The sequence below is a fragment of the Natronomonas gomsonensis genome, assembly GCF_024300825.1.
GTDB lineage: Archaea > Halobacteriota > Halobacteria > Halobacteriales > Haloarculaceae > Natronomonas > Natronomonas gomsonensis.
Window position 1 is genome coordinate 1 of the sequence record NZ_CP101323.1, and the last position, 57,671, is coordinate 57,671.

General features: G+C 58.3%; 48 protein-coding genes, 1 tRNA gene and 7 pseudogenes (1 of these 56 running past the window's edge). 33 read left to right on the forward strand and 23 right to left on the reverse strand.

Annotated features, from left to right (window positions below):
• The first annotated feature begins 290 nt into the window (after positions 1-290).
• Together NMP98_RS00005 and NMP98_RS00010 are read left to right on the forward strand one after the other, a co-directional pair.
• On the forward strand, positions 291-593 hold the full coding sequence (locus NMP98_RS00005) for a DUF8011 family protein (RefSeq protein ID WP_254859383.1): 303 nt from the start codon (positions 291-293) through the stop codon (positions 591-593).
• A gap of 275 nt (positions 594-868) precedes the next feature.
• The gene (locus NMP98_RS00010; RefSeq protein ID WP_254859384.1) at positions 869-1,468 is read left to right on the forward strand and encodes an LURP-one-related family protein; all 600 of its coding nucleotides are present in this window, start codon (positions 869-871) and stop codon (positions 1,466-1,468) included.
• Positions 1,469-1,595: 127 nt separating this feature from the next.
• Here NMP98_RS00010 and NMP98_RS00015 read toward each other — a convergent pair whose 3' ends face one another.
• Entirely contained in the window at positions 1,596-2,240 is a 645-nt protein-coding gene (locus NMP98_RS00015) for a TetR/AcrR family transcriptional regulator (protein ID WP_254859385.1), read from the reverse strand.
• Between the two features lie 243 nt (positions 2,241-2,483).
• On the opposite strand from NMP98_RS00015, the gene NMP98_RS00020 reads away from it, so the two are divergent.
• From NMP98_RS00020 to NMP98_RS00040, 5 genes and pseudogenes are all read left to right on the forward strand, one after another.
• Positions 2,484-4,145, forward strand: coding sequence for a COG1361 S-layer family protein (locus NMP98_RS00020; protein ID WP_254859386.1), 1,662 nt, complete (start codon positions 2,484-2,486; stop codon positions 4,143-4,145).
• A gap of 3 nt (positions 4,146-4,148) precedes the next feature.
• Positions 4,149-6,620 carry an efflux RND transporter permease subunit gene (locus tag NMP98_RS00025; RefSeq protein WP_254859387.1) on the forward strand — a complete coding sequence of 824 codons (2,472 nt, stop codon included), beginning with the start codon at positions 4,149-4,151 and terminating at the stop codon, positions 6,618-6,620.
• Positions 6,621-6,914: 294 nt separating this feature from the next.
• Positions 6,915-7,187: an antitoxin VapB family protein gene (locus tag NMP98_RS00030; RefSeq protein WP_254859388.1), complete on the forward strand. Its 273-nt coding sequence runs from the start codon at positions 6,915-6,917 to the stop codon at positions 7,185-7,187.
• Positions 7,174-7,575, forward strand: coding sequence for a PIN domain-containing protein (locus NMP98_RS00035; protein WP_254859389.1), 402 nt, complete (start codon positions 7,174-7,176; stop codon positions 7,573-7,575). Before NMP98_RS00030 ends, NMP98_RS00035 begins: the two co-directional genes overlap by 14 nt.
• Before the next feature lie 164 nt (positions 7,576-7,739).
• Positions 7,740-7,946, forward strand: a pseudogene (locus NMP98_RS00040) (LURP-one-related/scramblase family protein); the annotation flags it as partial.
• Positions 7,947-8,043: 97 nt separating this feature from the next.
• Here the strand turns inward: NMP98_RS00040 and NMP98_RS00045 are convergent.
• Positions 8,044-9,186: a Fic family protein gene (locus NMP98_RS00045; protein WP_254859390.1), complete on the reverse strand. Its 1,143-nt coding sequence runs from the start codon at positions 9,184-9,186 to the stop codon at positions 8,044-8,046.
• A gap of 384 nt (positions 9,187-9,570) precedes the next feature.
• On the opposite strand from NMP98_RS00045, the gene NMP98_RS00050 reads away from it, so the two are divergent.
• On the forward strand, positions 9,571-10,908 hold the full coding sequence (locus tag NMP98_RS00050; RefSeq protein ID WP_254859391.1) for an RNA-guided endonuclease InsQ/TnpB family protein: 1,338 nt from the start codon (positions 9,571-9,573) through the stop codon (positions 10,906-10,908).
• A 267-nt stretch (positions 10,909-11,175) separates the two neighbouring features.
• Positions 11,176-12,903: a peroxidase family protein gene (locus NMP98_RS00055; protein ID WP_254859392.1), complete on the forward strand. Its 1,728-nt coding sequence runs from the start codon at positions 11,176-11,178 to the stop codon at positions 12,901-12,903.
• 333 nt (positions 12,904-13,236) lie between these two features.
• Here NMP98_RS00055 and NMP98_RS00060 read toward each other — a convergent pair whose 3' ends face one another.
• A complete protein-coding gene (locus tag NMP98_RS00060; RefSeq protein WP_254859393.1) occupies positions 13,237-13,902 on the reverse strand; it encodes a hypothetical protein in 666 nt (221 codons plus the stop codon).
• A gap of 44 nt (positions 13,903-13,946) precedes the next feature.
• Positions 13,947-14,705: a UTP--glucose-1-phosphate uridylyltransferase AglF gene (gene aglF, locus NMP98_RS00065; protein WP_254859394.1), complete on the reverse strand. Its 759-nt coding sequence runs from the start codon at positions 14,703-14,705 to the stop codon at positions 13,947-13,949.
• 1,087 nt (positions 14,706-15,792) lie between these two features.
• Between aglF and NMP98_RS00070 the strand changes: the two genes are divergently transcribed.
• The 5 genes from NMP98_RS00070 to NMP98_RS00090 all read left to right on the forward strand — a co-directional run bounded on the left by NMP98_RS00070 (position 15,793) and on the right by NMP98_RS00090 (position 23,063).
• Entirely contained in the window at positions 15,793-18,441 is a 2,649-nt protein-coding gene (locus tag NMP98_RS00070; RefSeq protein ID WP_268105723.1) for a PGF-CTERM sorting domain-containing protein, read from the forward strand.
• A 141-nt stretch (positions 18,442-18,582) separates the two neighbouring features.
• Entirely contained in the window at positions 18,583-19,500 is a 918-nt protein-coding gene (gene aglG / locus NMP98_RS00075) for a glucosyl-dolichyl phosphate glucuronosyltransferase (protein WP_254859396.1), read from the forward strand.
• A gap of 55 nt (positions 19,501-19,555) precedes the next feature.
• Complete coding sequence (locus NMP98_RS00080; protein ID WP_254859397.1) at positions 19,556-20,827, forward strand: nucleotide sugar dehydrogenase; 1,272 nt, start codon at positions 19,556-19,558, stop codon at positions 20,825-20,827.
• A 51-nt stretch (positions 20,828-20,878) separates the two neighbouring features.
• Complete coding sequence (locus NMP98_RS00085; RefSeq protein ID WP_254859398.1) at positions 20,879-21,823, forward strand: NAD-dependent epimerase/dehydratase family protein; 945 nt, start codon at positions 20,879-20,881, stop codon at positions 21,821-21,823.
• Positions 21,810-23,063, forward strand: coding sequence for a glycosyltransferase family 4 protein (locus NMP98_RS00090; RefSeq protein WP_268105722.1), 1,254 nt, complete (start codon positions 21,810-21,812; stop codon positions 23,061-23,063). The genes NMP98_RS00085 and NMP98_RS00090 overlap by 14 nt, the downstream gene beginning before the upstream one ends.
• 8 nt (positions 23,064-23,071) lie before the next feature.
• Here the strand turns inward: NMP98_RS00090 and NMP98_RS00095 are convergent, their stop codons facing one another.
• Both NMP98_RS00095 and NMP98_RS00100 read right to left on the reverse strand, forming a co-directional pair.
• Entirely contained in the window at positions 23,072-24,520 is a 1,449-nt protein-coding gene (locus NMP98_RS00095) for an oligosaccharide flippase family protein (RefSeq protein WP_254859400.1), read from the reverse strand.
• Between the two features lie 32 nt (positions 24,521-24,552).
• Complete coding sequence (locus tag NMP98_RS00100; protein WP_254859401.1) at positions 24,553-25,950, reverse strand: sulfatase; 1,398 nt, start codon at positions 25,948-25,950, stop codon at positions 24,553-24,555.
• Between the two features lie 170 nt (positions 25,951-26,120).
• Between NMP98_RS00100 and NMP98_RS00105 the strand changes: the two genes are divergently transcribed.
• The 3 genes and pseudogenes from NMP98_RS00105 to NMP98_RS00115 all read left to right on the forward strand — a co-directional run bounded on the left by NMP98_RS00105 (position 26,121) and on the right by NMP98_RS00115 (position 29,892).
• Positions 26,121-27,530, forward strand: coding sequence for a sulfatase-like hydrolase/transferase (locus tag NMP98_RS00105; RefSeq protein WP_254859402.1), 1,410 nt, complete (start codon positions 26,121-26,123; stop codon positions 27,528-27,530).
• 278 nt (positions 27,531-27,808) lie between these two features.
• Positions 27,809-28,841: pseudogene (locus NMP98_RS00110) on the forward strand (RNA-guided endonuclease InsQ/TnpB family protein); the annotation flags it as partial.
• 56 nt (positions 28,842-28,897) lie between these two features.
• Positions 28,898-29,892, forward strand: a pseudogene (locus NMP98_RS00115) (transposase).
• A gap of 99 nt (positions 29,893-29,991) precedes the next feature.
• On the opposite strand, the gene NMP98_RS00120 reads toward NMP98_RS00115, so the two are convergent.
• Positions 29,992-30,750 (reverse strand): DUF7537 family lipoprotein, encoded by a 759-nt coding sequence (locus NMP98_RS00120; protein ID WP_254859403.1) that lies wholly within the window; start codon positions 30,748-30,750, stop codon positions 29,992-29,994.
• A 226-nt stretch (positions 30,751-30,976) separates the two neighbouring features.
• On the opposite strand from NMP98_RS00120, the gene csg reads away from it, so the two are divergent.
• Positions 30,977-33,799 carry an HVO_2072 family ArtA-dependent S-layer glycoprotein gene (gene csg, locus NMP98_RS00125; RefSeq protein WP_254859404.1) on the forward strand — a complete coding sequence of 941 codons (2,823 nt, stop codon included), beginning with the start codon at positions 30,977-30,979 and terminating at the stop codon, positions 33,797-33,799.
• 837 nt (positions 33,800-34,636) lie between these two features.
• Here csg and NMP98_RS00130 read toward each other — a convergent pair.
• The 3 genes and pseudogenes from NMP98_RS00130 to NMP98_RS00140 all read right to left on the reverse strand — a co-directional run.
• Positions 34,637-34,874: pseudogene (locus NMP98_RS00130) on the reverse strand (IS701 family transposase); the annotation flags it as partial.
• Positions 34,875-34,950: 76 nt separating this feature from the next.
• Positions 34,951-35,520, reverse strand: a pseudogene (locus tag NMP98_RS00135) (DUF3267 domain-containing protein); the annotation flags it as partial.
• Between the two features lie 114 nt (positions 35,521-35,634).
• Positions 35,635-35,826: a hypothetical protein gene (locus NMP98_RS00140; RefSeq protein WP_254859406.1), complete on the reverse strand. Its 192-nt coding sequence runs from the start codon at positions 35,824-35,826 to the stop codon at positions 35,635-35,637.
• 96 nt (positions 35,827-35,922) lie between these two features.
• Between NMP98_RS00140 and NMP98_RS19590 the strand changes: the two are divergent.
• Positions 35,923-36,714 (forward strand): annotated as a pseudogene (locus tag NMP98_RS19590) (nucleotide sugar dehydrogenase); the annotation flags it as partial.
• 72 nt (positions 36,715-36,786) lie between these two features.
• Positions 36,787-38,625 carry a UDP binding domain-containing protein gene (locus NMP98_RS19595; RefSeq protein WP_411911629.1) on the forward strand — a complete coding sequence of 613 codons (1,839 nt, stop codon included), beginning with the start codon at positions 36,787-36,789 and terminating at the stop codon, positions 38,623-38,625.
• Here NMP98_RS19595 and NMP98_RS00155 read toward each other — a convergent pair whose 3' ends face one another.
• On the reverse strand, positions 38,626-40,905 hold the full coding sequence (locus NMP98_RS00155) for an STT3 domain-containing protein (protein WP_254859407.1): 2,280 nt from the start codon (positions 40,903-40,905) through the stop codon (positions 38,626-38,628). It lies immediately after the preceding gene.
• Between the two features lie 89 nt (positions 40,906-40,994).
• Here NMP98_RS00155 and trmY point away from each other — a divergent pair, with 89 nt between their 5' ends.
• The 10 genes and pseudogenes from trmY (at position 40,995) to NMP98_RS00205 (ending at position 48,866) form a co-directional block, all read left to right on the forward strand.
• A complete protein-coding gene (gene trmY / locus NMP98_RS00160; RefSeq protein WP_254859408.1) occupies positions 40,995-41,588 on the forward strand; it encodes a tRNA (pseudouridine(54)-N(1))-methyltransferase TrmY in 594 nt (197 codons plus the stop codon).
• 58 nt (positions 41,589-41,646) lie between these two features.
• Entirely contained in the window at positions 41,647-42,408 is a 762-nt protein-coding gene (locus tag NMP98_RS00165; RefSeq protein WP_254859409.1) for a DUF7847 domain-containing protein, read from the forward strand.
• A gap of 51 nt (positions 42,409-42,459) precedes the next feature.
• Positions 42,460-42,532: transfer RNA gene (locus tag NMP98_RS00170), tRNA-Pro, on the forward strand.
• Between the two features lie 465 nt (positions 42,533-42,997).
• Positions 42,998-43,477 (forward strand): annotated as a pseudogene (locus NMP98_RS19500) (type IV pilin domain-containing protein).
• Between the two features lie 25 nt (positions 43,478-43,502).
• Entirely contained in the window at positions 43,503-43,949 is a 447-nt protein-coding gene (locus NMP98_RS00180; protein WP_254859411.1) for a type IV pilin domain-containing protein, read from the forward strand.
• Between the two features lie 206 nt (positions 43,950-44,155).
• Entirely contained in the window at positions 44,156-44,797 is a 642-nt protein-coding gene (locus NMP98_RS00185) for a hypothetical protein (protein WP_254859412.1), read from the forward strand.
• A gap of 177 nt (positions 44,798-44,974) precedes the next feature.
• On the forward strand, positions 44,975-45,415 hold the full coding sequence (locus NMP98_RS00190) for a type IV pilin domain-containing protein (protein WP_254859413.1): 441 nt from the start codon (positions 44,975-44,977) through the stop codon (positions 45,413-45,415).
• Between the two features lie 462 nt (positions 45,416-45,877).
• Positions 45,878-46,420, forward strand: coding sequence for a type IV pilin domain-containing protein (locus NMP98_RS00195; protein WP_254859414.1), 543 nt, complete (start codon positions 45,878-45,880; stop codon positions 46,418-46,420).
• A gap of 608 nt (positions 46,421-47,028) precedes the next feature.
• Complete coding sequence (locus tag NMP98_RS00200; protein ID WP_254859415.1) at positions 47,029-47,307, forward strand: hypothetical protein; 279 nt, start codon at positions 47,029-47,031, stop codon at positions 47,305-47,307.
• A 434-nt stretch (positions 47,308-47,741) separates the two neighbouring features.
• A complete protein-coding gene (locus NMP98_RS00205; protein ID WP_254859416.1) occupies positions 47,742-48,866 on the forward strand; it encodes a DUF7537 family lipoprotein in 1,125 nt (374 codons plus the stop codon).
• A 165-nt stretch (positions 48,867-49,031) separates the two neighbouring features.
• Here the strand turns inward: NMP98_RS00205 and NMP98_RS00210 are convergent, their stop codons facing one another.
• Positions 49,032-49,349, reverse strand: coding sequence for a hypothetical protein (locus NMP98_RS00210; RefSeq protein ID WP_254859417.1), 318 nt, complete (start codon positions 49,347-49,349; stop codon positions 49,032-49,034).
• A gap of 132 nt (positions 49,350-49,481) precedes the next feature.
• Here NMP98_RS00210 and NMP98_RS00215 point away from each other — a divergent pair, with 132 nt between their 5' ends.
• The 3 genes from NMP98_RS00215 (at position 49,482) to dpsA (ending at position 51,079) form a co-directional block, all read left to right on the forward strand.
• Entirely contained in the window at positions 49,482-50,210 is a 729-nt protein-coding gene (locus NMP98_RS00215) for a profilin-fold protein (RefSeq protein WP_254859418.1), read from the forward strand.
• Between the two features lie 59 nt (positions 50,211-50,269).
• The gene (locus tag NMP98_RS00220; RefSeq protein WP_254859419.1) at positions 50,270-50,425 is read left to right on the forward strand and encodes a hypothetical protein; all 156 of its coding nucleotides are present in this window, start codon (positions 50,270-50,272) and stop codon (positions 50,423-50,425) included.
• A 108-nt stretch (positions 50,426-50,533) separates the two neighbouring features.
• The gene (gene dpsA, locus NMP98_RS00225; RefSeq protein ID WP_254859420.1) at positions 50,534-51,079 is read left to right on the forward strand and encodes a DNA starvation/stationary phase protection protein DpsA; all 546 of its coding nucleotides are present in this window, start codon (positions 50,534-50,536) and stop codon (positions 51,077-51,079) included.
• A 10-nt stretch (positions 51,080-51,089) separates the two neighbouring features.
• Here dpsA and NMP98_RS00230 read toward each other — a convergent pair whose 3' ends face one another.
• The 11 genes in view from NMP98_RS00230 to NMP98_RS00280 are tightly spaced (at most 46 nt apart) and all read right to left on the reverse strand, a layout consistent with a single transcriptional unit that may run on beyond the window.
• On the reverse strand, positions 51,090-51,386 hold the full coding sequence (locus NMP98_RS00230; protein WP_254859421.1) for an amphi-Trp domain-containing protein: 297 nt from the start codon (positions 51,384-51,386) through the stop codon (positions 51,090-51,092).
• A gap of 6 nt (positions 51,387-51,392) precedes the next feature.
• Positions 51,393-51,560 (reverse strand): hypothetical protein, encoded by a 168-nt coding sequence (locus NMP98_RS00235; RefSeq protein WP_254859422.1) that lies wholly within the window; start codon positions 51,558-51,560, stop codon positions 51,393-51,395.
• A gap of 45 nt (positions 51,561-51,605) precedes the next feature.
• Positions 51,606-52,007 (reverse strand): metal-dependent transcriptional regulator, encoded by a 402-nt coding sequence (locus tag NMP98_RS00240; RefSeq protein WP_254859423.1) that lies wholly within the window; start codon positions 52,005-52,007, stop codon positions 51,606-51,608.
• A gap of 1 nt (position 52,008) precedes the next feature.
• Complete coding sequence (locus tag NMP98_RS00245) at positions 52,009-52,149, reverse strand: hypothetical protein (protein ID WP_254859424.1); 141 nt, start codon at positions 52,147-52,149, stop codon at positions 52,009-52,011.
• Complete coding sequence (locus NMP98_RS00250; RefSeq protein ID WP_254859425.1) at positions 52,146-52,949, reverse strand: DUF7260 family protein; 804 nt, start codon at positions 52,947-52,949, stop codon at positions 52,146-52,148. Before NMP98_RS00250 ends, NMP98_RS00245 begins: the two co-directional genes overlap by 4 nt.
• Positions 52,946-53,857: a DUF7551 domain-containing protein gene (locus NMP98_RS00255; protein ID WP_254859426.1), complete on the reverse strand. Its 912-nt coding sequence runs from the start codon at positions 53,855-53,857 to the stop codon at positions 52,946-52,948. The genes NMP98_RS00250 and NMP98_RS00255 overlap by 4 nt, the downstream gene beginning before the upstream one ends.
• 46 nt (positions 53,858-53,903) lie before the next feature.
• Positions 53,904-54,077, reverse strand: coding sequence for a hypothetical protein (locus tag NMP98_RS00260; RefSeq protein ID WP_197424681.1), 174 nt, complete (start codon positions 54,075-54,077; stop codon positions 53,904-53,906).
• A complete protein-coding gene (locus NMP98_RS00265; RefSeq protein WP_254859427.1) occupies positions 54,078-55,226 on the reverse strand; it encodes an ABC transporter substrate-binding protein in 1,149 nt (382 codons plus the stop codon).
• 2 nt (positions 55,227-55,228) lie between these two features.
• Positions 55,229-56,365, reverse strand: a complete 1,137-nt coding sequence (locus NMP98_RS00270; protein ID WP_254859428.1) for an ABC transporter substrate-binding protein — start codon at positions 56,363-56,365, stop codon at positions 55,229-55,231.
• 2 nt (positions 56,366-56,367) lie between these two features.
• Entirely contained in the window at positions 56,368-57,558 is a 1,191-nt protein-coding gene (locus NMP98_RS00275; protein WP_254859429.1) for an ABC transporter substrate-binding protein, read from the reverse strand.
• A 2-nt stretch (positions 57,559-57,560) separates the two neighbouring features.
• Positions 57,561-57,671: the 3' portion of an ABC transporter substrate-binding protein gene (locus NMP98_RS00280; protein ID WP_254859430.1), read on the reverse strand. It continues 1,047 nt past the right edge of the window; 111 of the gene's 1,158 nt are visible here — the last part of the coding sequence; its start codon lies off the right edge, out of view — the gene reads right to left on this strand; it ends in the stop codon at positions 57,561-57,563.

Genomic DNA, 57,671 nt, shown 5'->3' on the forward strand with positions numbered 1-57,671 from the left:
GTGCAGCCGACGACGGCAGAAACATGGCTGCAAGCCTTCGCCGTCTGGTGGAATTCACTTAACTAAACACGATGGTGTCGGACGGTCGTCAGACGAGAACTGACACGTCGTGAGTACACCCTCACCGCTTCGCTCCAAGTGTTGGCTCCGTTGACTCCTTGGACTGCTAGTATGGGGTTGAACGGCCAGTATACGATCCATCTCTGTAGTTCGGTACTGTGGAAAGGTCGCGGCGTGACGATGTTCGTCTTGCTACAACTATTTAAATTGTCGAAGGATTGGACTATCCGATGCCCTCCAGAATCAAAGACGTTGTTTTCAGCGAACCATTCGGAAGGCGCCAAGCGTTCGTGATGTTCGCTGGCGCACTCGCCATACTGAGTATCTACGTCTACTATGGTGTTCTCCGCGATGGGTCCTCCATCAGTTCGCTTATCATGGCGGTTGGATTCGCTCTGTCCGGATCCGCTGAAGCCCTTCCAACGGAGCGTCGACGGATAGCAGGTGGTTTGCGTGTCACCGCGATTCTGTTGTTGGTCGTTCTACTCGGCCTCACTATCTTCGCCCCTGAGATCATCCTCGGGCCACGGTAGGAGTGCCGTGTTCGATCCGCCTACGACCACATCGAAACGGTCGGTCGAGCGACCATCCCGAGCGCGATCACGTTGGTGAGCGGACGGGCCGCCGTCCCGTTCGAACTCGGCAGGGGTGTCTCCGACGCCGTGTATCGCTGTTCGCTCCGGCCGTCGGTGAGGTACTCCTCGTCATCGGGTCGGCGGTGATTCTCCTGTGGGAGGGACCGATTGACGAGTCAAGTGTTCCGAACCGAACAGAAGGCTTTTTCCAGACCGTGACGCACCAATTGCCCATGAGTAAGGCCTCCCCGTCCGACTCGTCCTCCAAGTACGACATCTCGACGGTCGACCTCGACGACGACCGCTACGAGGTCAAACAGTCGATGATTCGGAACAAGTACGTCGTCCGCGACAGCACTGACAACGTCGTCCTCCGCGGCAAGCAGAAGATGTTCAAACTGAAAGAGGAGTTCCCCTTCGTCACCGGCGACGACGAAGACGCTTTCAGCGTAAAGGCCGGCGGTATCATGGATATCGCGGGTAACTACACCATCACGGACTCCGGAACTGGTGAGGATGTCGTCGTCCTCGATGAGGACTACTCGCTGTTCGTCGAGAACTGGACGATTCGGGACCCCGATACGGGGGAGGCGTTGGCGACTATCAAATCGAAGAACAAACTGCTATCGGCGCTTCGGCACCTCTTTTCGGCTGCAAACCTCGTCCCGAACAAGTACGAGATCTTCGACGCCAACGGCGGCCACGTCGGCGACATTGAGGGCAAGTTCTCGATGCGGGACGCCTACACCGTGACTATCGACGACGCCAGCGACGTACCGAAGGAAGCGGTCATCGCCGCTGCGTGTATCCTTGACGCACTGGAGAACAAGTGAGGGTGGCCGTAACTGGCCAGTAACTCCGAATTAGCTCACAATTTTGAGCACCACCAAGGCCAACACTTCCACGAGAAGGGTGTTGATTTTCGCCTGTTCGACAATCGGCCGGAAAGCCAAAAGCCGGCTACTCCGGGTCAGCGCCCCGCCTGTCGCCATTCCCTCCGGAGCTGAACAGTCCATCGACGACAGTCTCGATTAACGCCGCGTCGGCAATCGTCGGGTCGATTGACTCACTGGTGTCAGCCACGACCTCTTTCGATCGGGTGGTGAAGATAAGCGATGTAAACATATCTCGGACGAGCGCGGGGTCGTTGAACCTGAACGTGTCCAATTGGACCCATTCTTCGACGTATCCTAACCCGTCGTCAGCCGTTTCAGCCGTCAATTGCTCGCGCTCGTCTGCAGAGAGTTGGTCAGTTAGTGTCTGTAGTTCGTTCCCGACGACCAACCGAGAAATCAAGGGGTCGTCTTGGACCTCGCTGAACATGGTCTGTAGCATCATCCGGGCTTCCTCGCGTGGCGTCGCCGCGTCGGCAACGGCCGCGTCGACCCGTTCGACGAGTTGTTCGCGCTTGTTTGCCAACACTTCGACGTACAGCATCTCTTTTGAGTCGTAGTACTGGTAGAACGTGCTCGTGCCGATGCCGACCTCCTCGGTGATGTCCTTGATACGCGTGCGCTCAAGACCGAATTTGGTGAATAGCTCAGTCCCGGCCTCGATCAGCTCCGCTTGAATCCGGCGGCGGTCATCCTCACTGAACCGGCTCATCGTCTGTGGCGATGCGTCGATTCGGAATAACAGTCATGAATCTTCATAGTGGCCCTATGAACCCAAGAACGAAAACATTATCTGTTTTTGAATTCCTCAATCTAGTGTGAAGCGACCCCGATCCAGTTCCAATTATTTTCCGGCAGTACGACCGAAATCGGTCCGAAACGCCTCTCAGCGGTCTGTTGATAGGTTCTGCAGCGTTACCCCTCTGGCTGCTCATGTTCCCGTGAGGGCTGACGCGTGAAGGACCGCATCCTGTTGACGGTACTCGTCGTCGCCGTCGTGACATCCGGCACCGTCGCAGTCGTTGGGGGCCCAGTTGGTGGAGCCGATGCGGCAACCGCCAGCGCAACCACCGCAGACACGACGTTTACACAACAGCAAAGCGCTCAGATTCGGGGGTCGCCGGATCTCGATGCGAACGTTCCGAGTCCAACACTGACCCCAGGCGAAGTCAACCAAGTTACCGTACAGATCTCCAATGAAGGAGATGTTTCCTACGGTCCACCCAGCCTTCGTAGCGTCGTGACAACTGCACGTAATGTTCACATCGAAGGGGAAGCCGACAGCCCTCTCACGGTCGAATCTGGTGAGGTCGCGATCGGGAGTGTCACCGAGTCCCGTCCCAGCGAGGTGACGCTTGCTATTAGCGTCCCGGAGGAAATCGAGCCCGGTGAATACGACCTCGATCTCGACATCGAATACTCGTATACCATCCAACAGACCGATACGCACACTCAAGATCGTAATCGGTTCCGTGATCTCTCGGTCGAGTTGGAGGTGTCCGAGGACGCCCGCTTCGAGATCGTTGAGGCAACGACGGACGCCCAAGTCGGCGACACGGGCACACTCGAAGCTACAATCAAGAACACGGGCTCGGAAACCGCCCGTGACATCAACGTCGGCCTCGAATCTTTGAGCACCGGCCTCAGCTTTGGCAGCGGCATCGCGAGTGACTCGTCTCGTCTCGGCGAACTTGACCCCGGCGAAACTGGCACGGTCACCTATGACGTTGGCTTTGCTCCCAACACGCCCATTCGCGAGTACGTCCTTGACGGGACCGTGAGCTTCGAGACGCCGGACGGGTACCAACGCGTCGACGACGGGCCGACGACAAGTGTCAGTCCGGTCGCAGAACAGCGATTCTCGATTGGTGATATCGAGTCCGACCTCTACGTCGGCGAGGCCGGTAACATACACGGCACCGTGACCAACGAGGGCCCGTTGAACGCTCGCAACGTCGTTGTCAAATACGCAGGGGAATCGCCGAATATCGTCCCACTAGAGGATTCGGTGGCTGTCGGGACGCTTGAAGCCGGTGAATCCGGCGAGTTCCGACTGCCTATCGAGGTGAGTAGCGAGGCGGAAGCGATTACCCGTTCGGCAAATATCGTCGTTCAGTACCGTGACGAGGACTTCGACGCCAAGACGTATCGAGAACTCGAACTCCTGTTCGATGTCGACCCTAAACGCGACCGCTTCGATGTCGCGGTCACAAACCGCACAATCGAGACTGGCGGCACGCGGACGCTTTCGGTCGACGTAACGAACAACCTCAACGAGACGGTGAGCGATGTCGAGGCGCGGATGTTCGCCGATGACCCGATGAGTACGGGGAACACCGACACTGGCTACGTCCAGTCTATCGACCCCGGTGAGACGGTCACGATGCAGTTCGACCTGGCTGCGAGTGGATCGGCCACACCCGGTAGCACCTACCCCATCTCCTTCGATTTCCGATTTGACGACTCCGACGGCGACAGCCAGCTATCCAACACGATTCGCGCTCCGGTCGACGTCACCGAGAGTACCGACGACGGGTTCTCCCTGCCGTTCATCGGCGGATTGCTTCTGATCGCTCTCGCCGCCGTCGGCGGCGTTGTCTGGTACCGGAGGCAGTAGCTGATGAGCCTCGGCGAGCGAATCGAAGCGGCGATGCGACGGCTCAACGGCGTCATCGTCGACCATCCACGTCAGGTCATCGCCGTGTTCCTCGTCATGACTGTCGTGTTCACTGCGGGCATCGGACTCGTCACCACCGACACGGAGGCGACCGATTCGTTCACAGAGGGCCTCGAAGAACAGGAGGCACTCGACGCGGTCAACGCGGAGTTCGAAGACCCCTTCGCAGCCGACAGTGAATCGACACAGCTCATTCACACGGGTGGGAACGTCCTCACGAAAGAGGCGTTGGTCCGGGACCTCCGCGTACTCGAACGCATCGAGTCTCGGTCCGACCTCCGGCTGGAGACGGCAAACGGGCCGGCCACGGTCGTCGCACAGACGCTTGACCCCTCGGCAACGTCGATTAGCGACCAGCGACGCGTCGTTGAATCAGCGACGAACACCGAAATCAGAGCGACCGTCCGCGAACTCCAGGACAACCAACGATTCAGCCGGAGCCTCTCGACTGACTTTAACCCGACGAGCGCCTCCGCGTCGGCCTCGATTACGGTCGTCTCTCACGATGTCCCGGCCGGGTTTACCTCGAATGACCTCACCGCAATCCAAACCGAGATCCGAACGATTGCCGAGGAACAACCGGGTGACATCCGAGCGTTCGGATCCGGAATAACAAGCGCCGAGACAGCGCAAGTCATCGGTGACTCACTGACGATCGTCATGCCGGTCGTCGTCGTTCTGTTGTTGCTGTTCTTGATCGTTGCCTATCGCGATCCGATAGACCTCTCACTCGGACTGTTGTCTCTGCTGATGACCGTTATCTGGACGTTCGGGTTCCTCGGGTACTCGGGGATTCCGTTCAACCAGCAGATGATTTCGGTCCCCGTTCTCCTGCTCGCTGTCGGGGTTGACTTCGGGATTCATATCATCAACCGCTACCGCGAGGAGACCGTCAAGGGGTACAGCCCCATCGAGGCGATGCGGACCGCGAACAACCAACTCATCATCGCGTTCGTCATCGTCACGGTCACCACTGTCTTCGGGTTCGGTGCGAACATCATCTCCGATCTCGCGCCGATTCGAAACTTAGGCCTCGCTTCATCGGTTGGAATCATCTTTACGTTCCTCATCTTCGGGATTTTCCTCCCGGCGGCGAAACTCGAAGTCGACAGCTTCCGCGACCGATACGGTCTTCCGGAGTTCAATTCGAAGCCGATTTCCTCGGAGGATTCGGCGCTGGGCAAACTCCTCTCGTTCCCGGCACGAGCCAGTCAGTACGCGCCAGTCGTCTTCGTCATCGTACTGTTGCTGTCTGGCGGTGTCGCAGCCGCATACGGCAGCAGCGTGGACACCTCCTTCGAGACGGAGGACTTCCTTCCACCAGAGGAACAACCCGACTACGTGACGGCACTGCCGGAGCCCTTTGCACCCGGGGAGTACACCACCGCGGCAACGATTAACCTACTCGAAGACCGCTTCGCCACGAGTCAAGACCAGTCGGTGAAGTTATACGTCGAGGGTAACTTCGAAGAGGACCACGCCTTAACAGCACTGGCGGAACCGAATTCGAATCCGCCCGATTCGCTCGCAGTCGGCGACGGTGGGGCGGCACGGCCCCAGAGCATCGTGACCGTCATCCAATCGTACGCCGACCAAAATCCGCGGTTTGGGGCCCTCGTCGCCCGCAATGACCGCAACGGCGACGGGATTCCCGAGCACAACCTCGATCGCATATACGACGAGCTGTTCGCTTCACCTGCTGGTGACCGGGCCGCACAGTATCTCACCCCCGACCGCGGGAGTGCACAGGTTTCCTACGCCATCAAGTCCGACGCCACTCAGGCTGAAGCCGCTGTCGACGCACGGTCGTTCGCCGACGACTTTCGGTTCGACGCGACGGCAACCGGCCAACTCCTCGTTTTCGATGCGGTGACGGATGTCATCTTCCAATCGGCGATTCAGGGGATGCTCCTTGCCGTCGGACTGACGGCCCTGTTTCTCGTCATCGCCTACGCGGTGTTGGAACGCAAACCGATGTTGGGAATCGTCAACGTCTTCCCGATACTGATAGCAATCGCGTTCCTTATCGGGACGATGCGGTTCCTTGGGATGTCACTCAACGCCTTGACCGCGACGATCCTCTCGATCTCCATCGGGCTGGGAATCGCATACTCGGTCCACGCGACCCACCGGTTTATTGACGAATTCAACGAGAGTTCGGACGCCTACGACGCGATGCTTTCGACGCTGACCGGTACAGGTGGTGCACTCCTCGGGAGCATGCTTACCACGTCGCTCGGGACTGGTGCGTTGGCCCTCGCCATCACGCCAGTTCTCGGCGACTTCGGCCTCTTGATGGCATTGAGCGTCCTCTACTCGTTCGTGTTCACCGTCGTCGCCCTCCCGCCAGCGGTGTTGCTCTGGGAGCGGTATCGCGGTCTCTGGTCTACTCCAGGTACCTCGACGACAGCTTGATTGGTCGCTCCCTCAGGTGACCAATCCGCTTGTTCGCTCCCCCTGATGTCGACTTTCGGCCGACTCGATGGCAGGCCGTTATGTGGCCGCCTGCATCCTCGACGCCCTGGAGAACAAGTGAGCAGATCAAGCAAATACTAGCTGATTCGGCGTATTCGAGGTGGAGGCTGGAAACTACTGATACTGACATAATATGCCTCGCCAAGGCAGGGTGCACCGGAAGGACACCCTTCTGATACCACTCGTTGGGGGTACCGAGTAAGATATTTGTGTTTGTGCACACAAACACAATATATGGGGACGAAAACGATTGGGCTTCGAGACGAGGTGTATGCGCAGTTGAAAGCCCGAAAACGGGAAGATGAGAGTTTTAGCGATTTAGTAACTCGACTCTTAGAAGAGGCCGCCGTGGATTGGCGCGATAGCTTCGGGACGCTCTCGGAGGCCGAGGCCGACGAACTCGAAGCACTCGCCGACCGCTCCCGTGAGCAGATGAGCACGGGCATGGCCGACCGACAACAGGAGGCGCTCGAGGCTCTGGCAGGGGACGACGATGAAACTGCTTGATACGACGTTTCTCATCCACCATTGGGCCGGTCGAGACGCAGTTGCAGACTACTTGGAACGGCACGAAGAGTGTGACTTTGTGACGACGACATTGAACATCAAGGAGATTGCTGTCGGCCGAGAATTACAAGGCAGGTTGGACCCTTTCGAAATCAAATCACAGTTCGCGTGGGTACGAACTATCTCGTTCCAACTGGAGCATGCGATTCTCGCAGGTGAATTAGAAGCTGCCCTACACCGTGACGAGCAAATCAATCTGGATAAAATCAATTCCCTCGCTGGTGATGTCCTGATTGCCGCCGTTGCAAAAGCAACCGGGGCGACGGTCGTCACGCGGAACAGAGACGACTTCGAGTTGCTCGATGGCGTCTCCGTTGAGTCATACTAACCGATTCTCGCTCGCTATCGTCCGCGGTAATTGCGAACGAAAACCATCCAGTCGGGTAGAAGGCATTCTTAGGAGAGTTCCGCCATTCGCCCATCGCAGCGGCCTTCTTTCCGTACGACATCTCCACATCCGACCTCAATGACAATGACTACGTGGTCGAACAGTCGGCGCTTCGGCACCTCTTTTCGGCTGCGAACCTCGTCCCGACCAAATACGAAATCTTCGACGCCGACGGCGGCCACGTCGGCGACATCGAGGGCAAGTTCTCCATGCGGGACGCCTACACCGTGACTATCGACGACGCCAGCGACGTGCCGAAGGAAGCCGTCATCGCTGCGGCGTGTATCCTTGACGCACTGGAGAACAAGTAATCAGGGCGAGCAGTTACCGAAGTGGGAGGAGAAAGCACAGCCCATCAGAGTGGATGATTCCGACAGCCAGTGATACAATTCGTTGTCTCGTCGCCACTCATGGCGACTCGACCAGAGAAAGGATGTCTGGGGCTTTGTACACTTTGTTCCGCTCTTTGTCAGTTAGTTCTACGATGATTCCTTCGCCGGTGAGTTTCTCAATCGCGTCGTAGACCGCCTGTCGTGAGCGGCCGGTTGCGTCGATTGCTCGTGGAGCTTTGAGATACGACTCTTCGAAGAGATGGTCGATGACATCCCGGACTGCTGGACTGTTCGGGAAACGACTTCGGTAGTCCGATCGGAGTGACACGAGTTCGATGCCACACTGATAGGCATCGATCGCCTGTTCGGCTATCGCGTTCAGGACAAACGTAATCCACGATTCCCACTCGCCGTGTTGGCTCACCGCGAGAAGGCGGTCAAAGTACTCTGTCCGGTAGTGGTTGAAATACGCTGAGAGGTACAGATACGGCTCAGAGAGGAGGTTCGCCTGATACAGTTGCAACATAATGAGAAGGCGTCCAAGCCGACCATTGCCATCTCGGAATGGATGAATTGTCTCGAACTGATAGTGTGTGATCGCGATATCAATTAGCGGCGGGTAACTCCCGTTTCTGATGTACGAGAGCAACTGATCGAGGAGGAGTGCGACACTGTTTGGATTTGCCGGGACGAATCGAGCGTTCTTGATGTTGTTATCAGGCCCGATCATGACCGGGATATCGTCTCGAATGTGTCCCGGACGCTTGTTCTCGCCACGGACGTCGATTAGCAATGATTCGTGGAGGTCACAGAGGAGTTCCTGATCGATTTGTCTGCCCGCATCCAGAGCATTGAACCCCGTCCGAATCGCCTCGACGTAATTATACGCTTCCCGGATATCCCGAAGATTCGCCGCTGAGCGCTCTGGATCGTCGTCGAGATTGTGAAGAACAATATCGGAAACTGTTACATCAGTCCCTTCGATTTGCGAGCTCATCGCCGCCTCACGGACAACAAACGGAGCGATGAGAAGGTTTTCGTTCTCAATGTCGTCGTGGAGTGTCGAGAGTTGTCCGAGCGCGTAACGTGCATCCCCGTAGGCACGGAGGATATCGTCAGTGTATGACAGTTCCGGTGGAAGTCCAGCAGGCTGATAGCATGGAATCCCCTCGTATGGTTCGATCCATCCTGGCCCGTCTTCAAAATCAGCAGGATTCATTTGACTAAGCGATTGTTGCCACACTCCTAAATCTGACGAATACCATTTCAGATGATTAGTGAGGTGGATATGGGCTTATTAATCAGCCTAAATCGATATCCATTGACTTAACCCTTGAGTTCGCGACCAGTATTCAATTCCGATTCGACTGGACTCAGGAATCAATCACTGATGTCAACGACGACGGTGAACAACTACGACTACGGGCTCTACCTTTGACAGCGCGAGAGTCCCGCCGTTCAAGGCGGGCGTAAATCGCGTCCGCCCGGGTAATGGACTGCCAATGTACTGCTGATATTGAGTCTCCAACAGTCTGGACCACTTCCACTTTCACTGTGGATGGATGACCTTGATTTTCCATCGACGCGTCTGCGCAAATGGCAGATGAAGCGATCCAACACGTTCGCCGTGCGACCGCTCTCCGAGGATGGAGAGCAACTGCTACGAGACCTGTTGGACGCTTCTGCCGCTCTTTGGAACGAAGTCAACTACGAACGCCTCCTGCGGTATAACGGCGAGGACGGTTTCGACGGCGACGTCTGGGACGCCGATACTGGCCGACTCGAAGGCCAGTACAAAGGCGTTCTCGGTGCGTCCAATGCTCAACAGATGATACGGAAGAACAGCGAAGCGTGGCGGGCGTTCTTCCGACTGAAAGAGCAGTATCACGATGAGTCGAACACGTCGGTCATGGAACACCCCGAACCGCCGGGATTCCGTGGTAACAAAAAAGAAGGGCGAACACTCAAGGGCATCATTCGCAACGACGCATACACTGTTGAGTGGGGCGAGCGGTCCCGACTTGAGATACTGGTCGGGAGCGAGTTGAAAGACAGATACGGCCATACCGGGCGTCTCCGGATGGAAATCGCTGGCGAGCCAAGTTGGCCCGATTACGAGAAACAGGGTCGGTTAGACCTGTGGTACGATGAGACTGATTGCACTTTCCGAGCTTCGCAACCCGTGACTCTTACTGATGCACGGGCAACTCCACTGGCCGACGAGACGGCCGCTCTGGATATTGGTGCGAACAATCTCGTCGCCTGTACCACCACGACCGGCGACCAATACCTGTACAAAGGTCGGGACCTGTTTAACCGCTTCCGTGAGACAACACGAGAAATCGCCCGGTTACAGTCCAAGCTACAGGAAGGCCAATACAGTAGCGAGCGTATCCGGCGGCTGTACCGGAAACGGACTCGCCGCCGCGACCACGCTCAGGAAGCGTTGTGTCGTGACCTAATCGAACGGCTGTACGAGGACGGCGTAGACACGGTGTATATCGGTGGACTGACCGACGTGCTGGACACGCATTGGTCGGTCGAAACCAACGCCAAGACCCACAACTTCTGGGCGTTCAAGCAGTTTACTGAGCGGCTGGCATATACTGCTGAGGAATACGGTATCTCGGTGGAAGTCCGGTCGGAAGTGTGGACAAGCCAGGAGTGCCCGCAGTGCGGTTCAACAGACCGAACGAAACGACATCAGGACACACTAACGTGTCCGTGTGGCTTCGAGGGTCACGCCGACCTCAGAGCGTCAGAGACGTTCTTGAAGCGGCACACAGAGAAGGCAGTCAGGCCGATGGCACGGCCCGTGCGGTTCGAGTGGGACGACCACACCTGGTCGGGGACACCACACCCTCACGAAAGTCCCAAAGAACAGCGCACAGACCCGAGTACCGTCCACCGTAACGGGAATGTTGCCTCCGGCGAGTCGTAGACCGGCTGAAACTCCCACGGAGGAAAACCCGGTGTAAACGCCGGGGAGGATGTCATACGTATCTCGCCATCTTCGGCGTCGGCGCCCTCGGTGCGGCGATTATCGGCACGGTGCGCACCTACGGGTCGATGTCGACGGTGTTTCTCGCCTTGGCCGCCTTCTCGACGCTCGCGGGGACGTTCGCAGTGCTACTCGTGACGCGAGACTGAAAATTACGTTTAATCACAACAAAATTTTATGTAGTCGTGATTTGTGATATCGTTCGTCATGGGGGATGAATTCACAGTTAGCGGTCGTGTAACCTACGGGGATGGCGTCGCTGCGGTTGGGTTGACGGCGATGGCGGTCGATGCCGACAGCAGTCCGGACGACCCACTGGGTGCGATGGCGGTTCGGCCGGATGGCTCCTTCGAACTCTCGGCGAGTCAAGCGGACCTCGGCGAGCCACAGGAGGGCACACCCGAGACGCATCTGTACCTGTTCCGCGACGGGTCGCTACTCCACCACCAGGAAGTCGACGCCAATCCGACGGCGACCGTAGAAATCACGGTCGACCGGCCCACCGAGCCATCGATGGACGATATGGTGGACGCCATGTGCAACATGCACCACGGAATGTCCGACCAACGCGGGATGAACAACACCCCGCGTGACCCGTTCCACCCCGGCCACGGCCGGTTCGGACGGATGTTCCCGTATCTGGAAGCGGCCGACCACGACGTGACGTTCCTCCAAGAGCTCGGGAAGCCGGGTAGGCCACTTGATGAAACAACGCACGACCGCTCGGTCGGTGAGTCGTCCGTGCCGGCTGGGTTCGCCATCCTCGGGCAGTTCATCGACCACGACATCACGCTGGACCCGCTATCGAGTCTCGCCCAGCGAAACGACCCTGACGCGCTTCGGAACTTCCGGACGCCACATCTCGATCTCGATTCCGTCTACGGGTCCGGCCCCGAGACATCGCCGTATCTCTATGAGTCACCATTGCAGGGCGGCAACCACGAACGCCTGCTGGTCGCTACGGATGGCCGGCCGGACGTGCCACGCAACAGCGAAGCCGTCGCCCTCATCGGCGACCACCGCAACGACGAGAACCACCTCATCTCGCAGTTCCAGTATGCGATGCTGGAGTTCCACAACGCCATCATCGAGTGGATCGGCGAGGACTGCAAGGACGCCTTCGAGCACGCCAACCAACTGGCGCGGTGGCACTACCACTGGATCGTCCTCGAGGAGTTCCTCCCGACGGTCTGTGACCCGGACGTCGTCGACGATGTCCGCGAGGAGCGCCACCACTACACCATCGGTCAGAGCACGGAACCGTACCTGCCGATCGAGTTTGCCGGTGCCGCCTACCGGTACGGTCACAGCCAGATACGCGAACAGTACCAGGTCAACGAGAACACGGAGAAGGCGCTCTTCGGCCACGGTGACGACGCCTTCGGGATGGGGTTCGAAGCCCCATCGGCGGAGGACGCCGTCGACTGGCGGTATCTGTTCGACCTCAAAGACCCTGCGGTCACCCCCCAGCGAGCCAGAGCCACCGACTCACTCATGTCGCCGGACCTGCTGGACCTCCCCTTCATCGACAGCGGCGACTGGCGTGCCTCGCTTGCCTCTCGCAATCTCGTCCGCGGCTATCGCCTCGGCCTGCCAAGTGGGCAAGCGATCGCCCGCGCGATGGGGCTGGACCCGCTGTCGAACGCTGAACTTGGGTTCGACGAGATTCTCGATGCCCACGACCAACACCCCGACACGGAAGCGCCGCTGTGGTACTACGTGTTGGCGGAGGCACGCGTGGCCAGCGGCGGCGACCACCTCGGGCCCGTGGGAAGCCGCATCGTCGCCGAGACGCTCGTCGGACTCATCGAATCCGACCCGAGTTCGTTCCTGACCGTCCAGCCCGGCTGGACGCCCTCGCTGCCGGCGCCGAACAGCGGTCACGACGACTTCTCGGTGGCCGACCTCCTCGAGTTCGCGCTTGGCGAGGAGTGAACCCCCCGCTGTTGGGCGGTCGGATGTATTCGGAGAGTTCGCTTCGATACGTCGCCACCACTAGCTGGTATGGGATGTTTTCGTTTAGATATATATCTCCTGCGGTGGCCGCCCTGGTGGATTGACGAGTGGAGAGACACTGTGGCTGCCAGGGGATCGACCCATGCCGATTCGTTATGGGTTTCTACACAGTGATGTGAGAAAAGGCTTAGATATACACGTATAATGCCCCAATACATGGGAACGACAGCTGATGAACCGGGGCGAATCTATCCTCGACAGTCCACGTTCGGTTGGTTCCCGTGGCGTTCGCGTCCGCGGTTGCCTCGTGGGTTACCGTTGCCGTCTCGCCCGACGAGAGATAGACTGTCTCGTTGGCGACATGGGTCGTGTTGTTCGTAGTCTCGCCGGCAGTGAATAACACGGTAGCATAGTCCGAGTGGTTGCCGGTGTTCTCGACGGTCGCCGACACCTCGTAGCTCTCGTCGGGCATGACGACCGACCGTTTGACTGCCCCTCGCTGACGGCGACGTTCTCATCGGCCGACTGTCGCTCTTCGACCGTCACGTGGTCGAGGAAGCGGTGGTTGATCCGAATCGAGTGCCGATCGACCTCCGCGTACGAAATCGGTGCGCTGAACGTGTGGGTTTCCCCGGGTTCGATATCGACCCGCTCGCTGTAGAGGCTCGGGTCCATATCGGTAATCAGCGCGTGGTACGTGCCGCCGGCCGACCCTTCGTTCTTGACAACGACTTCGGCCGTGAACGTCTCGTCTGTGTAGACCGTCGTGTTGCTGAGGGATTTTTCTATTACCTCAAAGTCCAGAGATGAGTATCGAGCCGTCTGCCGTTCGGGCTCACTAATGGCTTCCTCTTCGATGACTGCCGCAACGTCCGTGAACGACTCCGTCTCGAAGTTCGACCAGTGGCCGCAGTCGACCTCCCTGGTGTAGGTGTTGAGGTCGTTGTAATCACGGTCGCTGTCCGGCGAGAACGACACGAGGCACGCGTTTTCGTCGTCAATGCGCTGGAGAGCGCGCTCCTTTACTCTGATGCCGCGCTGGCTTCTTTGCTTTCAGCTTTGGCGTCGTAGCCGTCCTGCAGCCGTCTTTCGGCCTCCTTGCGGTCCTCGGGATAGCCGATGTCCATCCGCCAGCCGTCAAGCCGAATGGCGTCGATGGTCCGGCCACTCTGCAGGAGGAGGTTAATCGCGTCGGTGATCTCGTACTCGCCGCGGTTGGAGGGTTGGACGAGATGGCACGCGTGGAAGATGGCTGGGGTGAATGTGTAGAACCCAGTCATCACTAGATTCGTCGGCGGGTCGTCGGGTTTCTCGACGACTTTCGTAATCTCGCCGTAGTCGTTCGTATCACAAACGCCGTAGCGAGAGGCCTCCTCGTAAGGCACCTCTTCGACAAGGAAGGCAGCATCGGCGCGGTCCTCGCGCTGGCGCCGGACGACGTCATCGAGGTTCGCCTCGAAGATGTTGTCGCCCAGAATGAGCATGAAGTCGTCATCGACGTGGTCTTCGACGGTGAGAACTGCGTGAGCGAGCCCCTTCGGTTCGCGTTGGTGGGTGTAGGTGATAGGGGTGCCCTCGTATTCGTCGCCATAGAAGTCGATGATTTTCTCTTTCTTGTAACCGACGACCACGAGGAGTTCGTCGGCACCTAGCTCAACGACGCGATCAAAACAGTGACCCAGAATCGGGCGGCCGTCGACTTCGACGAGTGCCTTCGGCTTGTCTTCGGTGAGCGGCCGCAGTCGGGTCCCCTCACCAGCCGCGAGTACGACAGCTTGCATACTCCTGCGTGGGACACCGCGAAATAAATGCTTTCGGCTATACTCGATAAAAGACGCTGCTAGGGCCAGAGTCTCTACTTTGCCTAAGGCGACCTTTCGGACCACTCCAATTGGCAGGTCTGGGACCGAACAGCGTCTAAGGACCGCCTCGGTAGCCTCGTTAGTGAATTCTCATTCACTAACGACCAGACAGTGATCCCCACCGATTAACTTGAGCAAGACTACGTCATTACGGCAAACATTCACACTAACGGAACTAAGTGGTTATTATCACGAAGGCAACGGTGTCGCTTAGACTTCACTGAGCTCGAACAGTAGTGCGGTACCGACAAGTACGTCGAAATTATCGTCAAGAACTTCGAAGCGAACTTCGAGGACGCTGATGGTGACGAAGTCAACGATGTTGTGTTTGAAGAATGATTCCGAAGATATGTCTACTCTAATTCAAAAATACCTTGAATATTTCGGATGGTTGAGGCCGCAGATGAGACCGGGATTGCTCTCGGGTTGCCGCTGCGCTACTATATCGCCCGGTCAGATTTCGAAACGTTTGTTGCCATCATTAACCTCGCTAGCAGGCACTGATTCCGCATCGCTACGGGTCGGCCGCAGCGAGTGCTCAATGTCAGCCACTGAGTAGCTTGGCGTAGGTGCCTGTTCAGGATATTCCCCACGGGTCGATAGTACTATACCGGTGTGTTTGAGATGGTACTGGCCGGGGTTTCACGTCGTGTTTCTTCCAAGTAACGACCTGTAACTCACCCCACCACACCGGTTGCAATGATTTCTACGTCTCAAGCACCCTTCGTGGACGAAATTCACCAGGTGGCCAACGCAACGGATTCTCTGCTCATCGAGTATGCTGTCAACTAAACTGTGAAGCGAGAGGGTGCTTCAATCCCCTTTTCTGGGTCTACAACGGTAGTTTCGGAACCAATCTATCACCGAAAGATATGGCCAGTCATGTTTCTCAAACACAAAGCATATACCACCTTTGGCATATCAGTATATATAGCCCTACTCCTCGCTAGTCAGCGAGTCCCCCATCGTACGGTAAGGAAAGCTGACACCAACAACAGATCAGAAGATGACAGAAACAAACGGTAAAGCACGCAGTCTTGTGCTGGCCACGTTGATGGTTCTCTCCATAGTTGGAGGGTCCATTGCATTTACAGGAGCTGCAGCTGCAGCACAAGGTGATAATGCAGATAGTATCGACCTGAGCTCAAGTTCGGTATCGAGCAGTTCAGAGCAAGTCTGGGTGAATGTGAGTATTTCCGCCACTGGCAAGGACGTTATCTATGCCACAGACTACAACAATAACGGCGATATTGACGATGGTGAGGTTTTCGCTGTTATCACTGATGGCGGTAGTGCAGACATGGATAACTCCGATGGTGAGGTAGCGATTCAGGTGTCAGCGAACAGCGCAGGATTCCAAGCTACCTCAGCGGATATCCTCGTTGAGGGAGAGGATGGCTCGGATTCAGAGAACGGCGAAGTCGACCTCGCCTATCCGTTCACTGCAGATGCGAGTGCAACCCTCTCGATTACCGGAACCGCTACCCGTGATCAAACTGCGGTCTACAGTGCGCCTGCAACGGTGTTCCTCGGTGAAGAGGGCGTCAACGTTGGGCCTGCGGAAGGAACTGGCGGCTCGGTGACGTTCTCCGGTATCGCAGGCGCTGCTGACGGAGACGTTATTATTGCTGATGACGCAAACAACGTTGATTTCACCAGCAACAACGGCTTCTCGACTGGTGGGTACAGCACTGGCGACCCATCAGACGAAGTCGACTACAGCGTTCGAACGCCGCAGGTTAACAATGTGAGCCTGTATATGGGTGCTGGTAAGCTTGGTGCCGATGTCACGGACGGACTGGTCACCACCGATACCGATACGGTTACGATCAGCCCTCAGTTCAACTTCCAGTCGGCTGACCGACTCGAGATTATAGTCACCGACGGCGACGACCTTGACATCAGTGGGGATACCGTTAGCGGCTCGCCGAACGTCGTTGAGGAGGATGGTGACTACTACTACACGGGGCCCACTGACGGGGAATTCTGGGTTGACATAAGTGATTACGACACCGGTAACTACACCGTTGAAGTTGCTGGTGATGAACTCTCATCGGCCAGTAATGACGCTGACTTCGAGATTACCAATAGCGAAACCACGATCGAGCTTGAACACAATAGCGTCGTCAAGGGCGAGAGCGTTGTCGCGACCGCGACGGGCACGCCCGGCGAAAACGTCATTGTCCGAGTTGATAACGACGCACTCGCAGACACAATGCCCAACGGCTCCGTGGTTAGTGCGGCGGATCTCTACGCCAACACTGGTGATGTCGTCATCCGCGTTCATAATAATATCGCTGATATCACCTACGCGGAACTTTCGTTAGGTGACGATGGTGTGGCGCAGACCCGCATCAAGACGGGTGCGCTTGAGGCTGGCAGCACGGCCACCTTTGAGGTTGCAACATTCCCCGACGCCGACGCTGAAGACGATGTTGATCTTGAGGTTTTCGAACAGAGCATTTCGATTGACGACGCGCGGAAGACGGTTGCTGCTGGGAGTGATTTCACGATGAACGGCACGGCACCGGAGGCAAGTGAAGTCGCTGCCTACGTCAAGATTGACGATACCTGGTATCTGATTCCGGGAAGTACCAACCCTGATACCAGCCTTGACAGTGATGATTACGAGCTTGAACTGACCGCGAGCGACGAGCTGAACATTCCGGGATCCTACCGGGTTGGTGTTGCTGCTTGGCCATCAAGCGGTAACGCAGATGCCCAACTTACGAACGACGAGTGGACCAATCTTGAGACAACAACTTCGACCTTGATTCGGTCGGTTGAAGGGAACCTGAGTGCTCAGATTTCGCGGAACCGCATTGCAGTGGCTTCCAACGACGAAGTGACGTTGTCCGGCCTTGCGGTTGGGCAGACAGACGTTGTCTATTACGTAGTTGGTCCACGTGGCGATGTGATGACGAGCAATTTATCGGTTGATGAGCAGGAATTCAGCCGTGACATTGGCGGCTTTGACCGGCGTGGTGTCCACGAGATTGTGGTTGTCGGCACGGGTCGCGATGGCGGCTACGAGACCCCGCCGAGCACGGTTGTGAGCCAAGTTGGTTCATCGGCGACGCAGGAGCAGGCTATTGAAGTTATCAAAGACCGCCACAGTGGGGCTGGCGTTGATGACGTATGGGTCCAGACGAACCTGACCGCAGAGAGCGCCCGGGTGACGCTGGAAGCTGCTGACCGACTCGGCCAGGAAGAAGTCACCATCTCGGGGACGTCGAACCGTCAGCCCGATACGGTGTATTTCATTGAGATGGCCGACGACAATGGTAACATCGTGGCCAGCGGTGAAAGCGAAGTGAACGCAAACGGCACGTGGAATCTGACGCTTGACCTGTCGGAGGTTGAGACAGGGATGTACACGTTGTCGGTTGAAGGCGACGAGGCGTCCGCCATGCAGAGGGTCGAAGTGGCTGAATCGGTGACCACGGAGACGCCGACCGCGACGCCGGAGCCGACAGCGACAGCGGAGTCCACACTGACGGCGACGGCGGAGTCCACGTCGACAGCCCCCGGGGCCGCTGGCACGGACGAGCCAACGGAAACCACATCCGAGGACCAGCCTGGATTCGGTGCTGTCATCGTGCTCATCGCGCTCCTTGGCGCAGCACTGCTGGCTGCCCGGCGGAACGCATTCTAACTAACTGAATCGGACAATGCGATTCGGTTTTCGCGGTTTTCATTTTTCGACGCCACCGTTCCAGTGGCGACACAGCAGCTCAGTTCTCGTCGAACGATCGAGACACAACGCTTATTCTGCATTCGTGGGTAGCCTCGCCTCATGAAGGTCTCGGTCGTCATCTGTACGTACACCGAAGAGATGTACGAACACTTCGAGGACGCCCTCGAGAGCGTCCGCGAACAGACGTACGATGACATCGAGATTGTCGTGGTCGTCGACGGCAACGAGGCGCTGTACGAGCGTATTCAGGGCGACTACGGCGGCGGCGAAGGACTGGTACTCTACTGCAACGAGGAGAATGTCGGGCTCTCGGCCAGCCGCAACAACGCCCTCGAACTCGTTTCCGGGGACGTGGTTGCACTCATTGACGACGACGCCGTCGCCGACGAACGCTGGGTGGAGGAACTCGTCTTCGTCTATGAGTCAACTGATGCCATCGCAGCTGGTGGAAAGATGACACCACTGTGGGTCGCCAGCAAACCCGAGTTTCTTCCTGAGGAGTTCTACTGGCTCGTCGGCGTCACTCATCGGGGATTCGCTGAACCCGGCGAGGAGGTCCGGAACACCTTCGGGTCGAACATCTCGTTTAAGACGGAGGTCATGAAGGAGTTAGGCGGGTTTGAGTCACAGGTTGGCCGACAGGGCGAAAAGAACCTCCAGGCCCACGAGACGGAGTTCTGCGCTCGGATGCGCGAGGAGTACGGCCGCGGGGTCGTCTACAATCCCGACGCGAAAGTCGGCCACAAGGTCTTCGAGTGGCGCACCGACAAGCAGTGGTTGCTGGAGCGGTCGTTTTGGCAGGGATACTCCAAGCGGGCGATGGAGACACTCGTCTCCGAGGAATCCAGCGAAGAAGAGTCGGATTTCCTCAAACAACTCCTCGTTGAGTTCATTCCCTCACGGCTGAAAGGGCTTCTCACGGACCCGAGCGTCCCAAAGGCCAAACAGCTGGTGACACTGTTCCTGCTGACGGCGACGGTCGGCGTTGGCTACCTCTACGGTCTGTTGAAGTGGTAGAGTATTCGCATCCCAAGCGATGCCCTGAAAGCCCCCACGCTCCTGAACTAGGCCAATGAGTACTCAGACGCGGGTCGGCGTCGTCGGGTTGGGCTATGTTGGCCTCCCGCTGGCGCTTGCGATGCATCGGGCCGGCCACGAGGTGGTCGGTGTCGACGTTAACCTCGATACCGTCAAATACCTCCGAAACGGTGATTCGACTGTCAGCGACGTGAGCGACGCCGAAGTCACAGATGCCGTCGCCGAAGGCATTACGTTCACTACCGACTACGCGGCGCTGAGCGATGTCGATGGCGTTTCCATCTGTGTCCCGACGCCGCTCCGGAAGACCGATACTCCAGATCTTTCCTTTGTCATCGATGCGGCAGAGCGCTTGGCGGGCGTGGTTCCGGACGGCTGTACGATCATTCTCGAAAGCACCGTCTATCCCGGTGCCACCGAAGAGGTCGTCGGCGACGCCCTCACAGAAAACGGCGCGACTGTCGGCGAGGACGTGTATCTCGCTTTCTCACCGGAGCGTATTGACCCCGGCAACAAGGAGTACGGTCCCACGGACATCCCGAAAGTCCTCGGCGGCGTCACACCGGCCTGCGGGGACCACGCCAAGGCGTTGTACAGCCCCGTCTTCGATGAGGTCGTCCGCGTCGAGTCGGCCACGGAAGCCGAACTCGTCAAACTACTTGAAAATACTTTCCGTGCGGTCAACATCGGACTCATCAACGAACTTGCACAGGTGGCCCACGAACTGGATGTGGACATCTGGAATGCTATCGATGCTGCCAAGACGAAGCCGTTCGGATTCATGCCATTCTATCCTGGGCCCGGATTGGGTGGTCATTGCATTCCTATCGACCCGTTCTATCTGTCTTGGAAGGCAAATGAACAGGGCATCGACACGCGATTCATCCACCTCGCGGATACGGTTAACCGCGAGATGCCTGATCACGTTGTCCAGCGAGTCGTCGAGCAGCTCAACGACCGTGGCGTGGCGCTCTCCAGGGCCGACATCCTCGTCGTCGGCGCGGCCTACAAGCCCGACGTTTCGGACACGCGAGAATCGCCAGCCGTCGATATCGTGCTCAAACTTGAAGAGTGGAGTGCGGATGTCGACTACCACGACCCGCACGTGCCGACGCTGGCCGTCGACGACGAAACCTACGAATCCGTGCCGCTAACCGACGACCGACTTGACTCGGCCGATTGCACTATTATCGTCACCGACCACTCCGCCCTCGACATCGAACGCATCGTCGAACGCTCCTCGATGGTGTTCGACGCCCGCAACGCGACCGCGGACATCGACGCCGACAATGTCGTCCGACTCTAATTTCTCAGTTGGAGTCGACACGTTCAACCGCACGCCACGAGGAGCACCGATATGCCGACTGCACTCGTCACCGGTGTGGCGGGCTTTATTGGATCGAGCCTCGCCGACGCCCTACTGGACCGCGGCTACACCGTCTACGGTATGGACAACTTCGAAACCGGCCGCGAAGTCGCCCTCAAACCGCTGGAGGGTCGTGAGGAATTTACCTTCACTGAAGCCGACATTCGCGACGCCGACGCCGTGGCTGACCTCACTGACAGTGTCGATTACGTGTTCCATCAAGCCGCGGTCCCCTCGGTACCGCGGAGCGTCGACGACCCCGTGACGACGACCGACGCCAACTGCACCGGTACGGCGACGGTTCTGGACGCCGCTCGAAAGAACGACGTGGATTCCGTCGTCGTCGCCTCCTCGTCGTCGGTGTACGGCTCCAGCGAGGAACTGCCGAAAGTCGAAACGATGGAGTCCAATCCCGAGTCTCCGTATGCTCTCTCAAAGTACTTCACCGAGAAACTCGCTCTCCAGTGTAGCGACCTCTACGACATCGACACAGCCGCGCTTCGCTACTTCAATATTTTTGGTCCCCGACAGGACCCCAACGGCGAGTACGCCGCAGTCATCCCGAAATTCATCGATTTGATGCTCAGCGGCGAACAGCCCGTCATCTACGGCGATGGCGAGCAGTCACGGGATTTCACCTACATCGACAACGCGATCCAGGCCAACATCTTAGCCGCCGAATCCGACGTAACCGGTGAGGCGTTCAACGTCGGTACGGGCGGTCGCGTCACCGTCAACGAACTCGTCGAGATCCTGAACGATCTACTCGGGACGGATATCGACCCTGTTCACGATGGCCCACGTCCCGGGGACGTACGGCATTCTCATGCGGATATCTCTAAGGCCATAGAACTAGTCGGCTACGAGCCACACATCGGGTTCAAAAAGGGACTAGAGAATACCCTCGAATACTATCGAGACGATGGCCGACGATAATCTCCCATCGATATTGCTGGTTTCGTTTCGATATCCGCCAGAAACCGGCGCAGCGGCAACCCGATTAGAGGACTTGACAACTCGATGGGCCAGTCTTGGACACGATGTGACCGTTCTCACGACCACGCCCGACTATCCGGATGGCGAAGTCTACGATGGGTATCACAACGAGTGGCTGCGAAGAGAGCAACACGATGGTGTTGATGTCGTTACGACGAAGTCCCTTCCTGCGTCACCTTCAGACCATATTCTACGAAGAGCTATCAAATACGTTTGGTTTACCGCAATTGCAGTACTCGTCGGCACCTTCTGGCTAGACAGACGTGACATCGTCCTTGCAACGTCTCCCCAACCGTTTGCCGGTCTTGCAGGTTTCACGATTGCGCGTCTTCGTCGTGTTCCATTCGTCTTTGAGATTCGTGATCTGTGGCCCGAAAGCTTGGTTGCCATGGGAGAAGTGGACAACACAGCAGTAATCTCTCTGTTAGAGACAATTTCCAATTTCCTCTATACCCATGCAGACCGAGTTAGTGTCGTTGCTCCCGGTATGAAAGAAACGGTCGTTGAAGCCGGGGCCGACCCAGACGACGTTTGGCTGCACACCAATGGTATCGATCATACCTTTTTCGCCAGAGAGAATGCAGGTGGTATTGACGAGACGGAGCTGTTTGAGGATAACTTTGTTCTCTCGTACATTGGTACGGTTGGGAAAGCACAGGGACTCGATGTCGTTCTGGATGTCGCCGAGCAGTTGCAAGCCACAGACGAGTACGACGATATCCTGTTCGCCTTCATCGGCTTTGGAAGTCGATACGATGACCTCACACAGCGCGCCGAGGCACGGAATCTTGACAACATAGCCTTCTTGGGACGCCGTCCGATGTCTGAGGTTCCGAACTACCTACACCACTCCGATGCTGCATTTATTCACACCGAGTCCGAGGAGGCATTCGAGACGATGATTCCGATGAAACTCTATGAAGCGCTCGGTGCCAGATTACCTATCGTCCTTGGGGCCAGTGGTGATGCCGTCGAGATACTGTCGCGGGCGGACGCTGGCATAGCTACGACACCCGGCGATGCAGGTGCGATTCTCGAAGCAGTCAAAGAGTTGCGGGAAAACGCTACAAAACGCCAGGAATTCAGCGAGAACGGTCGGCGCTATGTGGTCGAAAACCACTCTTGGGACGCTATTGCCGAAGCGTACAGTGATAAAATCCGATGTTTGGTCGAAGGGTAGTGAGTTTGTCAGCGCAATCTCTGGGGTATCCGCACCGGACTATTGGCGACGACAGTTGAACGGAATTCAGTCGACAACCCATAGAGGGCGACGAAATACACGCTCGCTCCAACGCTGACGAGTGTAAGCAACACGATGACGTTATACCCGAATTCAATCGCTTCGAACGCCCGCAGTCCAGCCATAACGATGCCGGCCATCAGACCAGCAGCGAGGAATTGCCGCGCGATTTCGCCATGTGGAATCGAAAACGATAGGAGCGCCCGTAAGACAAAAAACGACACCACCATCCCGAACCCGGCGGAGACTGCGGTCGCAATGGCTGCGCCGACATAGCCTACGGCAGAGACGAGCACGACGTTCAATACAACGTTCGCAACGATGAATGATAGGTTGATTCGAAACGCAAGATCTGGACGGTCAATCGCGTTCAAAGCGTTCATCAACTGCTTCTGATAGCCGTACAGCAGGCTTGCTAGAACGAGTATCCACAACACGGTTGCACCCTGTGTAAATTCTGGGCCGTAAACGCGAAGCAACCGTTCCCCGAGTATCAGACTCCCGAACAACCCGGGGATGACGATGAGACCACCATACGTCAGGGAGTCATTGACGAGTTTCGAGACGATATCACGGCTATCTTCAGCATCGGCCTTACTGAGTTCCGGGAACACGGCGCTGCTAACTGCCGTATCAAACAGCGTCAGGAATGTTGCAATACTCCAAGCAACCGAGTAAATCCCGACCAATGCCGATGGGACGAAGACACCCAGAACCAATACGTCCACATCGTCGAAAGACTTGTTCTTGAGGCCGCTGAGCCACGAAAAGCGGGCGTACTCGAAGAGACTCTCGAAGTGCTCCCGTCGGGGGCGTGCCATCTCTGTCGAAATGAAGTACAATCCAACGATACCGACAAGCAAGCCGCCAGCCGCATGGCCGATAAGAAGCCCCGTCAATTCGAATCCGAGGACGACCAAGCCGAGCTTTAGGAGACTCTGCCCGCTAATCTTCACCGGTGTCAGCAGCCCACTGATGTGTACCTTCTGTTCGCCGCTCAGAATGTCTCTCGTAAATTCCGAGATTAATTGTAGGGCAAGGAGGCCGGCCACGAAACTTGCGACCGGACGACCAACGTACGCATCAACGTAATCACCGAGCATGATGACCGAACTGATAATAGCTACCGCAACAGCCCCAACAATGAGCAGACTCGCAGTCAGGTATTCGCCTGTGTCTCTTCCCTCGCTCATTCGTTTCTTCATCGCTGCACCAACACCCACGACGCCCGCTCCACTCGGGACCGTTAGCCAAGTGACCAATGCGAGTACTAATGCGAAATATCCCAAAATGTCTGCCCCGAGGACGCGAGCAAAATAGATCGTTGCAAGGAACCCGATTGCTGACCCACTGAGTTTCGAGACGAAGACAACAAAGGAGGTTTGACCAATCCTCATAACTGGGTGAAATCGGGCTTCATTATAGCCAGTTATTCCTTATAGCCCAAATCCTGAAGTCGCTGTTGAACCTCGTCTCCCATCTCGACAGCAGTTGCGTCCGGTTCGGTGCTGTCAACAAATTCAATGTGGGTATCAACAACGCTGCGTAACTCGTCTCTTACTTGCGGATGGTCATCGACAACATTGGTGCCATCGTCGTTCCCCACCGTGTGCAACTCTTCCTCGGCAGCATTTGTTTGGGCTTCGTAACAAGTGCCGTTTTCGCGATACACGTATGTCCATCCTAGGTCTCGATACGCGAAGTTTCGATCGCCTGTTTCGTTGTCTTGCCACTCTGCAATGACGTGGTCGCGTTCCCACTCTTCGCCGGCTGCTATGCGTCGAAGGCTCGTTCCAACAAAGGTCTCCGGTTGAGTCACTCCGGCGTACTCCGCGAGAGTTGGGGCAACATCCACGAGCCCGACGACTTCGTCGTAGCTATCTCCCTCATCGTCAGCATCGATGAATAGTGGCACGTGGATGTACTCGTCAAGGAATTTCGGCATATGGTGACTGTATCCACCATGATCGCCGAGTTCTTCGCCGTGATCAGAGGTAAACGCGGTAACAACATCGCCCCACGCCGATTCTGCGGCCGTTATCAGGCGGCCGACCTCCGAATCCATATGCCGGATTTCGGCATCGTAGAGGTCGATGATTTTCTGACGGTCTTCGGCACCGAGGTCGCCGAGCTCATCCAACATCCGACGGCGGAGTTTAACGGATTCACGGTCACTGATTACCTCACCACGTATGGCACGTTGGTGTTCCTCCGGTGGGAGATAGGGATGATGAACGTCCATATAATGGACCCATAGGCACGCCGGCTCCGAGGGATTACTTTCAATCCACTCGATAGCCAAGTCAGTCAGCGTTTCGGCATCAACGAACGGCGACCCCACCTCAACACCCATCGTACGTTCGCTCGCTTTAAATGCCTTAAACAACAGTTGATACAGAATGCCGTCATTATCGAGATTATCTTTGACAAACTGGCGGGCTTTCGCCGGAAGTGATTTATCCTCAATTGAGTCGAAGTATTCGTCGAACCCGCGGTTGTAATTGAACTCTTCGGAGAGATACGGGTTTGAATGGAACCCTGCTGTCGCGTAGCCGGCTTCATTGAGAACCTCAGAAATGAGCGTTCGGTTATCCGAGAGGCGCTTGCCTCCGCCGTACATCGTGGAATACGTCGAAGTGAGGATTGCGGGGAATGAATAGGGCGTTTGACAAGCGTGAGAAAAGGCGTTTGAGTACGTTTGTGCTTCGTTGACTCTCTCATCAAGTACTGGCGTCGTATCACGGTTGTAGCCGTGCCATCCAACGTGGTCCGCCCTGAGAGAATCGACGGTGACAAACAAAATACTCGGTGGGGGCTCACTCGCCATGGCTATTTACGGGATTGTAACGGATTTAATGATTTTCGTTCCCATTAGCACCTCAAAATTCCACGCAGATCTCCACGGGCCCACCCTTTATTCTGACACGCACATGTCCCCCGGGCAACATTCCACATCAATAGCTTCATATCTATGTCTGGATCAGTTACTCCAAGAGCATGAGTTGCCCGAATGTTCTACTTGTCATCTTAGACAGTGTGAGGGCACAGAATACGAGCTTACACGACTATCCTATTGAGACGACACCCACTCTGGATTCGCTTGCAAACGAAGCGACTCACTACGAACAGGCTCGGTCGCCGGGTATTCACAGTATCGCGAGCCATGCGAGCATCTTTTGCGGGTATGAAGTTGAAGAACATCAGATATTCGAACACGAGACAAAACTTGACCCGGCGGCAAGTATCTGGCCAGAGTTGGCCGAGTCGGGGTACCGGACGGGGCTCTTTACATCGAACGCCGTCGTAGCGCAAGCATCGAACCTTGCAGAGCATTTCCAACATACTGAGGGTCCGCGACGATGGACACCTCTGGAAACCGGTTTGGACCCTGCTGACCTCGAAGGCGAAGTCCCGATAACTAGATTCCTGCGAGAAGCCCTCCGACACGACAGACCGCTCCACTCTCTTATTAATGGGGTCGGCTGTCAACTCCGCGAAAACGCGGATAACGACCCTGAGACAGAACGAGCAGCTATCTATGTTTCGGAATTTTTCGATTGGGTGGACCAAGATTCCAAGCCATGGGCAGCATGTCTCAATCTAATGGATGCTCACTATCCGTATGTCGCCCAACCGGAATTCCGACTGCATGATGACGATCAACTCCGGGCATTGGCGGATTTCTTCGAAGGCGCTGTTTCACAGCAGGTCCTCTCAGATGGGAGTTGGTGGGCGCTTACTGCGCTCGAAGACTTATACGATGAGTGCATCCGACAGGCAGATCATGGCGTACAACAGCTTTTAGACGGCCTTCACGACCGTGGTCAGTACGATGATACACTAATCATCGTAACGAGTGACCATGGCGAAGCCTTTGGGGAGTATAGTCAAGTTTCACCGTCAATTCGGCTCTGTGACCATAGTTGGGGGATTCACGAGGTGCAAACCCATGTCCCACTCGTGGTGAAACATCCGAATCAAGTAGAATCCGAACAGATTAGCCAGGTTGCTACCCTTTCGGCATTTCCTGATGTTGTTCGCGAGGCGATTGGTGATGGACAAGGTTCGTTTGTCCCTGAATCCGGGTCAGTAATCGCCTCGACGTATCGAGTCCCAGCGCCTGGGGATATGCTTCCAGAGGTGGTTGACCCGGAGCATTATGTCGGACCGTGGCGAGCGGTTTACGAGAACGACTCTTCCGGTGTGATTAAGCGGGCGACACACGGTAGCGACGGCGCAACTATCACCATTCGTTCCGCACAGGAACGGTGTGTCACGTCTCGTGAATATCCGGATGAGGTAACATCCGCTTTCAACTCATTCCACGATGCGGACGTTCATATGGGAACGAAGGAAACTGCTGATGAGGTCGAAGACCGGTTAGAAGCCCTCGGATATATGCGGTGATTGGTCGACGACTTTGCGGAATGGCTCGTCAAAGAACTAGTGACTCAGATCGACGTCGCGATTATCGTTGTCCCGAACCTTTCGATCGCTTCGGAGCGGGCCGACTCACCCAATTCGAGGCGAAGGGCCCACCCTCAAGGAGCGCGGGGCTTCCGGTTCTGGCAGAAGCACAAGCGAGTAGGGTGGGGAGGAAGCCGACCCAGCAGTGACCTGCTGCCAGACAGTTGCCTACTAACTCCCAGATATTACGTAACCCTAACTATATATGTGAAAATACAGTGGAGTACCGTCGTACAGCTGTTATCAAGCTCGACACCCCGAAGGCGCGGATGCACACCTGCGGGAGACTGTTGAGCAATTCAGATACTGTGCCAACACCGCGAGCGAGTGGTGCTGGCACGGCGACGACGGCTACCACGTCACATCGAAAGCGAAGGCTGAACGCGGTCTATACGACCAGCTACGCGAAGATACGGAGTTGACCGCGAACCTCGTCCAGAAAGGGATTCGTCAAGCCGTCGAAGCCGTCAAAAGCGGCGTCGAACGACTCAAGAACGACCAAGATATGTCCCGCCCGACGTTCACGGCGGATACCGCTGTCTACGACAAGCGAAGCGCCACTTTCCACTGTGACCACGTCTCATTGTCAACAGTCGACGGACGTATCGAGTGCAGGTACATTCTTCCCGACGACGCCGACACACCGCCGACAAAGTACGTTCCAACGAGAAGTACGAGTTTCGGCGGGCTACTCTGCATCGACGTGACGGTGACTGGTATCTCCATGCGTCGATGCTCAAAGAAGAGGACGACGACACCGACACCACCACCGGGCACAGAACAGTCCTCGGTGTGAATCAACTCGCGGTCGCTTCGACCGGACGGTTCTGGTCGGCAGACGAGTTCGACCACTGGAAACGAGAGTACTAAAAACGGCATGGCGACCTCCAAGAGTGCGGGACTCGGGCCGCCCATGACGCGATAGTTGGTGTCGAGCGCAAAGAAGACGGTCGCTTCGAGATCTTCCTGCATCGTGTCGCCAACGAAATCATAGCCGAAGCCGTCGACCACGGCTGTTCGCACATCGTGTTCGAGGACCTAACCGACATTCGTGAGAACGTGCCAGCGGCGTCGTGGCACTATCTGTGGGCATTCCGTCGCCTCTACGAGTACGTCGCTTACAAAGCCAGAGAGCAGGGTGTCAAAGCCGTCCAAGTGGACCCACGGAACACCTCGAAGCGGTGTTCGACGTGTGGGTTTACCCACGACGACAACCGACACGGCGAAGACTTCGAGTGTCTAGATTGCGGCTGAGGGTGTCATAGAACGAGTAGCACACCAAAGAGCAGGGTGAACGCTGAGATGGTATGGCCTCAGCGACCCTGCAAGATGACCCTTCGGTAGAGTCGTTGTTCAATGTCGCGGAGACCGAGACGCTAGCGTTGTTTGAGCATCTCTCCTTCGAGTTTCTCGAAGAGTTCGACGTGTTCGCCCCGGCACAGACGGGGCGAACACGAGAGCACGAACCACCAGAGCTGATGCGTGGCTTCTTCCACTGCTACTACCACGACATCTACGGCATTCGTCCCGTTGAGCGAGAGCTTCGGAACACGGTTGTTTGGCTGAGCTGTGGCTTCGATCGACCGCCGTCGAGAGACACGCGGTCGATCGCTTTTTTACCGACCTCGAACACGTCGTTGACGAAGTCTTCGACCGACTCGTCGAGCAGGCCGCCCGCCGCGGCCTGCTCGACTTGACCTACTGCATCGATTCAACCGACGTGAGGGCGATGCCCGCCGATTAAGACGCGTCGAAGTGCTACGATCCAACCGACGACGAGTACTACTACGGCTACGGTTGCACGGTCGTCTCGACCGGGCAAAAGATCGCGATTGCAGCCGAGTTCACCGAGAGTAAGCAAGCGCCAGAGGAGACGGCGATGCGCGTCACGTGTGACGCGCTCGCCGTCGCCAAGCCGATCTGGATGGTCGGTGACAGCGCCTACGACACGCTCGACTGGCACGACCCCTGCGGCCAGCAGGTGGTCGTGCCAGTCGCTCCCTACAACGCGCGAAACACTGACGACCCGAAAGACATCGAGTACAGGGTCGAAGACCGCATCGAACAACACAGCGAGGATGTTCAGCTAAAGCAGTCCACGTTGGATGAGACGTACAACCGCCGTACTGGAGTCGAACGAACCAACGAATCAGTGAAAGACTGCGGCCTCGGGCGAACGCACGCCCGAGGCCGCGTCCACGCACGAGCGCAGGTGTTCCTCGCTCTGTGCCTTCGTCTCGTCGTCGCAATCACCAACTACGAACGCGGAGACAATCCGGGAAGCCCGATCATCACGGTGTGACAAGACTTCTATGACACCCTCAGACAGTGCCAATCCGGCTGCCGTGTTTACCTTCTGTTGTTTTTGTGTTGCCAATGAACAAGCGTTTTGTCTCTACCCTTATCGGGCTTCGAGCCACGCCGGTTCCCGAACGGAGACGTTTTGGGTTCCTGCGAGGCTGAATTCGTGGTGGACGATCTGCCGGGTGCCGCCCGACCTCCCGCCGACGGTTAGCCTCGCAGTCCAGATACGTCCCGATCGGTCGATTTTTACCTGTCCGCTTGCCGATTCGATCGTCTCCGGGAGCTGGTTTTCCGGATCAGCGGTGATGTTCGTTGTATTGTACACCAGGACGGTCCGGCCGTTGTGCTGTTCAGTTCCCGTGGCGGTATAGTTGCCCGCACGGACGATTGTACTGAGGAGGGGGCCCGGGCGGGCGCCCGTCGTGTGGGTCTCTCCAAAGGACTGCTGGACGGTGCTCGTGTTTGAAACCGTCGTGCCGCTTATGTTCTGCTGGATGTGGTAGCCGTCCGCGGTATAGTACTCGTCGATCGTTCGCCGGGGGAGGTCACTCCGACTCCGTTGTCGTTGCTGGCTCGCGTTGCTCGTGACGACCGTCGACGTGTTCGTTATCGTGGTCCCTTGCACCATCGTGAAGTTATAGCTGAGCCGATAGCTATCCTCGGCAACCGCCGTTTGGTGGGTTTCCAGCACGGTCGTTGCATTCGTGAACCCATCCGCCGACGCTCCCCGTGGATACTGGCCGTCGCCGAGCTGGGTGTCGTTCTGGTCTGCCGTCGGCTGGCCCACGAAGCTGCTGCATCCGGCTGTCAGTAAGAGGAGACAGACCGCGATCGTACCGAGAGTTCGACGCTTCATGCGTTTCGTAACAGATACTTGCTCGGGTCGGATGAAGATACCGCTCTGGAACTGTCGCGTGCGTGAAATAACAAATACATTTTTTATCGAGAATCGAGAGTCTGGCTCTAACCGCGATTCGACGCCGTATCTGGCTAGTTACGCTATACCATACTTACACACAAAGTATTTACCAGCCCCGATTTTTGTCTTGGGTGTACCCCTGCCAACTGGTGATGGGACGAGTATGGCGATAGCCGTTCGCGGCTATCATCGCGGAAAGTCACTGTCGCCGTCCGATACGAAATACGATACAACCATGACAGAATCAAACTATAAGGTCCGCAGTCTGTTCCTGGCTGCGCTGATGGTCTTCGGCATCTTCGCTGGGACCGTCGCGATTACGGGGACGGCTGCGGCGAACGTCAGCGATCTCGGCCTCTCGGCTGAGGACGTTCAAACCGGACAGAGTAGCGCTACGCAAACAGTAACGATCGACGTAAATGATGCGGATGGTGATGACTCGGACGCATCTAATATCATCAACCTTGACGTGTCTGCGGCTTCGTCATTGAAGTCTGAAGCAGTAACTGACAGTGATGTCGAGATTACTGATAGTAACCAGGGCGGTGATCTCAGTGTCGACGATGTCACTGACAACGGTGACAACATCGACATTACCGTTGATGACTCCAACGCCGATGGGAGCAACCATGACTATACTGTCGAAGTCACGCTAACTCACGACACGACGGGCGCAGGTGAGGTTACTGACGCCTCTTACACCGCAACCGTTGATGGTGCCTCTGCTTCAGCCACCTTCGACATCACGGTCGTTGACGGTAAGCGACTCATCCAGTCCGGTGACAGTATCTTCCAGGGTGAATCTGACCTCGTCTACGACGGTGTTCAGCCTGAAGAGCTTGAACGGACTGCTGGTAGCGACGAAGGCCTTCCGCTCGAAGACCCAATCCCGACGAACCAGCCGACTGGTTCCTACGACAACGGGCTGGGTACTGAGGATGCGGATTACTTCACCACTACTGTTCAGACTCCCCGAATAACTGACCTCGAGATTCTGAACCAAGGAGGTGCAGACGTTGCTGATGGAACGATTTCGACCAACAACGAAGAGGCAGATGTCAACGTTGACTGGAACTTCGAGAACGCGGAATCGCTTAGCATCACTGTAGAGGACGAAAGCGGTCTCGACGTGACCAACGCAGTCGTTGATGGCGATGACACCGCTGCAAGTGACACCAACACCGAATTCGTTCTCGACGTTGATGCACTCGACAGTGGCGAAGAATACACTGTAATAGTTGAGGGCAACGACGATCTCGACTTCGGCGAAGCCACTCGCAGCGCGACGCTCAACGTCTCGTCGGACGATACCGCGACGCTGACCCTCGATCAAGATGAGGCCACGCGTGGCGAAGATGTCGGCTACGAGATTACGGGTGCCGACGAGGGTGACATCCACCCTGTCGTCATCGAGAACTCTGATATCACTGCAGACGACGTCGAAACTGCATTCCGAAACGTTGGTGACACTGTCACCGTTCGGAATGTCGATGATGACGCTGTAGCATTCGTTGAAATTGACGGTGGTGCCGGTGTGGGCCAGATCGAAACTGGTGTCCTCGATGAGTCGAGCATCGATGTCACGCTGTACAGTGACATCGGTGACGCCGACCCCGAAACTGCCGGTGCGGAATACCTCGATAGTGAGGATGAAGCAGACGAACAAACGCTTGAGGTCACCGAAGGTGCAGTTGAGTTGACCAGTCCGAGTGGCTCGTACGTGATCGGTACGGAAACGGACATCAACGGCACCGCGACGGAGGGTGTCGAGGACGTTGCACTCTACGTCCGTGACGAAGGTGACTACAAGCAGCTCACTAAGACGATTAATGTTGATGACGAATCCTTCGAGGAAGAGGATATCGTCATTTCGGACGATACCGAGGACCTCATCGAAGACGACACGTTGAGTCTGCCGGGGACTTACCGTATCGCTATTGTCGATGCTGACGATCCCGAAATCACTGACGATGATGGTAACCTGTTGGAGACAGCAGGCACCTCTGACATCAGCTCCGCAGTTAATACCCAGTACAGCCTGCGAGTGGTAGACACGAACCTGTCCGTTGATTACGTGAGTATCATTAACGGTCAGGTCGCTGACGTTGACAACCTGGAAGTTCGCGGTGTTGCACCGGGTCAGAGTGACGTCTCGGTCAGCTTCTACGGCCCGCGTGGTGGCTACGACGTGCACTCCGTCTCGGTCGACTCGAACAGTGAGTTCGAGGACGACAGTATTGCCATCGGCGGGAACTACGACATCTCGCAGGGTGAGGTCGTGATGTCCGTCTACTCGCAAGGTCGTGACGGCGTGGTCGGTAACGGTCAAATTAATGGAGAAACTGCTACTGAGGAGGCACAACAGGACTTCATTGAGCAAATCAATGAAGACTCGCTGACGCAGCAGCAGGTCCTCGACCGCGTTGCTTCCGAGACGACGGAAGATACTGGTAGCGACGACATCGCCGTTACCTACCAGTTCCGCTACACGGATGCTCAGACCTCGATCGACAATGTCGATGTCTCACCTGACGGCGTGACCATTGAAGGTGTCACCAACCGCCAGCCTGACGATACCGATATTACGGTTGAGGGAGTCGACGGCCCTGCCGCAGCTAGTATGGGCATCGAGTCGACTGACGAATGGGGTACTGACGGGCAGTGGAACGTCACGCTCAACGCTGACGACCTCGAGCCCGGCAACTACACCGTCGAATCTGATGACGGTGACAGTACTGACATCGCTACCTTCCAGGTCACCGAGGAAGACCTGACGGAAGTGACTGAAACACCCATGGAAACCGAAGCGCCCACGGAAACCGAAGCGCCCACGGAAACCGAAGCGCCCACGGAAACCGAAGCGCCCGCGGAAACCGAAGCGCCCGGAACCGATACGCCTAGCGAAGACCAGCCTGGCTTCACGGCCCTGATTGCTCTCGTTGCGCTGCTCGGTGCCGCGCTTCTGGCAGCTCGCCGTCGCGACTAACGGCTGAATCCCCGGTTTCATACCGGTTTGTGACTTTTCATTTTTCGGATGCGCTCGAACGCATAGCGGCTGCCGGTGACATCTCTTAGTTGTCGCTCGTCGTACGACATCAGCCATCAGCTGAAACATTACACCGGGTTGACGACACTGAGAGAATGATATTCCGCACTCTATTAGACACAATCCTCAGTGTCCACAGCCTCGGGCCACGCTCGAAGATTGTCGGTGGACTCCCGTTCTGGCCTCAGTGGAGACTAGAGAAGAGCCTCCGTTCACCTTTAGCGTCCCATTCATCAAGCGTACGACCACAGGTGCGCCCCGTTGTCACCATGTGATCGCGATTGAGATACTGTAATCCAATGTTTTTGAGGAGTTAGAGTCAGCGTGAATATCTGTCTCAAATTTCGGACACACAAGCTCGTCCCCGTCATGAATGAAGTTGCCTGCAATCGGGCGTGGTCTCCCTCATGATCCGAGCATCGCGGTGTTCCCACAGCTATTGTTCTTGTGGTGACTGACGGAAACCGTGTTCCGTGGGGCTATAGCTAAATTCGCCACAAAACGCTATGATTCAACGGTCGATGAGGAATCCACAGAAATTATCCTAAGCTCTACCAGCCATGAGATCGGGACTGCCAAAACCACCGCACGGTGTCCGTCTTCTTAGTTTACTCTTGTGAGTCGCTACCAACATGTTCAATCGGCCGCCGCCGATCTTACTGAGCAGTTAGTTAGTGATTCAGCTTTGCACGTTAGCGTCGGCTGTTGAGTGAATGAAGAGGTGCCTGATCTCTTCTATGAGGTCACCGACGCCGCGACCATCGTTGCCCCGAACCGCTCTCCGAAGCGTTCGTGGTTGAACTGTTGTTCCCCGGTCGTACTCGGTGAGAAATTTGTCGAGAGTGCGGTTTCCGTTGGCAGGAGGGACTTCACGCGCGATACCCGCCACGATCTTGTTGCTGGCCGCAAAAATACCGGTTGCATAGGTTTTTGCGTGACGGCGTTGTGCTAGTGACAGCGGGTCAAGCCCGTATAACACGCGCGTACATGATAAGAAGTCTGTAATCGGCATCATCCGCCTTTGTTACCGTCTACATCACGTTCCTACCTTAACGTGCAAAGCTGAGCTAGTTAGCTAATCAGGTGGGCGATCACCATCGTACTTGAACGAATGCATAGGAGACGCCAACGATGGGCGCAACGACGAGGCCCAACGGCCCGACGCTGTATGCGAAGCCGTCGGCGCCCGTCTCGTAGGCAAAGAGGAACAGCGGCGAGTTCGGAACGCCGACACGTATCGACGCGACCCCGGTCACTCCCATCACCAACGGCACGACGGCGAAGAGAATCAATAGGGCAAGTGTGGCCGCCCCGGTGCCCAAGGATACGTCCCAGATGACTCGAACTGGCGATGGATTATCTATCGATGGCGCCTCTTCGGGCCGGCCGTACACCGACAGCCCCGTCCGGGTGTCGAGAACCGTCACCGTCGAGGGATAGCCGAGCATCGTCAGTGCCATCCACACGTTGCCGACCGCGCCACCGGCGTTCTCCGCCAGCGCAACGGCCAGACACGGCAGTTCCAACGCGACCATCAGCGGCGTGCCGAGCAACGTCAACACCATCAGCGGGACAAGCGTGATGGCGAGAAACTGGTTTCGGGTGAAGTGGTCTTCGACTGTCGCGTAGGCGTACGGAAACACGAAGTACGCGAGGCCGACGCCGTATCGCGGCCGTCAGCCGTACAGTCGCACCGCCAGCCCGTGAACCAGTTCGTGCGGGATAATGATGCCGAACACTAACGCGAGGAACGCGAGCACCGATAGCCCCGTACTTCACCAGCCGGTGTCGCTTCCGATGCCGAACGCCAAGGCGGCGCTGTCGCCCGTCGCGAGGTAGTACACGCCGACGAAACCGAACAGTCCAGAGACGAATCCCATCGTCGAGACAGCCGTCCACTGTAGTGCCAACGACCGCGACAGCGTGTACTCGGCGAGTACGTTTTCGGAGGACTCGGAGGTCGACATAGTCTGTTGACCACGGCCAGCAGAGTAAGTGTGAGGGTCGCCGGACTGTCGGCGGTAAGCCGAAGCCTCAAACCCTCCCGCCTGCTACCCGGAGTCATGAACGTAAGCGTCGTCGGGAGCGGCTACGTCGGCACCACGCTTTCGGCGTGTCTCGCCGACCTCGGTCACGACGTGACCGCCATCGACGTCGACGAGGAGACGGTCGAGCGACTCAACGCTGGCGAAACAACCATTCACGAACCCGGTCTCGACCCGTTGGTCTCCGCCTATGCCGGCGACCGACTGAACGCGACGACGGACCACGCCGCGGCCGCCGACACCGACATCACCTTTCTGGTCGTCGGGACGCCCGCCCGCGAGGACGGTTCCATCGATCCCTCGGCGCTTTTGGCCGCCGCCGAGGATGTCGGCGACGCCATCGCCGACAAAGCGGGCTATCACCTCGTCGTCGTGAAGTCGACGGTCCTCCCCGACGTCATCGAGACGGAACTCGTCCCGGCAATCGAACGCGCGTCGGGAAAGACCGACGGCGAGGCGTTCGGCGTCGCGGTCAACCCCGAGTTCCTGCGTGAGGGTAGTGCCGTCGACGACTTCATGGACCCCGATAGAATCGTCGTCGGCACCGACGGCGACGGCCGCGCCCTCGATTTACTCGCTGAGTTGTACGAACCGCTCATCACCGACTGGGACGTGCCCACCGTCGAGACGGGTCGCCGGGAGGCGGCGATGATAAAGTACGCCAGCAACGCCTTCCTCGCGGCAAAAGTCAGCCTCATCAACGATCTCGGCAACATCTGCAAGGAGTTCGGCGTCGACACCTACGCAGTCGCCGACGCGATGGGGATGGATGACCGCATCGGCGAGCGGTTCCTCAACTCGGGGGTGGGTTGGGGAGGCTCCTGTCTTCTCGGTGACGAGCTCATCCTGATTAAAAACAAACAGGGAACGCGGCTACTCACCATGGCCGAGTTCTTCGAGCAGTACGTGGCTGATGAGACCGTTGAGGACATGTCGGTCCTCAGTTACGATGAAGGGGAAGCTACGTTCAAGCCGGTTCAGGCTGCGAGCAAACGTACCTACGATGGGGATCTCTTCACGATTCGGACTCGAATGAACAAGGAAGTCACGGTCACCCACGACCACCCGATGCTCGTCGTGGAGGGTGGTGAGCCGACGGTTCGAGAAGCCCAGCATCTCGAAGACGGAGACGAACTCCCCGTTCAGACCAGCCTCCCTGCTGATCCGATCGGTAAGTTCGACATCATCGAATTGGTGGCCGATTCGCCGGCCTTCGACAACGAGGCCGTCTATCTGAAGCCATCTTTCGATATGGACGAGGTCAAAGACGAACTCCGTGACGTCCTTCGGGAGTACAACAAACAGTTTAGTTACGACAAAGTCCATGAGTTCATCCGTCGAGATTATCTTATCCTTGATGCCTTCCTTGAGTTCGAAGACCAGTTGTCGATTGGCCGCGACGACTTGAGCCTCTATACGACTGTCGGTGGGGGGCAAACGTACGTACCGGCAATCATTCCAGCGGATGAGGAATTTTGGCGATTCATCGGCTACTACCTCAGTGAGGGCCACATCAATGAAGACGACTCCGGACACGGCACAACGACTCGGAAGCGCGTCATGCTGAGTTTCCATCCCACCGACGAGCAGGCATACGTCGCCGAGGTCGAATCGTATCTCGAGCGACACGGAATCCACTACCGGACAAGTACTCAGGAAACGGCCACGCAAATAGAGACATCGAGCCGGGTACTTTCCCACTTCCTCGAATGGCTTGGCTGTGGCACTGGTTCATATACAGCGGCAATCCCGGATACAGCCTTCCAAGAGACAGAACGAAACCGGAAGGCGCTCTTGTCAGGACTCTTCCGTGGTGACGGATACATCGAATACACGAGCCATTCGAACGCTGTCGTCTACGATTATGGGTCAGTGAGCGAAGAGCTGATTCGAGGAATGCAGTTCCTGCTTCATAGTCTCGGTATCGTCCCAAGTTACAAGACGTCTCAGTCCGCTAAATCAACTCGGCCTGCCCACTTCCTCCGCGTGAGTGCGAAAGACCAGATTGGGGCCCTCAAAGAAATGTTCCTCCCTTCAGAGCAGGAACGAATCGAGCGGCGGCTTAACGATGTCGCTGATATCAGACCAACCGGGCACACCGATGGTGGGGCCCATACCACCGTTGCTGTCAAGGATATCAGCGTGACCGAAAATGAGGTTGAGGTGTACTCTCTCGAGGTTGCGGATACGCACACCTTCGTGACGACTGACGCGCTCGTCGTTCACAACTGCTTCCCGAAGGACACCGCTGGACTCGCCGCTGCCGCTCGGGACAACGATTACACACCGGCGATGATAGAGGCTGCAATCGAGGTCAACGACGGTCAACCCGAGCGCCTGCTTGAACTGCTTGATTCCCACGTTGACGTGGTGGACAAACGCATCGCCGTCCTCGGCCTCGCATTCAAGGCCGGTACCGACGACATCCGTGGCTCCCGTGCCAAGCCGGTCATCGAAGGGCTGCAGGACCGAGGTGCCGATATCGTCGCCTACGACCCTCTCGCCAAGGAGGCGATGGCCGAACAGTACCCCGATATCGAATACGTCGACTCCGCGGCCGAGGCGCTCGACGGCGCCCACGGCGTCGCTGTCGTTACTGACTGGCCCGAATTCACCGACCTCAACAAGGAGTTCGATGCGATGGCCAACCCCGTCGTCATTGATGGCCGCCGTATCATCAGTCGTCGGGACGGACTTACCTATGAAGGACTGACGTGGTAATCACGCCCGTACCGTCTCACCGCTGTTCACCGCTGCTTCGCTGACGGACACTGGCTCTGTCGCCGCACCCTCAAGGTCGTACTCGCCGGGATAGGGAACCGTCACACTGTAGGTCCCGTTCGCGTTCGCTGTCGTTTGACGCTCGTAGGTGAATTCGTCACCTTCAATGTCGACCTCGGTCGTTAGCGTCACGGTTGCGTCCGGTTCGGCGGCCCCTTCGATTGTCGCGCCGGGGACGATGCGGAACGCCTTGTAATCGCCGATCGGACTGGCGTACAGCGCCCGGTAGTGGGCGAGCCCGGCGACGCCCTCGCTGCGACTCCCGTAGTGGTCGTGCAGCCGCGATTGCATCATCGCGTCGGTGATGTTCGGCGACCCTGGAACCGGTTCGGTCACGAGGTAGCTGTCGCTTCTGACGTACTGCTGGTAGGATTCGTCGGGGGTCTCGGAAAACGTGAACGGGCGATAGTTGCTCTGTGCGTAGCCGTAGCTTTGGGCTTCACCATTGACGTAGTAGTTGTACATTCGGTTCCACGACCACGGGCTGAAGACGTACGACTGGGGGTAATCGTAGCCGTTTTCTTTGGCGTGGCCATCGATGAACGACGCCGTTTCGTATTGCTCTTGTGGGATGGCGAGGTCGCTCGTGACGATGGGGGCCTGAATCGCCGAAAGCCCGCACACCAAGACGACGACGAAACCGATGCGGACCGCCACGTCCCGGTCGGGAATCGACAGCTCCAGGCTCTCGTTTTCAAATGGAACTGGCGAGCGGGCGGCGTCAACCCATCGGGCGAGCGCGACGATGACGACACCGGCGAACAGCGCGACGAACGGGGCGAGTTCCCCACCGTATCGCAACTGGACGGCGCCGAGACCGAGCAACACGACACCGTAGCTGGTCGGTGCGAGCCAGTGGCGCTCGCCGTCGTAGACGCGGTAGACGCCCCAGCCCATCGCCGGTATCGAGACGACCAACAGTAACCCGAAGAGGACCAGCCACCCCATCGTCGACCCGCTGAACAGCGAGTTGACTTCGGCGATGTTTTGCCCTTCGAACAGCCGTGATAGCTGTCCGGTGATGCGTCCCCACGTTGTCGGAGCGAGCAGTGCAACAGCGGCAGTGACGGCGGCGGCACCACCGACGCCGGTCACTGGGAACGTCCACGGTGGGAGTTCGAGGTGACGCCACGCGGCCACCGCGCTGACGACGCCGGCAACGCCAACGGCCAAGAGAACCGGTACCGCAACGACGACAGTGTCGTGCCAGCCCCACACGAGATGTGTAAGGCCGACGAGCGTCGCTCCCAAACCAACCCCGAGCGTCGTCGCCACGCCCGGAGCGAAAAGCGGCTCGTCATCTCGAACTGCAAGGGTCCCGCCGACCACGACGGAGAGGGCAACCGGGAGCAACAACAACGCTGCGGCCCACCAGGCGAGCACGCTTCCGGCGACGCCGAGACCTAACAGCGAGATTGCTCGGATGGTCGGCCACTCCACCTCCAGCGTGTCGATGCCGAGCGTCACGGTCAGTCCCCACGCCGCCATGACGAGCCACGGGGCGTCGAAGGCGTGGTGGTCGACGAACCCCGCACTTGAACGGGCAACATGTAACGGCAACACGGCGAGGACGAGGACGCTCGCAAGCGCGATGCGGCGGTCGCCGGTCACCTCACACGCAAACAGGTACAACAGCAGGCCCGTCATGACGGCCGCAATCACCGGCAGGACAGCGAGAACTGTGCTGTGGTGTCCGAGCCCACCGGCGAGGTCGGCACTACTGAGCATGATTAGTACGGTCAGTGGCTCCTGTGTCTCCAACCCCCCGGGAAGGTTCGAGGGTCCCCAGCCATTTTGCAGTCCTTGTTCGACGTGATAGACGTAGTAGTAGGGGTCGTTGGCCGGGTAGACCACGCGGTCGCGGAACACCGATCCGTACGTAGTCATGCGGAAAGCGACGGTGAGACCGAGCAATCCGAGTAGACTCGCCACGGCCGTCCGGTCGATGTCGGGCAGCGAGAACTCGATGTCGGTCGTCTCGCTTTCCTCGACTTCCCCGAATATCGCCGCCTCGACAGCCCTAGGGTCGGCGAGTCGGTACTCGTCGCCGGCCGATTCGACCACGCCAGCACCGACCAACTCGCCGAAGACACCGGAGTCGACGGGCACGTCGTCGAACGCCCATGTTTCGGTGTCGCGGTCAACCGCCCGAACGTCCTCGAGGGCAGGTTCGAGGTCCGGCCGGTCGTCCAGTAACTCACGCACCTCGCGGGCGTCCATAGATACCCTCGTCTGACAACCCCGAGGCTATAAACTCACCGTCCTCGCTCGAACGCGGGACCTATATCCCGGCCGTCCCACCCCATCGTATGCGCCAGTTCGTCGTCGTCGGCCACGACGCGCCAACGACCCCCGACTTCTCGCTTGAGGATTTGCCCGGTGCCGGCCGCCTCGACGTGTTGTGTCGGTGTGTCAACAGTGCGTTCTTCCTCTCACACACACTCCGCGAGAACGTCCGTGCTCATCTCGTCTTGGCCGACGAGTACGTCGTCCGCTTCGAGGGCGCGGAACTGCGGCGTCTCAACCCCGACGAGCGGTCGACGGCTGCCTTGATTCGCGGCGCGTTGGAGGCTCGTGAGGGCGCCATCGGTGCGATGGAGGCCAACCCCTCTCCCGGCGTCTACATCGGCAAGGGTGACTTCGAGTCGACCGTCCGCTCCGTCGCCGAGGAGAGCACGCTCGTCGAACTGCACGAGGACGGCCGGCCGGTCGTTGACCTTGACCCGCCAAGTGACCCAGTGTTCGTCCTTTCGGACCACCACGACTTCACCGACGCCGAAGCCGCGCTCCTCGCCGACGTGGCCGACGAACGCGTCTCACTCGGCCCGGAACCCCTCCACGCTGACCACGCCATCACGGTCGCACACAACTACCTCGACACCGACGGGTTCGGTATATATTGACCGACATCTCCGGCTTCTGACGGGGTTTTAAGTGAACTGGTGGCGAATTCCGTCGCGTATGTCCCTCCAAATCGGTGATGCGCTCGGCGACGGTATTCGCCGGTCGCTCACGTACAGTGGTGGCGTCCTGATGGCACTGACCTTCGTGTATCAACTGCTGTTCCTCGGGTCGATCAACGCGATTTTCGTCGACATCCTCCCGCCGGAGGCCCAACAATCCGGCCAGCTCGGCTTCGCGCTGCCGGTTCCGGCCGCCGTCGCTGGCGTCATCGCCCTCCTCGGATTGGTGTTCGGTATCGTTCTCTACATCGCTGCGACGCGGGCGTTGACCCGCGAGCAGTCCGAACTCGACTCCCTTTCCGGAGAGCTGTTCACCCGTCGGATGGGTCGGGCGCTCGTTTCGGCCGTGGGTGCCAACATCGTCGTCACCATCGCGGTCACCATCGGGTTCATCCTGCTGTTCGTTCCCGGCATCTTCCTCGCGATTAGCTTCATCTTCGTCATCTTCGCCGTCGGTGTTGAGGATGAACGCGCTATCGACGCCCTGAGTCGCAGTTGGGAACTCGCAAGCGGCAATCGTTGGGGCCTGTTCGCGCTCGGTCTCATCGTCGGCGTCGTCACTGGCGTCGGAAGTAGCATCGGTTCGGTGGCTTCCTTCGTCAGCCCCGTCGCCGGACAAATCCTGAGCCTCGCGCTCACGTCGGTGTTCTCCATCGTCGGCTACGGCATCCTCGCCGACGCCTACCTACAGGTCAGCGGCGAGAAACCCGGCAGCGGCGGCGGTACTGTCGAGCCGACCTCCGAACCCGAGGCGCTCTGAATCGAGCCGCATCATAACCCTTAAAGTCGATGCCGGCTTCCTACCGAGTGCGGGCCGGTGGGGTAGCTTGGTATCCTTCGGCCTTCGGGTGGCCGTAACCACGATTCAAATTCGTGCCGGCCCATTGCCCGCTTCCGCTTTTGATACCTACGTTCCCACAGCGACAGTTCTCAGGGTTCGCGTTTTCGCCACTCTTGGCCGTCTCGTTCGCCACTCTAACGGAGAAGTGAGTCGATAGGGTGTGAACTCATTCTGTCGGCTATCCCTACCACTTGGTGTGTCGTCACAACCTGAAGACGGGCCGGGTGTTTTATGCGCGTTGCCACGAAAGACGTGAATGCACCGCAGGGAGATTCCATGCCCTACGTCGGTGTGCGCCCACTACCGGGTGCGGTCAGCGTCACACCTACGACCCCCGGCCGCTGGGGTCGTTTTCGTGACTTTTCAAAATGCCACTCAGGAGACTTCCGTCTGTGAGTTTCGGCACCCCGACTCACGGCTTGAGTCGGCTTACACCTTTATTACAAATGCCTCTGATTGGATAGGATAAGCGTACTCTACCCGCAGTGGGTGTGCGCTGCACCAAATCATGGAACTGAAACACCTGTTCACAGCAGACGACGACAACCGTGCCGTATCACCCGTCATCGGGGTTATCCTGATGGTGGCAATAACCGTCATCCTCGCCGCCGTCATCGGGACGTTCGTTCTAGGACTTGGCGACCAAGTCCAACAAACGAGTCCGAACGCACAGTGGAACTGAGATGTGGATGCCAGTGATGACGTGAACCTTACGCATGAAGGAGGAGACTCGATAGCAGTTAATACCCTGAGCCTCAGCGGCGACGCACTCGGGAGCGGTCCAAACGGCGACGACCTAACCGATGGGGGAAGCTTCCAAGGTTCCGGTGATGCGGAATCCACTGGCTTTAGTGATGACCCAATCAAAGCAGGGAGTACCCTGAGCATCGCGAACGAAGACCTGTCAAGCGGCGAGCTCCGACTTGTCTGGACCGCCGAGGGCGGTGGTTCTTCATCCACACTAACGACCTACGACTACTCGCCGTAATGTCATCAAATTCGAATTTCCAACAATGAAGCTTACAGAACTATTTACGGCCGACGAATCGGAAAGGGCAGTCTCACCAGTAATCGGGGTTATCCTGATGGTGGCAATCACGGTCATCCTTGCCGCTGTCATTGGGACGTTCGTCCTAGGCTTGGGCGATCAAGTCCAGCAGACGAGTCCGAACGCACAGTGGAATTGGGATCAACAGAGTACCAACCCAAAACTCCAATTGACGCACGAAGGGGGCGACAGCGTCACCCCAGCACGACTTGAGGTCACTAGTACCTCTGGCGACGTTGACCCGACCGACAACTGTGGAGTCGCTGGAGAATGGAGTGGCGGTTCGACAATTACCGCCGGTAGTACCTGTGATGTCGTTCAGGGCGGATCCGCTTCGGGCACTTACCGTCTACTCTGGACGGCCGAAGGTGGCGGGTCCTCCTCGACGCTTTCGACGTACGAAGTGAACTAACGCCGACACCGATTTTCCAGTATTTTGCTTGAAACACCCACCGACACAGCGGCTGCAAAGCGGGCGTTCGTCCGTACCTACAGCAGCCGCGGGTTCGAAGACACCTGGGATATCATCGAGGCCTTCGAAGAGGTCCAGGCAGTTCGTGGGAAGTATCCAGAGCGGGGCTCGTCGTTCGTGGCACAGAAGGCCGGCTACCCGCGGTCATGGATTCGGCGTTGGGTCGACGACGACGCGATTCCTTACCGTATCAAGGCCTGCAGACGGCGCTCTCGCATGGGTGGCTGGACCTTTCACCCGGCGACGAAGCGACGCGCTCGTTGGTAGCGCTAATTGGATACGTCCTCGGGAAAGGGTCGCTGAAAGGCGAGAAATACGGGCCGCGGGCCTCGGCTGGCTGGCGCGTGACGCTCGACGAGCTGCACGAGGCGTTTGCTGCAGTTGGTGTCGACTCGGAGACGGTCACAACCGACGACCCGGAGCGACCACCACAGGTCCACCCCACAACGAATGGCTCGGTGTTGGGACGGATGCTCTACGTACTCGGTGTCCCGGCAGGGCGTGAAGACGTGCGGCGTAACCGATTGCCGTCAATCCTCAACGAAATCGATATTCAGTCCCGAGCGCGGTTTTGTGAGTTGTTCGTACGCCAGCGGGGGCTCGACAGCCACTACGAATCCTATGAGCCGACGCGGGTGTTGGTAGATCGACCGCAGCACTTCAGGCGTGAGTTCGCGGCACTTGTCGAGGACGTGACTGGCGAATCCGCGGCACCGTATAGTCGGGGCGTCGAGGTCTCGCTGGACGGGATGGTGGCGTTGGGTGTCGACCCGCGCGACGACGGGTAGCAATTGCGAAGCAAGACATACAAAATAACAATTAGCCGGCTATCCCGATGTCGATTACTGACACCCGATTGTACTCAACGGTAGCTCAGTGTTTGAGCTATCTCGTAGCTTCATTAGCTGATCCGTGCTTCTACTGTCCACGAAGCCGGACGCGTCGGTAGTTGCACTTGATTCACCATGCAACTCACACAGACTATTACTGCACAGAACGACGAACGAGCCGTCTCCCCGGTCATCGGAGTGATATTGATGGTCGCGACCACTGTGATTCTCGCGGCTGTCATCGGAACGTTCGTTCTCGGCTTGGGTGACCAAGTCCAACAGACGAGTCCGAACGCACAGTGGACGTGGGACCAACCGACCGACACCAAACTTGAACTGACGCATCAGGGCGGCGACACCGTCGCTGTGGACCGGGTGATCGTGACTGGCGGCGATAACATCGACTCGACGAACGACTGTGACGTAAACAACGACTGGAGCGACTCGAATGCTGAAATTACTGCGGGCGACACCTGCGCCAATATCCCCACCGGAGACGCCGGTGGGACATACCGCTTCGTTTGGACGGCTGACGGCGGTGGCTCATCGTCGACGCTTTCAACATACGATGCCTAAGACCGGACCAGGACCGATATCTTTCGAGTGCAAGGCAGAGAAATCTCAGCTGGCTGGGTATCCTGAGATCGACTGAGTGACGCTGACAGGTATTTTGTTGGATAGCTGTCTCTACTCTCTTCGGAGAAACTGGTTTGCTAAATCACGTTGGTGTGTCATCGCATAGACGTCGAATTTGCGTTCGATTACGGGCATGATGTCTCTGCGTTTACCCGGGGGAGGCGACGATGAACGTACCGTTGGAGTGTGCGAACTGTGGTGTGGTGTGGACGCTCACGCTGACGAGTCTCCGATCCGGCAAAGAGGGGCCGTAAGCCAGCGCCACCGCCTTTCGCCAAGTGAGCCGACTCACTGCCGAACCCGGTTTAGGGAGGGAGGACACGTTCGGACACCGGAGTGTTATCAACGCCTGAAAACGGGTGATTGGGTTTATCCAACGCGGATGCCATCCTAAATATATCTATGACGCCCTCCACTCCAGAGGCGGTTCGTCTTGGGGAGCGTGGCGTTTCTCCCGTTGTGGGTGCCGTGTTGATGGTTGCAATCGTCATCTTGCTTGCTGCAGTCCTCTCAACAATGGCGCTCGGATTCGAGGACGAACTCCAAGAGCCGGCACCGAGCGGCGCGTTCGATCAGGAGTACGTGGCATCCGGGACAGATAACACGGATGATAGACCGTATGTGACTATTACGCACAACTTCGGGAAGACCGCTGACGCCGACAACATCATCATCAAAGACGATGCCGGGAACACGATCAGGTGGAACGATGTCTGGACGGGTGGCCCTGAGGTTAGAGCCGGCGAGTACGTTCATATCGACGGCTTCCAAAGTGATTCAGCCCTCCAGCCCATCTGTGAGAAAGGGGATAGTTACTGGATTATCTGGGAGACCGACGATGGGGACGAACTCGTCGTCAACAAATGGACTGCACCGTCTGACCCGAACCTCCCGCCGAGTTCGTCATCCGATGACGATGGGGATGGCATTCCGAACTGGTGTTGATAGTGCTTGTTGCTAGCGTGGTGGTCCCGGAGGCCGCACATGATTCACTCGCGGTTTCCCCCGATAACGCCACCCGCTACTCCGGCCTAATATATTAGAACACAATGTTGAGCGCATTTCATTCGGTTTGTCCCTATGGAAGTTGAATTTGCGTGCGATTGCGGACACGATATCTCTGAGTTTACACGGGGGAGTGCGACGAAGAACGTGCAGTTGGAGTGTCCGAACGGTCAGGCGGTATGGACGCTCACGCTGACTAATATTCGGTCTATTTGACGGAAAGAGACATATCTCCGCCTATGAGAATAACGCGTATGGATACTCTCCGAGAGATGTACCGACATCTGGATGATCGAGTGCGTCAACTATCCCGTGTTTCCTACGCTCTCCTCGTTGGTTTCGTCTCTGCTGTGGGTGTGTTTGCTGTTCGACTCCTGCTTCCGGGCGATGGAAGTTTTGGGCCAGTAGCAATGGGTGTCACGATGACTGTGGTCTACTACGCCTTTGACCCGAATAACGAAACCTGATATGAACCACCCTCTCTGTACTGATTACCGTCTACAGAACGGCATCGCCATCATTTTCAAACTCGCGTTGGAAATCCAACCATGCCCTCCAACAAAGCGACAGCCGCGGCCCCGATAACTACTGGCGTCCTTCTCGCCGGGACGGCTGCACGAGAAGTCGCACAGAATGGACTCGAACTCTGGACGACGCTGGCACTCGCCGGTGGTCTCTCCGCGGTCGCTGTCGGCCTCGGCGTTCTGACCGGTCGTGGGTTCGACTCCGACGACGATCTCGACGGACATCACGACCGGACAACAGTCGCGCTCGTTGGCCTCGCACTGACGAGTCTCGCCGTCGGTGCCGGGATTGCACTGGCGTAGACGACGCCAATCGACTCGTGTTCGCGTTACATCCGATACCCGCTTATCGTATGCTGCACTCCGGGATACGCAGCGGCGCACGCCGCCGCATTTTCTCAGTAGGTAGCTTGTCCTGAACGAGAGGGACTTTCCCTGTCTCTACCGATTCACCCACTCTCCAACACCCGAGATCTCAGAGGCTGATACGCGCCCTCTATGCAGCATAACCTTCCTAAACTATCAGCCACTGCGGGTTTCAACAGAGCCATTGACTGGCAAATATTCGACGAAGTTCGGTCCCCCGGTGACGATATGCAGCGGTTAGAAATAAGACACTCCTTTTTACACCCACCTCGCATTCGTGGGCCCACCCGACCCAAGACGTGTGAAGGCCACACACAAAGAGCCGTTTGAGCTTACTCAACCCCTATGCATCCATCGGGAGATGATTGCGTGTGACACGACTTAAAGTAGTCCTCGCACTCGTCCCAATACTCTTGCTGGCGGGTTGTATTGGCGGTTTGGGTGCGGAGACACAACCCTCCGACTCGACAGCTAGCTCACCTGAAGAGGTCCCGGGTGTCACGAACGGGACGCTCGCGAATGACTCGGCGCTCATCCAGGCAAACCGGAAGGCGGTAACAACAAATGGAGCGACTGTCCAGATTAATCAGTCCTCGAGAGAGATGAATATCGACGCTCGGCTCGTTATCGGGGCGAATCTCTCGACGTACCGCCTCTCAGGGTCGGGGGTAGCGAGTCCGGATGAGGAAACGTCAATCGACAAATGGAGCAACGAAACCACGCAGTTCGTTCGCACCTCGTCGGGCGAGCAGACGAACTATCGCGTCCTCGAGGGACATGACGACCGACTCACGATGCTCTCCTCGATGGAGACATTTCTAGCAGCAGGTAATTTCGAGGTTGCCAACGAGACCACCGACGACGGAATGGTCGTATTGACTGCTGACAGTGCGTCACCAGCAGATACGTCGATGGCGAATCTCGAGCAGTTCGAGGGGCGTTTGGTTGTCAACGAGTCCGGCCAAATTCAGGACGTCACGGTGACGCTGACGCAGGACGGCGACCAGGTGTCCTATAGCTACGAGCTGCAGCAAGTCGGTGTCGAAAGCGTTCAAAAACCAGCCTGGGTGAACGACGTTCCGCCAGGCGCAACGCTGCAGACCCAGCTCTCCGTTACTGTGGAAAACAACTCGTATCTTGTGCTCGAACATTCCGAAGGTGACGTCGTCCCAAGAGGAACGACGGTGCAAGTGAAGTCCAATGGGACGACTGACACGGTGGGCCTGAACAGTTCATTATCTGCTGGTGACAGGCGCTACCTGTACTTCGATACGTCGTCGCAGGACCTCCAGGTGACGGCTGACCGGCCTGATTCGAGCGCTGTTTCGCCCGTTACCAGTCCGACCTCTGTGGAGATAACCACTGAAGACGGTGTGATACTCCATAGTGGAAGTATGGGCTGGGCCTCCGAAAGCGCGGGTGCAAGCGACGCTGGCAGTAGCCATGACTCGAACTCCGAAGAGAGTGCGGACGGAACGGCAACTCCGTCACAGTAGAACGGGTTAACGCAGACCACGCCGATATTCGACGCTGGCGACGTAAGGCTAACTCCACAAACTGAGTTGGCTGGGACGCTACCCCATCGACTCCGAATCTGAACGAGTGAAGGATGCCGCTATTCTCACGCAATCATCCTCGACGTCGGTTCGAGTCTGTCACCCTCACTCCGATTGCTCCCACTCTGGTGCCGAAACCAACTCCGGCCGAACCGAGTCAATATCCATCTCGGCGGCGCCGTAAAATCGCTCTCGACCGGCGGGTGTCTGGAACCGGAGTACGACCGTTTCGCTCGTGGCACGGAATATCGAGAGCGTCCACGCGCCGCCGACTCGCTCCCACGTACCGAGTTCGACGCCGTCCTCAACGACACGGGAGCCGAGTTCCCAACTCAGCCGGGTAACCTGCGGTACGTCGAAGGGTACAACACGGGGGAGTCCAGCGGCGGTCCCATCGGTCGGTTGCGGGCCACGTGTAGCCATACCACGAGTGAGGCTATCAGTCAGTAAAAACCACTCGCTTTCCGCCAGACCATCACGACCGGAAAACCGACCTCAGCTCCCAGTCCGACCAGCAGCCACGAGGGTTATCAGCGATGGCGACCCAGAGTGGGTATGACTTCGTTTGCGGATTTGGACCTCGCCGACGTGGAGGCGGTCGCAGAGCGGCGTGAGGAACTCCTCGCTGCAGTCCGTGACCACGCGGGTCGCATCGCTTACCACATTGCCCGCGTCGACGGCGGCGACTACGGCCAGCGGTCGTTTTCGACCGACGACGGCGAGTGGACGGTGAAATACGAGGCAGGCGACCTCGAATACCTCCGCTTCGAGCCGCGTGGCGGCGGCGAGACGTACGTCATCTCGACACAACAACCGGCCGAACCGAAGGCGCTGGCGGAGGCCCTCGAAGACTACCCCGCCTTTGTGGCGGCGTACAACGATTACGTCGACTCACTGGCCGGCCTGCTTGATGCAGTCGACGCGTCCTTCCCAACGGTGGAATCAACCGAGAGCGTCGTCACCGAACGCGACCGTATTGTCGAGACAATCGAGGCCTGCTGTGATCGGATGGCCGGCGAGTTGCGGCGCTACGAGGGCACCGAATACGGCACCTTCGCCGCCAGAATCGATGGCACCCGCTGGGAGTTGAAGTGGGACGAAGACGGTGCGTCGTATCTCCGGGCCGGCGGCTCGGGCGGCGTGTACGTCCTCTCCCAGTACGGCCCACCCTCTGCGGCCGACGTACGGGAGTACGCACCCCGATTCGGGGGGTTCGTCGACGCTTACAACGACCACGTCGCCGAGTTGGAGTTGGACCTCGAAACCATCACCTTCGAGACCTGATCCGACTAGCCGTGAGGGTTTTGCGGCTGGAGTCAAAACATCATGTGGAGAGTCAACATATGTGTCACCACACACTCGGCACGGAACCAGAGGCGTGGCGTCACGAACAGACCGAAGACGATGACGAGGACGACCCTGCTGAATCGGCGGAACCACCCGAATTCGCGAACGACGACACCGCAGTCGACGTCGAGTTGCTGGATGCCGACGACTGATTGCTGTCAGCAGTACGGTACCGACGGATAATCGGATTTTAGGCGAGGCGAAAAAAATATTTGCATATTGATAAATTATAAGTCGCTGGCGACCCAACTACCGGTGTAATGAGCACCCAGAAGACCACTCGTCAGCAGGCCGACACCGTCGAGGAGAACGCGCTTCGACTCGACACCGAGAAAGCCGAACAAATTATCGACGCGCTGAACACCGACCTCGCGGACGCGTACGTCCTCTATCACCAACTCCACAAGCACCACTGGAACGTCGAGGGCGCAGAGTTCCTCGACATCCACGTGTTCCTCCAAGAGGTGTACGAGGACGTCGAAGACGCCGCCGACGAACTCGCCGAGCGCCTGCAGGCGCTGGGCGGCGTTCCGCACGCCAGCATGACGACGCTGGCCGAGAACGCCACCGTCGAAGCCGAAGACGAGGACGTCTACGACATCCGAACGTCGCTGGAGAACGACCTCGAGATGATGGGCGACATGATCGAGAGCTACCGGCAACACATCGAGTTGGCCGACGGCCTCGGCGACTACGCGACCAGCGAGATGCTCCGCGAACAGCTCGAAACGCTCGAAGAACACACCCACCACATCGAACACTACCTCGAAGACGACTCGCTCGTCCTCGAATCCGCGACGAAGTAACGCCGACTGACTATCGAACGTCGGGTGCCGACTCGTCGCTTCGTCCCGGAATCTCTACCTCGATTTCTAACTCTTGGTCACCGACGCCGTCGAAGTCGATTTCGACGTCGACCGGCTCACCGAAGGCAAACGGGAGTTCCCACTCCTCGTCGACGAGCGTGAGTTCGTCGCCGTCTCTGAGTTGTTCTCCCAGCGCTATCAGAAACTCGCCGGCTTCCTTCGAGTCAAGGCGGTATTCGGTTTCGAACGCCCGACCCGCCCGAATCGTCGTCCGCTCGTCCTCGGTAGCTGAGTCAGAATCGTCCACGAGTACTCACCGTCGAACGTCGACCGTCAAGTCACTCGCAATCCAGCCGTCGTTGTTGTCCGTTTCGATGAACACGGACTTGCCGGGACAACTCTCACACTGGCACACATCGGGTCTGGAGTCGGCGTCGGAATCAACGCGCCGTTCCGAACGCCGCCGGGCACGCGCCGTCATTACCTGATTTAGGTACACCTAAAGTAAAAGCGTTTTCGGTCCCGGTCAACGCTCGCCCGCCTCGCTTGCCGTCGCGACCGGCTCCGAATTCGCAGTATCACCCAACAGCGTCACGGCCAGTCGCTCGGCGACGGCCGGACTGACACTCCCGGCCATCCGCATCGCCTCGGCTTCCGAGTCCTCCAACCCGAGTACCTCCCGAAAGAACTGCGAGAGCGTCCGGTAGGTGTCGTGCAACTCCTCGGCGGTCTCCTGTCCCTCGTCAGTCAGCGTCGCTCCTTCGTAGGGTTCGTGGACCACCAGCCCGTCGGCTTCGAGGCGCTGGAGCATCTCGGTCGTCGCCGCCGGCGACTTCTCCAGTCTCTCGGCGAGTCGCCCCGGCGACACCGGGTGGTCGTCACCACCCTCCATGTAGATAACGAGGAGATACCGCACGGCGCTCGCCATCTCAACGACCACCCTCCGTGGATTCGCCAGAGGCATCAGACTCCTCGTCAGCCACGCCACCCTCCGAATCCGACCCGAACAGCGCCAGATACAGCCACGCTTTCGTCCGACCGCGCTGTTTGCGAGGTCCCGAGTCGGTCATGCGCGTCTGGTGAGATGGTCGCGAACGGTTCGTTGACACTCAGTACATATCGCGTCGAGGCGAGCGGCCGCCGACAACTCCGGAAACGTGGTCGAACGCTCCTGTGACAAGTACGCAACGAGCGACCGATGTGTGAGGCCCGTTTTCGCTCCCTCGCTCGTCGTTCGGTCGAGTACCGCCTGTCGGTCTGTAGCGACCGTTTCACACCGATTTCGGTGGGTTTCGAGCCGCTCGTGGCGCTCCCGAAGCGCCTCGAAACCGAGTACCGACAGTGGCCGTTCGTCGGCCGCATCGAGCCACTCACACGTCCCTTCCAGTCGTTCCAACGACTCGCCCAGTGACTCCCGCTCGATGTCGAGAGCGCGCTCCATCGCCCGCAGCTCGGCCTGTCGTTGCTCGACAGCACTGTGAATCGACTGCTGGACCTCGGCCGTGAACTGTCCGGGTGTCGAGGGGTCCAACACGGCCGCGATGCCCTCGCCCAACTCCTCGCTCATCGTTGCCGTGAGCGGCTCCGACTCCTCGAGGTCGGCCACGCTGTAGGGGCGGACGGTCTCTTCGAACAGCGACCGAACCTCCTCGGCCTCTGCAGTCGCCGGCCCTTGCTGTACTGTTGGCGCCGCTGGCGTCACCTCGCCAGTGGCTGGTACGCCGCCACCGCCGTTCGGAAGCGACGCCGGGTCGAGGGCTCGGACCTCGGCGTCGAAGCGCTCGAAAGCCCTCGACGTGGCTTCGACGTGTGCCACCTCCTCGTCGACGCGGTCGATGGCCGCCCGAATCGGGTCGATGATTCCGCTCACGGACACCCCTCCGTTGACACGCAAGCGAGGCCGCCGACACGCCCCGTCGTGTTCGTCTCGATGGACAGCCGCCACGACCCCGACCCTTCGACACGCTCTGCGCCCGAAATCGTCACCGACCGCGTCGCCAACCGGTCGAACAGCTGCACCACCAACGGCAGCGTCACGACCCGACCCGGCGTCCCGTCGAGACTGTACCCCTCGATGCACACCGTCCACGACCGCGATTCGCCACCCGAGGCTGCCGAACACCGCTCGATGCGATAGTCGTCGACGAGTCCGACCGCCTCCAGTGAATCCAGCGTCTCCGCGAGCGGTTCGGGCGCCAAGACGCCACCGTCGTCGCGTGGCAAGTTCGCCGCCGCCTCTCGTAGGACCGCCGCTTGTTCCTCGGGCGCCAACCGCTCGTCGAGTTCCGTCGCGATGCTTTCGAGCAGTCGCAGACAGAGTTCGTCGGGTGATGCGACCGCCTCGGCGGCGTCGAGATACGTGTCCATGATAGCGTCCTGTAAGTCGCCGTGGGCCGACCCGGCGATGGCCTCGAAGACGACGCTGGCGACGGTGTGACAGAACTCGATAGCGTCCGTTCCTCCGCGTTCGGGCGGCGTCGGCGGCAACTCACGCGTTCGGTCGGCCAGTGGCGTCCCGTCCGACGCTTCCCAGCCCGGCAACTCCTCGCGAACGATGATGTCGCGATACGAGACTTGCGGGTCGTATCGTCGAAGCGTCGCCCGGTACTGTTCGGTCGCCTGTGCGGCCGCGCGGGCGCTCGCTCGACTGTCGAAGGCCAACTCGTCGGCCGGGACCGGCCGACACCCCGTCCGCGCGCAGGCGACGTAGTAGCGGCCGTCCTCGCTGGCGAGCGATTCGATGTGGTCGCGAATGTCGCCCAGTGTCGTTCCTATCATGGTTGGTCTCTCCCAGTGGGTTGTTCAGGTGGGCTCTCCTGTCGGGTCAGCGACGCACTTTCGTCGGGTTCTCGGCGGTGATGAACGGCTCGCCGCCCTCCTCGGCGAAGGCGAGGCTGCCACATTCCAGTCGGCAGACCTCCCAATCCGGCAGCGCCGGAATACCGTAATCCTCTGGCTCGCGGTAACAGCCCGCGATGGCCCACGTCCGCGCACGCATTCAGACATCACCGGTGACGATATCCGCGACGCGCTGGCGGTCGAACAGCTCTTCGTCGGCGCCGAACGTCTCGGGATATATCCCGCGGGCGGCCCGTTCGAGTTGGAACAGGTGGAGTATCGGCCCCTGATACGTCAGCCCGCTGTAGAACACCCTGCCCTCCTGGACTGCCGTCAGTTCGCTGGCTACGTCGTGGTCCTCGAGATGCGAGCGAATCTCGCGGTCGAAGTACGCGTCGGTGATTTCGCCCTGGATGCGAACGGCGATGGCGTCGGGGTCGATGTCCAGCAGCGTCTCGAAGTCGATGGTGCCGCCGTCGACTTGGGCGTCCGTGACGCCGTTGGTCGCCAGCGCGTCGCCGACTTCGAGGTCGCGGAACTGCTTCGATTGAAAGCCCTCGCCGACGAGATACGGGTAGAACGACTCCGGCGGCATCTCGGCGGGGTACAACACCGCGATGTCCGGGGACTCCGACGGAAGACGGTCCTGTACATCTCCAAGAACCTCGTCGTGAAGTTCGTCGAAGGCCTCGTAGCGGCCCCGCTCGTCGAAAAGCTCGGCCATCTTCTCGAAGGCCTCGTACATCGAGTAATACCGATAGTCGTCGTGCCAGTCGTACACCCGCGTGAAGCCGGTGTTGCCGACCAACGGGGCGACGTTGTCGCGTATCTCCTCGACGTCGGCCTCGCTCACCCCGAGGCGGTTGACCATGAAGTTCGGGTCGACGACGTTGACATCGGGGTCGAGTTCGTAGAACACCTCCTTGTCGGTGCCGTCGTTCCACAGTTGGGTGAGCGCCTTGTCGTCGACGGCAACGCCCGGCAGTTCCTCGTAGTAGTGGGTGCCGAAGCGGGCGCGAACCCCGATAGCTTCGAGGCCATCGGCCTGTCCCAAAGCGACGCCCATGTCGGCGTAATCGCCGGTGTAGGCCAGCCACTGTTCGGGCACGGCGTCGAACTCGACGGTGCCGACCGGCTCCATCGTCACCGAATGGCCGTCGTCAGTGTTCGGCGGCTCCTCGTCAGCCGTCCCCGTTGAACCGTCGCCGACACAGCCGGCGACCAATCCGCTCCCGACGAGGGAGGTGCCGTACTTGATGGCGTCTCTGCGCGTCGGTGCTGTCTGTCGAATCGTCTCGTCGTCGCTCATCGTTAGCTCTCTCCGTTGATGATGTCTGCCACTCGCTGGCGGTCGAACAGTTCGCCATCGAACCGCGAGGGGAAGTACGCCGTCGCGTACCGCTCTAGCATGAAGAGGTTGTGCAGCGGCCCGCAGTAAATCGGGCTGCCGCGGAACACCCGCCCCTCTTGGACGGCCGTCAACTGACTCCCAACGTCGTGCTCGCGCATGTACGCCAGCGTCGTCTCCTCGAACTCCTCGCGCGTCTTGTTGCCGTGATACCGGAGCAACAGCGAATCGGGGTCGATTTCCAACAGCGTCTCGTAGTCAACCGACTGCGACCCCGAATAACCCTCGACCTTCGTGCCTTCGAAGGCGTCGTCGATACCCAGTGTGTGGAAGTGCTCCTTGTTGGCTCCCATTCCCGAGACCCGATACGGCGCGAAACTGTCCGGTTCGTCGCCGGCGAACAGCAGCGCACCATCTGGTCGCTCCTCGGCCGGTGGGAGTTCGGCCTCGATTTCGGCGACCACCTCGCTGTGCAGCGACTGAATCGCCTCGAACCGCTCGCGCTCCTGAAACACCGCGGCGACCTTCTCGAAGGCTTCGTACAGCGTGTAGTACCGGTAGTCGTGCCACTCGTCGGTTCGCCGGAAGATGAGGTTCCCGAGGAACGGCGCGACGTTCGTCTCTATCTCCTCGATGTCCTCGGCCGGCCAATCGTCGAGCCAGTTGGTCAGCGAGTGAGGGTCGATGAGGTGGAGGTCGGCATCGATTTCGTACAACAGCTCCTTCGAGATGCCGTCGTTCCACAGCGGCGTGAGTCGGTCCGTGTCGATGCCGACATCGGGGAGTTCCTCGTAGTGTCTCGTCTTGTACCGGTTCTGATACCAGACCGTTTCGGCCGCGTCGGCCTGCCCCAACGCGACCATCATATCGATGTAATCCGGGGTGAACGGCGCGACGGTCTCCGGAACTCCGTCAAACTCGACGGTCCCGACCGGTTCCATCGTCACCGAGTAGCCGTCCGATTCTTTGGCCGGCGTCGATTCGGGACTGTCATCTGAGCTGTCGCCGGCCGTACAGCCCGCCAACAGGCCGCCGGCGGCGACGGCACTACCGTACTTGATGGCGTCTCTGCGGGTCGGTCCGGTGGTGTCATCACTCATGTTCAGATGTCTCCGTTGATGATGTCCGCAAGTCGCTGGTGGTCGAACAGCCGCTCGCTTTCGTCGAACACGGGATAGGTATCACCGTTCTCGTAGCGTGGCCACGCGCCGAACTGCTCGGGATACAGTTGCTTGGCGGTCATCTCCATCTGGAAGAGGTTCATCAACGGCCCCTGCCACCGCGTTCCCTGGACGTACACCCGGTCGTTGTTGACGGCACGCAGTTCGCTGCCGGCGGGGTCGTCTCGGAGGTTTTGTACCATCGCCTCGAAGCCGACGGCGTCGGTGACCGTCCACAGCGCGAGTATCGCGTCGGGGTCGGCCTCCAGCAGCGCCTCCATATCGATCTGTTTGAACGCTCCGTCCCACTGTTCGTCACCGAAGGCGTCGACAGCACCGAGCGGTCGGCTGTGGGCGTTGAAGTAGCCGGGGGCGTTCAACCGAAGCAGGTAGATGGCCGAGAGGTCCGTCGAAATCGAGAGATACGCCACGGTCGGTCGGTCCGATTCCGGCGGCCGCTCACGTTCTATCGTTTCGAGCATGTTCTCCCGAACGGACGCAAGGGCCTCGTATCGCGATTGCTCCCCGTAAAGCGTCGCGACTCGCTCGAACAGCTCCCACAGCTCGTAGTACTCGTAGCCGTCCGCCCAGTCGTCAGGCGGCGTCGCGTGGAAGTTGCTGTAGTAGTTCCCGAGCCACGACCCGACGTTGTTCGTGACCTCGTCGATATCCGCCCGTGTCCAGTTGTCCTGTGTCGTCACCCATGCCGGGTCGACGAGATGGAGGTCGCTGTCGAGTTCGTACACCTGCTCTTTCGTGAAGCCGTAGGACTCAGTTTCGTCCCGCCACGGGATGTCGACGCCCTCGAGGTCGGAAGTGAAGTACTCCAGCGTCGAGGCGGTTCCGTCCCACCAGACGTTGTTGATGCTGTCACCCTGCCCGAGTGCCGTCGCCATGTCGGCGAACCACGGGAAGTGGGTGAACACGTCGGTCGGTGGCTCCTCGAGCGTCACGTCACCGACCGGTGACATCTCCACCGAGTACGAGGTTTCGTCGGGGCTGTCGGTCCCTTCAGGCGTGTCCGGGTCGCCGTTACCGGTACAGCCAGCCAACAGTCCCCCGCCGACGACTGCGCCGCCGTACTTCACGATATCGCGTCGTGTCGATGCCTTGACCGTGGTGTCGTTCGTCATTGTCAGAACTCCCCGTTGATGATGTCCGCCACGCGCTGGCGGTCGAACAGCTGTTCGTCGCTCGTTACCTCGCCGAACTCCCCGGGGTACAGTTGCTGAGCGGCGCGTTCGGT

What these genes read in the sequence shown, in the direction of transcription:
- NMP98_RS00005 (WP_254859383.1), top strand. Translation starts at nt 291, where the DNA reads ATGCCCTCCAGAATCAAAGACGTTGTTTTCAGCGAACCATTCGGAAGG.
- NMP98_RS00010 (WP_254859384.1), top strand. Translation starts at nt 869, where the DNA reads ATGAGTAAGGCCTCCCCGTCCGACTCGTCCTCCAAGTACGACATCTCG.
- NMP98_RS00015 (WP_254859385.1), bottom strand. Translation starts at nt 2,240, where the DNA reads ATGAGCCGGTTCAGTGAGGATGACCGCCGCCGGATTCAAGCGGAGCTG.
- NMP98_RS00025 (WP_254859387.1), top strand. Translation starts at nt 4,149, where the DNA reads ATGAGCCTCGGCGAGCGAATCGAAGCGGCGATGCGACGGCTCAACGGC.
- NMP98_RS00030 (WP_254859388.1), top strand. Translation starts at nt 6,915, where the DNA reads ATGGGGACGAAAACGATTGGGCTTCGAGACGAGGTGTATGCGCAGTTG.
- NMP98_RS00035 (WP_254859389.1), top strand. Translation starts at nt 7,174, where the DNA reads ATGAAACTGCTTGATACGACGTTTCTCATCCACCATTGGGCCGGTCGA.
- NMP98_RS00045 (WP_254859390.1), bottom strand. Translation starts at nt 9,186, where the DNA reads ATGAATCCTGCTGATTTTGAAGACGGGCCAGGATGGATCGAACCATAC.
- NMP98_RS00050 (WP_254859391.1), top strand. Translation starts at nt 9,571, where the DNA reads ATGAAGCGATCCAACACGTTCGCCGTGCGACCGCTCTCCGAGGATGGA.
- NMP98_RS00055 (WP_254859392.1), top strand. Translation starts at nt 11,176, where the DNA reads ATGGGGGATGAATTCACAGTTAGCGGTCGTGTAACCTACGGGGATGGC.
- aglF (WP_254859394.1), bottom strand. Translation starts at nt 14,705, where the DNA reads ATGCAAGCTGTCGTACTCGCGGCTGGTGAGGGGACCCGACTGCGGCCG.
- NMP98_RS00070 (WP_268105723.1), top strand. Translation starts at nt 15,793, where the DNA reads ATGACAGAAACAAACGGTAAAGCACGCAGTCTTGTGCTGGCCACGTTG.
- aglG (WP_254859396.1), top strand. Translation starts at nt 18,583, where the DNA reads ATGAAGGTCTCGGTCGTCATCTGTACGTACACCGAAGAGATGTACGAA.
- NMP98_RS00080 (WP_254859397.1), top strand. Translation starts at nt 19,556, where the DNA reads ATGAGTACTCAGACGCGGGTCGGCGTCGTCGGGTTGGGCTATGTTGGC.
- NMP98_RS00085 (WP_254859398.1), top strand. Translation starts at nt 20,879, where the DNA reads ATGCCGACTGCACTCGTCACCGGTGTGGCGGGCTTTATTGGATCGAGC.
- NMP98_RS00090 (WP_268105722.1), top strand. Translation starts at nt 21,810, where the DNA reads ATGGCCGACGATAATCTCCCATCGATATTGCTGGTTTCGTTTCGATAT.
- NMP98_RS00095 (WP_254859400.1), bottom strand. Translation starts at nt 24,520, where the DNA reads ATGAGGATTGGTCAAACCTCCTTTGTTGTCTTCGTCTCGAAACTCAGT.
- NMP98_RS00100 (WP_254859401.1), bottom strand. Translation starts at nt 25,950, where the DNA reads ATGGCGAGTGAGCCCCCACCGAGTATTTTGTTTGTCACCGTCGATTCT.
- NMP98_RS00105 (WP_254859402.1), top strand. Translation starts at nt 26,121, where the DNA reads ATGAGTTGCCCGAATGTTCTACTTGTCATCTTAGACAGTGTGAGGGCA.
- NMP98_RS00120 (WP_254859403.1), bottom strand. Translation starts at nt 30,750, where the DNA reads ATGAAGCGTCGAACTCTCGGTACGATCGCGGTCTGTCTCCTCTTACTG.
- csg (WP_254859404.1), top strand. Translation starts at nt 30,977, where the DNA reads ATGGCGATAGCCGTTCGCGGCTATCATCGCGGAAAGTCACTGTCGCCG.
- NMP98_RS00140 (WP_254859406.1), bottom strand. Translation starts at nt 35,826, where the DNA reads ATGTCGACCTCCGAGTCCTCCGAAAACGTACTCGCCGAGTACACGCTG.
- NMP98_RS19595 (WP_411911629.1), top strand. Translation starts at nt 36,787, where the DNA reads ATGGCCGAGTTCTTCGAGCAGTACGTGGCTGATGAGACCGTTGAGGAC.
- NMP98_RS00155 (WP_254859407.1), bottom strand. Translation starts at nt 40,905, where the DNA reads ATGGACGCCCGCGAGGTGCGTGAGTTACTGGACGACCGGCCGGACCTC.
- trmY (WP_254859408.1), top strand. Translation starts at nt 40,995, where the DNA reads ATGCGCCAGTTCGTCGTCGTCGGCCACGACGCGCCAACGACCCCCGAC.
- NMP98_RS00165 (WP_254859409.1), top strand. Translation starts at nt 41,647, where the DNA reads ATGTCCCTCCAAATCGGTGATGCGCTCGGCGACGGTATTCGCCGGTCG.
- NMP98_RS00180 (WP_254859411.1), top strand. Translation starts at nt 43,503, where the DNA reads ATGAAGCTTACAGAACTATTTACGGCCGACGAATCGGAAAGGGCAGTC.
- NMP98_RS00185 (WP_254859412.1), top strand. Translation starts at nt 44,156, where the DNA reads ATGGATTCGGCGTTGGGTCGACGACGACGCGATTCCTTACCGTATCAA.
- NMP98_RS00190 (WP_254859413.1), top strand. Translation starts at nt 44,975, where the DNA reads ATGCAACTCACACAGACTATTACTGCACAGAACGACGAACGAGCCGTC.
- NMP98_RS00195 (WP_254859414.1), top strand. Translation starts at nt 45,878, where the DNA reads ATGACGCCCTCCACTCCAGAGGCGGTTCGTCTTGGGGAGCGTGGCGTT.
- NMP98_RS00200 (WP_254859415.1), top strand. Translation starts at nt 47,029, where the DNA reads ATGCCCTCCAACAAAGCGACAGCCGCGGCCCCGATAACTACTGGCGTC.
- NMP98_RS00210 (WP_254859417.1), bottom strand. Translation starts at nt 49,349, where the DNA reads ATGGCTACACGTGGCCCGCAACCGACCGATGGGACCGCCGCTGGACTC.
- NMP98_RS00215 (WP_254859418.1), top strand. Translation starts at nt 49,482, where the DNA reads ATGACTTCGTTTGCGGATTTGGACCTCGCCGACGTGGAGGCGGTCGCA.
- NMP98_RS00220 (WP_254859419.1), top strand. Translation starts at nt 50,270, where the DNA reads ATGTGTCACCACACACTCGGCACGGAACCAGAGGCGTGGCGTCACGAA.
- dpsA (WP_254859420.1), top strand. Translation starts at nt 50,534, where the DNA reads ATGAGCACCCAGAAGACCACTCGTCAGCAGGCCGACACCGTCGAGGAG.
- NMP98_RS00235 (WP_254859422.1), bottom strand. Translation starts at nt 51,560, where the DNA reads ATGACGGCGCGTGCCCGGCGGCGTTCGGAACGGCGCGTTGATTCCGAC.
- NMP98_RS00240 (WP_254859423.1), bottom strand. Translation starts at nt 52,007, where the DNA reads ATGGCGAGCGCCGTGCGGTATCTCCTCGTTATCTACATGGAGGGTGGT.
- NMP98_RS00245 (WP_254859424.1), bottom strand. Translation starts at nt 52,149, where the DNA reads ATGACCGACTCGGGACCTCGCAAACAGCGCGGTCGGACGAAAGCGTGG.
- NMP98_RS00255 (WP_254859426.1), bottom strand. Translation starts at nt 53,857, where the DNA reads ATGATAGGAACGACACTGGGCGACATTCGCGACCACATCGAATCGCTC.
- NMP98_RS00260 (WP_197424681.1), bottom strand. Translation starts at nt 54,077, where the DNA reads ATGCGTGCGCGGACGTGGGCCATCGCGGGCTGTTACCGCGAGCCAGAG.
- NMP98_RS00265 (WP_254859427.1), bottom strand. Translation starts at nt 55,226, where the DNA reads ATGAGCGACGACGAGACGATTCGACAGACAGCACCGACGCGCAGAGAC.
- NMP98_RS00270 (WP_254859428.1), bottom strand. Translation starts at nt 56,365, where the DNA reads ATGAGTGATGACACCACCGGACCGACCCGCAGAGACGCCATCAAGTAC.
- NMP98_RS00275 (WP_254859429.1), bottom strand. Translation starts at nt 57,558, where the DNA reads ATGACGAACGACACCACGGTCAAGGCATCGACACGACGCGATATCGTG.